Origin of the sequence: Streptomyces sp. NPDC050433 (assembly GCF_044458565.1) — a bacterium.
GTDB lineage: Bacteria > Actinomycetota > Actinomycetes > Streptomycetales > Streptomycetaceae > Streptomyces.
On sequence record NZ_JBITIB010000003.1, the window covers coordinates 113,989 to 171,180 of the forward strand.

At 70.3% G+C, this 57,192-nt stretch carries 49 protein-coding genes and 2 pseudogenes (2 of these 51 cut by a window edge); 24 read left to right on the top strand and 27 right to left on the bottom strand.

Features of this window, described 5'->3' with window-relative positions; genetic code table 11:
• Both ACIBLA_RS05390 and ACIBLA_RS05395 read right to left on the bottom strand, forming a co-directional pair.
• Positions 1 to 1,454, bottom strand: partial view of a nucleoside hydrolase-like domain-containing protein gene (locus ACIBLA_RS05390; RefSeq protein WP_399197819.1) — the 5' portion only. It extends 94 nt beyond the left edge of the window; only the first 1,454 of its 1,548 coding nucleotides appear in the window; the start codon lies at positions 1,452 to 1,454; the stop codon falls past the left edge of the window.
• Between the two features lie 112 nt (positions 1,455 to 1,566).
• The gene (locus tag ACIBLA_RS05395) at positions 1,567 to 2,391 is read right to left on the bottom strand and encodes a glycoside hydrolase family 3 N-terminal domain-containing protein (RefSeq protein ID WP_399197821.1); all 825 of its coding nucleotides are present in this window, start codon (positions 2,389 to 2,391) and stop codon (positions 1,567 to 1,569) included.
• Between ACIBLA_RS05395 and ACIBLA_RS05400 the strand changes: the two genes are divergently transcribed.
• From ACIBLA_RS05400 to ACIBLA_RS05410, 3 genes are all read left to right on the top strand, one after another.
• Entirely contained in the window at positions 2,357 to 2,683 is a 327-nt protein-coding gene (locus ACIBLA_RS05400) for a hypothetical protein (RefSeq protein WP_399197951.1), read from the top strand. The two genes, ACIBLA_RS05395 and ACIBLA_RS05400, sit on opposite strands and share 35 nt — an antisense overlap.
• Positions 2,684 to 3,043: 360 nt before the next feature.
• On the top strand, positions 3,044 to 4,501 hold the full coding sequence (locus tag ACIBLA_RS05405; RefSeq protein WP_399197822.1) for an MFS transporter: 1,458 nt from the start codon (positions 3,044 to 3,046) through the stop codon (positions 4,499 to 4,501).
• A gap of 331 nt (positions 4,502 to 4,832) precedes the next feature.
• On the top strand, positions 4,833 to 5,894 hold the full coding sequence (locus tag ACIBLA_RS05410; protein WP_399197823.1) for a LacI family DNA-binding transcriptional regulator: 1,062 nt from the start codon (positions 4,833 to 4,835) through the stop codon (positions 5,892 to 5,894).
• Positions 5,895 to 5,963: 69 nt separating this feature from the next.
• Here ACIBLA_RS05410 and ACIBLA_RS05415 read toward each other — a convergent pair whose 3' ends face one another.
• Positions 5,964 to 6,587, bottom strand: a complete 624-nt coding sequence (locus tag ACIBLA_RS05415) for a TetR/AcrR family transcriptional regulator (RefSeq protein WP_399197824.1) — start codon at positions 6,585 to 6,587, stop codon at positions 5,964 to 5,966.
• A 209-nt stretch (positions 6,588 to 6,796) separates the two neighbouring features.
• Between ACIBLA_RS05415 and ACIBLA_RS05420 the strand changes: the two genes are divergently transcribed.
• The 7 genes and pseudogenes from ACIBLA_RS05420 (at position 6,797) to ACIBLA_RS05450 (ending at position 19,226) form a co-directional block, all read left to right on the top strand.
• Positions 6,797 to 8,209 (top strand): MFS transporter, encoded by a 1,413-nt coding sequence (locus ACIBLA_RS05420; protein ID WP_399197825.1) that lies wholly within the window; start codon positions 6,797 to 6,799, stop codon positions 8,207 to 8,209.
• Between the two features lie 56 nt (positions 8,210 to 8,265).
• Complete coding sequence (locus ACIBLA_RS05425) at positions 8,266 to 10,509, top strand: glycoside hydrolase family 3 C-terminal domain-containing protein (RefSeq protein WP_399197826.1); 2,244 nt, start codon at positions 8,266 to 8,268, stop codon at positions 10,507 to 10,509.
• A 168-nt stretch (positions 10,510 to 10,677) separates the two neighbouring features.
• A complete protein-coding gene (locus tag ACIBLA_RS05430; protein ID WP_399197827.1) occupies positions 10,678 to 13,164 on the top strand; it encodes a family 78 glycoside hydrolase catalytic domain in 2,487 nt (828 codons plus the stop codon).
• Between the two features lie 80 nt (positions 13,165 to 13,244).
• Positions 13,245 to 15,680, top strand: coding sequence for a glycoside hydrolase family 2 TIM barrel-domain containing protein (locus ACIBLA_RS05435; RefSeq protein ID WP_399197828.1), 2,436 nt, complete (start codon positions 13,245 to 13,247; stop codon positions 15,678 to 15,680).
• Between the two features lie 20 nt (positions 15,681 to 15,700).
• Complete coding sequence (locus ACIBLA_RS05440; protein ID WP_399197829.1) at positions 15,701 to 18,790, top strand: glycoside hydrolase family 2 TIM barrel-domain containing protein; 3,090 nt, start codon at positions 15,701 to 15,703, stop codon at positions 18,788 to 18,790.
• Positions 18,791 to 18,985: pseudogene (locus ACIBLA_RS05445) on the top strand (thioredoxin-disulfide reductase); the annotation flags it as partial.
• The gene (locus ACIBLA_RS05450) at positions 18,975 to 19,226 is read left to right on the top strand and encodes a DUF488 family protein (RefSeq protein ID WP_399197830.1); all 252 of its coding nucleotides are present in this window, start codon (positions 18,975 to 18,977) and stop codon (positions 19,224 to 19,226) included. The pseudogene ACIBLA_RS05445 and the gene ACIBLA_RS05450, both read left to right, overlap by 11 nt.
• A 39-nt stretch (positions 19,227 to 19,265) precedes the next feature.
• Here the strand turns inward: ACIBLA_RS05450 and ACIBLA_RS05455 are convergent, their stop codons facing one another.
• Complete coding sequence (locus ACIBLA_RS05455) at positions 19,266 to 19,919, bottom strand: recombinase family protein (protein ID WP_399197831.1); 654 nt, start codon at positions 19,917 to 19,919, stop codon at positions 19,266 to 19,268.
• A 916-nt stretch (positions 19,920 to 20,835) separates the two neighbouring features.
• Between ACIBLA_RS05455 and ACIBLA_RS05460 the strand changes: the two are divergent.
• Positions 20,836 to 21,048: pseudogene (locus tag ACIBLA_RS05460) on the top strand (DUF488 domain-containing protein); the annotation flags it as partial.
• 514 nt (positions 21,049 to 21,562) lie between these two features.
• Here ACIBLA_RS05460 and ACIBLA_RS05465 read toward each other — a convergent pair.
• The gene (locus ACIBLA_RS05465) at positions 21,563 to 22,528 is read right to left on the bottom strand and encodes a pirin family protein (RefSeq protein WP_399197832.1); all 966 of its coding nucleotides are present in this window, start codon (positions 22,526 to 22,528) and stop codon (positions 21,563 to 21,565) included.
• A gap of 145 nt (positions 22,529 to 22,673) precedes the next feature.
• Between ACIBLA_RS05465 and ACIBLA_RS05470 the strand changes: the two genes are divergently transcribed.
• Entirely contained in the window at positions 22,674 to 23,021 is a 348-nt protein-coding gene (locus ACIBLA_RS05470) for a tetratricopeptide repeat protein (protein ID WP_363242992.1), read from the top strand.
• A 47-nt stretch (positions 23,022 to 23,068) separates the two neighbouring features.
• Here ACIBLA_RS05470 and ligD read toward each other — a convergent pair whose 3' ends face one another.
• The 8 genes from ligD to ACIBLA_RS05510 form a co-directional block, all read right to left on the bottom strand.
• Entirely contained in the window at positions 23,069 to 23,956 is an 888-nt protein-coding gene (gene ligD / locus ACIBLA_RS05475) for a non-homologous end-joining DNA ligase (protein ID WP_363243033.1), read from the bottom strand.
• A gap of 111 nt (positions 23,957 to 24,067) precedes the next feature.
• On the bottom strand, positions 24,068 to 24,442 hold the full coding sequence (locus tag ACIBLA_RS05480; protein ID WP_363242993.1) for a WhiB family transcriptional regulator: 375 nt from the start codon (positions 24,440 to 24,442) through the stop codon (positions 24,068 to 24,070).
• On the bottom strand, positions 24,443 to 24,625 hold the full coding sequence (locus ACIBLA_RS05485; RefSeq protein ID WP_363242994.1) for a hypothetical protein: 183 nt from the start codon (positions 24,623 to 24,625) through the stop codon (positions 24,443 to 24,445).
• A 144-nt stretch (positions 24,626 to 24,769) separates the two neighbouring features.
• A complete protein-coding gene (locus ACIBLA_RS05490; protein WP_363242995.1) occupies positions 24,770 to 25,267 on the bottom strand; it encodes an ATP-binding protein in 498 nt (165 codons plus the stop codon).
• Positions 25,268 to 25,400: 133 nt separating this feature from the next.
• Complete coding sequence (locus ACIBLA_RS05495; RefSeq protein ID WP_399197834.1) at positions 25,401 to 25,784, bottom strand: VOC family protein; 384 nt, start codon at positions 25,782 to 25,784, stop codon at positions 25,401 to 25,403.
• A 66-nt stretch (positions 25,785 to 25,850) separates the two neighbouring features.
• The gene (locus ACIBLA_RS05500) at positions 25,851 to 26,243 is read right to left on the bottom strand and encodes a hypothetical protein (protein WP_399197835.1); all 393 of its coding nucleotides are present in this window, start codon (positions 26,241 to 26,243) and stop codon (positions 25,851 to 25,853) included.
• Positions 26,244 to 26,281: 38 nt separating this feature from the next.
• Complete coding sequence (locus ACIBLA_RS05505) at positions 26,282 to 26,494, bottom strand: hypothetical protein (protein ID WP_399197836.1); 213 nt, start codon at positions 26,492 to 26,494, stop codon at positions 26,282 to 26,284.
• A 101-nt stretch (positions 26,495 to 26,595) separates the two neighbouring features.
• The gene (locus ACIBLA_RS05510; RefSeq protein ID WP_363242999.1) at positions 26,596 to 27,387 is read right to left on the bottom strand and encodes a VOC family protein; all 792 of its coding nucleotides are present in this window, start codon (positions 27,385 to 27,387) and stop codon (positions 26,596 to 26,598) included.
• Positions 27,388 to 27,639: 252 nt separating this feature from the next.
• Here ACIBLA_RS05510 and ACIBLA_RS05515 point away from each other — a divergent pair, with 252 nt between their 5' ends.
• The 3 genes from ACIBLA_RS05515 (at position 27,640) to ACIBLA_RS05525 (ending at position 34,615) form a co-directional block, all read left to right on the top strand.
• Positions 27,640 to 28,731, top strand: a complete 1,092-nt coding sequence (locus ACIBLA_RS05515; protein WP_363243001.1) for a magnesium and cobalt transport protein CorA — start codon at positions 27,640 to 27,642, stop codon at positions 28,729 to 28,731.
• Between the two features lie 126 nt (positions 28,732 to 28,857).
• Positions 28,858 to 31,128 (top strand): ATP-binding cassette domain-containing protein, encoded by a 2,271-nt coding sequence (locus ACIBLA_RS05520; protein ID WP_399197837.1) that lies wholly within the window; start codon positions 28,858 to 28,860, stop codon positions 31,126 to 31,128.
• A 100-nt stretch (positions 31,129 to 31,228) separates the two neighbouring features.
• Positions 31,229 to 34,615, top strand: a complete 3,387-nt coding sequence (locus tag ACIBLA_RS05525; RefSeq protein ID WP_399197838.1) for a hypothetical protein — start codon at positions 31,229 to 31,231, stop codon at positions 34,613 to 34,615.
• A 390-nt stretch (positions 34,616 to 35,005) separates the two neighbouring features.
• Here the strand turns inward: ACIBLA_RS05525 and ACIBLA_RS05530 are convergent, their stop codons facing one another.
• The 4 genes from ACIBLA_RS05530 to ACIBLA_RS05545 form a co-directional block, all read right to left on the bottom strand.
• Entirely contained in the window at positions 35,006 to 35,419 is a 414-nt protein-coding gene (locus ACIBLA_RS05530; protein WP_363243006.1) for a hypothetical protein, read from the bottom strand.
• Positions 35,416 to 37,269, bottom strand: a complete 1,854-nt coding sequence (locus ACIBLA_RS05535; RefSeq protein ID WP_399197839.1) for a trypsin-like peptidase domain-containing protein — start codon at positions 37,267 to 37,269, stop codon at positions 35,416 to 35,418. Before ACIBLA_RS05535 ends, ACIBLA_RS05530 begins: the two co-directional genes overlap by 4 nt.
• Positions 37,270 to 37,288: 19 nt before the next feature.
• Positions 37,289 to 37,570 (bottom strand): type I-E CRISPR-associated protein Cas6/Cse3/CasE, encoded by a 282-nt coding sequence (locus ACIBLA_RS05540; RefSeq protein ID WP_363243008.1) that lies wholly within the window; start codon positions 37,568 to 37,570, stop codon positions 37,289 to 37,291.
• Between the two features lie 362 nt (positions 37,571 to 37,932).
• Positions 37,933 to 39,363 carry a dihydrolipoyl dehydrogenase family protein gene (locus ACIBLA_RS05545; protein WP_399197840.1) on the bottom strand — a complete coding sequence of 477 codons (1,431 nt, stop codon included), beginning with the start codon at positions 39,361 to 39,363 and terminating at the stop codon, positions 37,933 to 37,935.
• A gap of 130 nt (positions 39,364 to 39,493) precedes the next feature.
• Here ACIBLA_RS05545 and trxA point away from each other — a divergent pair, with 130 nt between their 5' ends.
• Positions 39,494 to 39,895, top strand: coding sequence for a thioredoxin (trxA, locus tag ACIBLA_RS05550; RefSeq protein ID WP_363243010.1), 402 nt, complete (start codon positions 39,494 to 39,496; stop codon positions 39,893 to 39,895).
• Between the two features lie 58 nt (positions 39,896 to 39,953).
• Here the strand turns inward: trxA and ACIBLA_RS05555 are convergent, their stop codons facing one another.
• From ACIBLA_RS05555 to ACIBLA_RS05565, 3 genes are all read right to left on the bottom strand, one after another.
• Positions 39,954 to 41,144, bottom strand: a complete 1,191-nt coding sequence (locus tag ACIBLA_RS05555; RefSeq protein WP_399197942.1) for a thiolase family protein — start codon at positions 41,142 to 41,144, stop codon at positions 39,954 to 39,956.
• Between the two features lie 87 nt (positions 41,145 to 41,231).
• Entirely contained in the window at positions 41,232 to 41,549 is a 318-nt protein-coding gene (locus ACIBLA_RS05560; protein ID WP_363243011.1) for a hypothetical protein, read from the bottom strand.
• A 69-nt stretch (positions 41,550 to 41,618) separates the two neighbouring features.
• The gene (locus ACIBLA_RS05565) at positions 41,619 to 42,671 is read right to left on the bottom strand and encodes a LacI family DNA-binding transcriptional regulator (protein WP_399197841.1); all 1,053 of its coding nucleotides are present in this window, start codon (positions 42,669 to 42,671) and stop codon (positions 41,619 to 41,621) included.
• Positions 42,672 to 42,804: 133 nt separating this feature from the next.
• On the opposite strand from ACIBLA_RS05565, the gene ACIBLA_RS05570 reads away from it, so the two are divergent.
• Positions 42,805 to 43,512 carry an alpha/beta fold hydrolase gene (locus ACIBLA_RS05570; protein ID WP_399197842.1) on the top strand — a complete coding sequence of 236 codons (708 nt, stop codon included), beginning with the start codon at positions 42,805 to 42,807 and terminating at the stop codon, positions 43,510 to 43,512.
• A 70-nt stretch (positions 43,513 to 43,582) separates the two neighbouring features.
• A complete protein-coding gene (locus ACIBLA_RS05575; RefSeq protein ID WP_399197843.1) occupies positions 43,583 to 44,056 on the top strand; it encodes a type II toxin-antitoxin system PemK/MazF family toxin in 474 nt (157 codons plus the stop codon).
• Here ACIBLA_RS05575 and ACIBLA_RS05580 read toward each other — a convergent pair.
• On the bottom strand, positions 44,041 to 44,943 hold the full coding sequence (locus ACIBLA_RS05580) for a TIGR02452 family protein (RefSeq protein ID WP_399197844.1): 903 nt from the start codon (positions 44,941 to 44,943) through the stop codon (positions 44,041 to 44,043). The genes ACIBLA_RS05575 and ACIBLA_RS05580 overlap by 16 nt on opposite strands.
• A 163-nt stretch (positions 44,944 to 45,106) precedes the next feature.
• Here ACIBLA_RS05580 and egtA point away from each other — a divergent pair, with 163 nt between their 5' ends.
• Genes egtA through egtD form a run of 4 tightly spaced genes read left to right on the top strand, consistent with a single transcriptional unit; the run spans position 45,107 to position 49,483 of the window.
• Positions 45,107 to 46,381, top strand: a complete 1,275-nt coding sequence (gene egtA / locus ACIBLA_RS05585; protein ID WP_399197845.1) for an ergothioneine biosynthesis glutamate--cysteine ligase EgtA — start codon at positions 45,107 to 45,109, stop codon at positions 46,379 to 46,381.
• Positions 46,378 to 47,769 carry an ergothioneine biosynthesis protein EgtB gene (gene egtB / locus ACIBLA_RS05590; RefSeq protein ID WP_363243017.1) on the top strand — a complete coding sequence of 464 codons (1,392 nt, stop codon included), beginning with the start codon at positions 46,378 to 46,380 and terminating at the stop codon, positions 47,767 to 47,769. Before egtA ends, egtB begins: the two co-directional genes overlap by 4 nt.
• Entirely contained in the window at positions 47,769 to 48,524 is a 756-nt protein-coding gene (gene egtC, locus ACIBLA_RS05595) for an ergothioneine biosynthesis protein EgtC (protein ID WP_363243018.1), read from the top strand. The genes egtB and egtC overlap by 1 nt, the downstream gene beginning before the upstream one ends.
• The gene (gene egtD, locus ACIBLA_RS05600; RefSeq protein ID WP_399197846.1) at positions 48,521 to 49,483 is read left to right on the top strand and encodes an L-histidine N(alpha)-methyltransferase; all 963 of its coding nucleotides are present in this window, start codon (positions 48,521 to 48,523) and stop codon (positions 49,481 to 49,483) included. Before egtC ends, egtD begins: the two co-directional genes overlap by 4 nt.
• On the opposite strand, the gene ACIBLA_RS05605 is transcribed toward egtD, so the two are convergent.
• The 3 genes from ACIBLA_RS05605 to ACIBLA_RS05615 all read right to left on the bottom strand — a co-directional run bounded on the left by ACIBLA_RS05605 (position 49,378) and on the right by ACIBLA_RS05615 (position 52,699).
• A complete protein-coding gene (locus ACIBLA_RS05605) occupies positions 49,378 to 50,337 on the bottom strand; it encodes a lysophospholipid acyltransferase family protein (protein WP_399197847.1) in 960 nt (319 codons plus the stop codon). The two genes, egtD and ACIBLA_RS05605, sit on opposite strands and share 106 nt — an antisense overlap.
• Entirely contained in the window at positions 50,334 to 51,164 is an 831-nt protein-coding gene (locus ACIBLA_RS05610) for a GNAT family N-acetyltransferase (RefSeq protein ID WP_399197848.1), read from the bottom strand. The genes ACIBLA_RS05605 and ACIBLA_RS05610 overlap by 4 nt, the downstream gene beginning before the upstream one ends.
• Before the next feature lie 293 nt (positions 51,165 to 51,457).
• A complete protein-coding gene (locus ACIBLA_RS05615) occupies positions 51,458 to 52,699 on the bottom strand; it encodes an extracellular solute-binding protein (protein WP_363243022.1) in 1,242 nt (413 codons plus the stop codon).
• A 193-nt stretch (positions 52,700 to 52,892) separates the two neighbouring features.
• Here ACIBLA_RS05615 and ACIBLA_RS05620 point away from each other — a divergent pair, with 193 nt between their 5' ends.
• Positions 52,893 to 53,117, top strand: a complete 225-nt coding sequence (locus tag ACIBLA_RS05620) for a dodecin (protein WP_363243023.1) — start codon at positions 52,893 to 52,895, stop codon at positions 53,115 to 53,117.
• Between the two features lie 55 nt (positions 53,118 to 53,172).
• Here ACIBLA_RS05620 and ACIBLA_RS05625 read toward each other — a convergent pair whose 3' ends face one another.
• Positions 53,173 to 53,661 carry a hypothetical protein gene (locus ACIBLA_RS05625; protein ID WP_399197849.1) on the bottom strand — a complete coding sequence of 163 codons (489 nt, stop codon included), beginning with the start codon at positions 53,659 to 53,661 and terminating at the stop codon, positions 53,173 to 53,175.
• Between the two features lie 58 nt (positions 53,662 to 53,719).
• Between ACIBLA_RS05625 and ACIBLA_RS05630 the strand changes: the two genes are divergently transcribed.
• Positions 53,720 to 54,763 (top strand): LLM class flavin-dependent oxidoreductase, encoded by a 1,044-nt coding sequence (locus tag ACIBLA_RS05630; RefSeq protein ID WP_399197850.1) that lies wholly within the window; start codon positions 53,720 to 53,722, stop codon positions 54,761 to 54,763.
• Between the two features lie 66 nt (positions 54,764 to 54,829).
• Here ACIBLA_RS05630 and ACIBLA_RS05635 read toward each other — a convergent pair whose 3' ends face one another.
• Positions 54,830 to 55,576 (bottom strand): succinate dehydrogenase/fumarate reductase iron-sulfur subunit, encoded by a 747-nt coding sequence (locus tag ACIBLA_RS05635; RefSeq protein ID WP_363243026.1) that lies wholly within the window; start codon positions 55,574 to 55,576, stop codon positions 54,830 to 54,832.
• On the bottom strand, positions 55,573 to 57,192 hold the 3' portion of the coding sequence (locus ACIBLA_RS05640; RefSeq protein WP_399197851.1) for a fumarate reductase/succinate dehydrogenase flavoprotein subunit. Its footprint extends 345 nt past the window's final position; 1,620 of the gene's 1,965 nt are visible here — the last part of the coding sequence; its start codon lies off the right edge, out of view — the gene reads right to left on this strand; it ends in the stop codon at positions 55,573 to 55,575. The genes ACIBLA_RS05635 and ACIBLA_RS05640 overlap by 4 nt, the downstream gene beginning before the upstream one ends.

The following is a 57,192-nucleotide window of genomic DNA, read 5'->3' on the forward strand; positions in this document are numbered from 1 at the left end:
TCGTTGCACGCCTCGAGGATGAGGTGGAGGGTCTGCCCCGGTGCCGCCTCGCCGGGGATGCGCGCCGTCACCACCGGTGTGTCGGCATCCGTGAGTTCGACCTGCCCAGGGAAGGTGCCCGCCTCGCGGTAGTGCCACCACCGGCAGGACACCGTGCCGCCGTCCGGGTCGGTGACGGTCGCCGTCAGCACCAATGACTGGCCGGGTACCGCCCCGAGGTCCACGCCCGGTGCGACGGTCACGGTCGGGTGGTGACGCGCCTGCTCGAAGGCGGGGGTGACGCTCCAGCGCAGGCGCCCGGCGAAGTCGCGCTGGGCGTCCGCGAACCACCGGGTCACCCCGTACTCGTACACCTCGCTCTCGGTATCGAGGGGGTGGTCCTGCGCGCCCTTGACGCTCCACTCGTCCGGCCCGTCGGCGGTGGGGACGGCGCGGCCTCCCCATCCGCCGTAGCTGGGATGTTCGTGCCCCCGCAGCCCGTTGGCGAACAGATTCAGCATGTTCGTGGTGTCGCCCTCGGAGATCCACTCGCCGGGCGCCTGCACATCCGTCCACACGTTGAACCCCATCGCGCGCAGTTCGTCGGCCGAGTATCCGCTCAGGTGGAAGAAGTCCATGATGTCGCCGTCCACCATGCGCCGGCCGTCGCCCCACGTCCGGTAGAGGCGTCCCAGCGGGCCGATGGACGTCACGTGCTCGCGCATCCACTCCGCCCGCAGCATTTGCGCGTACTCCGGCAGCGCGAGCCGGCGCGCGAAGTAGCCCCAGGCCCAAGTGGCCACATCGACGACCCGGATGTCCGGCCAGTGCGAACGGATGTAGTCGTCGTACGTGGCGTCCTGCGAGTCGAACTTCGTGATGACGGCCTTCTCGGACACCTCCGCACGCACCCTCTCCCGGTGCGGTGTGCCTCGGTAGCGCTCCTCGATCGACAGGAGGGCGCGGGCGATGGTGCTCGTTCCCGCCCAGACCTGGAGGTGGACCGGGCCCGTCCGGTCGTCCAGCAGGGTCTCCTCGATCAGGCGGGAGCCGGGGGACTCCTCGGAGATGTCTCCCTCGAAGGAGACGTTGCCTTCTCGCACCACCGCGCGGAGGTCTTCCGGCGCTGGATAGCGCGGGTCGTGGACGACGAGATTGCGGTGCACCTGGGCGTAGGCGTCGAGGACGTCGTCGATGAAGCGCTCCCCCTTCGCCCATCGCCACGAGGACTGCGGCCGGTCGTACTCGCGGTCCGGCAGGAAGAACTCCGTTCCCTCGCCGTCGCCCTTCCAGTGGTAGCGACTGCTGGCGTAGATGAGTCCCTCGATGGCGAGTTCGTTGCTGTACAGCACAAGGCGGATCATCGAGTTGAGGTCGTCGAGCTCCGGATCCGTGGTGATGATCGTGCGCGGGCGGGGCGGTGTCGCGACCGGGCGTGCGGCCGGCTGGCCGTCGGGCCCGGTCGTGTTCACCATCGAGCGCTCCTTCGAACCCTGGTTACTTCTCTCACCGGATACTTCCTTTGCTTCGATACCCGAAGGTGTGGACGGCGGGGGCGGGCCCTCGTACGGGCAGGGGTGCTGGCCCTCAGCGCGCGACCGTGCGGACCAGGTAGGTCACGTTCTCGCGGAGCAGTTCGATCGGCAGCCGTCCCGACGCGACGGCCTCGACGATCGGGCGCGTGTGGGTGTCGTCCTGCCCGCCCGGCGTGATCCACGTGTTGCCGCCGAGCACCATGTCGACCACGTCGCAGGTGTCGTACGTGCTCCAGTCGGTTATGACCGCGCCGTCGAAGCCGAGCTCCTCGCGGAGGAATCCCTGGATGAGCTCCGGATCCGCCGCGGTGGGAACACCGTTGACGGCGTTGTAGGCCGTCATGACGGTCTTGGCCGGGTGGGTGCGCAGCGCGATCTCGAAGGCTCTCAAGTAGAGCTCGCGCAGGGCCCGCTCCGAAACGAGCGACTGGTTGCGTTTGCGCGCCGACTCCGCGTTGTTGGCGACGATGTGCTTGTAGCAGGCCCCGACACCGGTCGACGGGAGACATACGAGAGGCCGCGCGCCGCACGACGACCGGCTCGTCGAGTGTGAAGCGCCCTGCCTCCGCCGTGTCCGCACTGGACCGCCCGACGCGCACGACGTATGCGCCGGCACGGCGACATGGGCCGCGCTTCGCTCGTCCCAGCTCACGAGGGCGTCCGGGACGATGGTGAACATGAGTTCCTGTGTGTCGCCCGGGGCCAGCATTCGCGTCTTGGCGAAATCCGCGAGTTCGAGCGAGGGTTGCTCGATCACGCCGTCGGGCTTCGAGACGTATATCTGTACGACTTCGCGTCCGGCGACCGCGCCGGGTTCCTCCGAACTCCACCGGCCGCAGGACGTGGTCGAAGAGCTCGCCGTCGACCGCGACGACACCCGCCACCAAAGGGTCCATGGTTTTGGAGAAGGGGAGGGCCAGGGTGCCGCCGAACTCCCGGTCGAGCATGAAGAGGCTTCCCTCGGTGTCGTCGACGTCGACCTCCAGCATCGAGTCGTACGGCAGGAGAGCGGGCGGGTCCTCAGGGCCTCGAGGGATTGCCGACAGAGGGTCCATCAGGCGCAGGTGTCCTTCCACGTGGCCGGCGCGGAGCTGATCGGGCTCGGATCGCCGAGCTTCTTGGCGCGGACGGCCCGGTCGTTCGGGAACTCGGTGTCTCCGGCGCTCTAAGCAGTACCTACTCAAACTTTCGCGCGCAAGTACTTGCGCGCGAAAGTTGCTCTGCGTACCGTTCCCGCCAGTTGCAGGCGGAAGCCGCCCGCAAGAGCGGCGCAACCCGGCGTCCCTTGCACTGGCACCACGGCAGTCAACGAGCCGCGCAACCCGAACGCTCGCCGGAGCACACCCCCACGTGTGCGGGCGTCCCGCGCTCACGCGCATCACTTCTCGCCACTCGAAGCCCTCTGCCCTGCGGCGAATCAACACGCGCGGCACACCGGCCGCGTCGGCCGCTTCGACCTCCCTTCGCCGCGCAGGGGAGGAGACCGACGCCTTGCCGGACCTCACCCCTTGCACCGGGAGGACTCCCGCATGACCACGACTGCCAAAGCCCTGGAGAAGGACCGGACGACCTTCGGGCCCCGCCTGGTCATCCTGGTATTCGCACTGCTGTGGCCGGCCCAGCTGATGACAATGATCGGCCTGCTGTCCGGCAACGCCCAGGCGCAGATCGCCGTCCATTTCCACACGACGCAAATCGCCTGGTTCACCCTCGTCACCACTCTGGTCGCGAACGTCTGCACACCGTTCGTCATCAAGCTCGCCGACATATACGGCAAGCGGCGCATCATGATCGTCATCACCACGGCTGGCATGATCGGCGACCTGATCGCGGCGGTGGCCCCCAGCTACGGCCTCCTGTTGCTGGGCCGCGGCTTGGCGGGCCTCTATGGGCCGATCAGCGTGCTGATCTACGCGCTCGCCCGGGATCTCTTCCCGCCCCGCCTCGTCGGCGTCATCAGCGGCGTCATCGGCGGAGGCTTCAGCCTGGTCGCCGTCGGCGGCCCGTTCCTCTCGGGCTGGCTTCTGGACGACTACGGATTCCGCGGTGCGCTCTGGTTCCTCGTGTTCGCCACCGCCCTGAGCCTGGTCCTGCTGCTCTTCTTCGTGCCGGAGAGCCCAGTCCGCGGCGAGCGCACGCGCATGGACTGGGCCGGCGGATTCCTCCTGGGCGGTGGCATGGCCGCTCTGGTCTACGGGATCGGCAAGGGCGCCGCGTGGGGCTGGGCCAGCGGGAAGACGATCGGGTTCCTGGCGGGGAGCGTCGTCGCCCTCGTTCTGTTCGTGGTCGTCGAGAGGATCGTGCCGCATCCGATGTTCGACCTTCGCATGCTGAGCAGGCGGAAGGTCTGGACGGCGCTCCTGGCCGCATCGATCCTCTCCGCCTCCATCTTCTCGGCCGGAGTGGTCTCCCAACTGCTCGCGCTCTACCCGAAGATCCCCAATGTGTCGGCCGGTCTGGGTTTCTCGGCGACCAAGGTGGCGGTCATCGGAGTTCCCTCCAGCATCTTGATCCTGATCTCCGCGGTCGCCGCCGGAGCGCTCGCCCGGCGGGTCGACGTCCGGTGGCTTGTGGTCACGGCAGGGGTGTGCGGCTGCGGGGGGCTGGTGCTCATGTCGCAGTTCCATCACACCGTCACGCAGATCATCCTCACCGGCATACCGTTCGCCATCGGCATGGGCTTCACGGCCGCCCTTGCGCCCATCCTGATCATCGGGGCGGTGTCGCAGAAGGAGCACGCCCTCGCCAACGGCATGCAGGGCATGGTCCAGGGAGTCATCTCCGCGGTGGTCGCCCAGCTCGTGTTCGTCCTGATGGCCCAGAGTGGTTCCGTGGTGCAGGGGACGCAGTTCTACAACGACCAGAGCTACACCCGCGGGTTCCTGCTGCCGGTGGCCTTCGTCGTGGTGGGTATCGTCGTCGCACTGCTGATACCTCGTCCCACCAAACTCGATGAGGTCGAGGCCGGCGCCGCTGCGGTGGTCTGACAGCGTTCGTCTTCTGCGGGGCGCCGCCTCGCGCAAAGCGGGCCGACACGAGCGCCCTGCAGCTCACCGCTCCTGCACTGCCTGCCGGCTATGCAGCGCGGCAGCAGACTGTGTGCTCCGGGTCCGTGAGGCCCTGAGGGATTCGGGAGCCCATGGTGTTCGGCCGACCGCCCAGGTCCTGTCCTGGCACGGCCATCCGCCGCGTTGCCGCATCGACCGAGTAGACCCACTACGAGGCCGATCCGGCGCCTTGCGGCTGACCGCACCAGGACGCCTCGCTACCGGGCAAACCTTGGCTGACGCGGCACTAAGATGGCCTCACACCCGGAACTTGCGCGCACAAGTCGCACGCACCTCCGACCCGACGATGGGAGCCGATGTGACCGGCGGCAGGCCGACGCGGCGCGTGACGGCGGCGGACGTCGCAGAGGCACTGGGAGTCTCCCGAGCCACGGTGGGGTACGTACTGAACAACACACCGGGGCAGACGATCTCCGCGCAGACCAAGAAGCGGGTCCTGGCCGAGGCCGAGCGCCAGGGGTATCGGCCGCACCGAGCAGCGCAGACACTCGCCCGCGGCCGGACCATGGTCATTCTGCTGGTGCTGCCGGATTGGCCCGTCGGCCCGGTTGTCCTGCGCAACCTGGACAGGTCGGGCCAGGCACTCGATGCCGCCGGATACTCCCTGGTCACCTACGTCCGGCACGACGGCAGCCGGGCCCGACCGCTGTGGGAATCGCTGATTCCCGACGCGGTCGTGAGCTGGACGCCACTCACCCCCGAGGAACGGGCCTCCATGCGAGCCGCAGGCATCACCAGAATCCTGCCCGGCCACGAGAAAGAACGCGCCGCCCTTGACTCGCCGTCAGCCACCGCCGGAGCCCGCCTGCAAGTTGAGTACCTGCACGCCCTGGGGCACACGAGACTTGCCTTCGCCATGCCCACGGATCCCCGCCTCGCCCCCCTGAGTATGGGGCGCGCCGCGGCGGCGGGCCAAGCAGCCAAGAAGTTGGGCCTCGAGCTCGTGGACACCAAAGCTGTCGACTGCCGAAGCGGCAGTGCCGTAGGAGCCGTCAAGGACTGGCGCCGGGCCGGCGTCACCGGCGTCGTCGCCTTTCACGACGAGATCGCCGTCACGATCGCGGCAGCCGCCCAGCGGTCCGGCCTGTCCGTACCCGGCGACCTCTCGGTGATCGGCCATGACGACAACCCGGTTACGGAGATGGTCCATCCCACGCTGTCCAGCGTCCAGATCGACATCGTGGGCCTCAGCCGCTACTTCTCCGAACTGGGCAGGTGTCTGGCCGAGGACCGTCCCCTCCCAGAGATGATGCCGGACATCCATCACACGGTCGTGGCGCGGGAATCGACTGCTCCCCTGGGCAGGGGATGACAGCCTGCACGGGGCTCAAGGCGGCGGGCCGGGACCCTCAAGCGGTCTGAGACGGGGGAAATCGGTCCTCTACGCGCCGCTCGTGGACAGGCCAGGCACGAAGGACTCCAGGAACCGACGAAGGATGACCGCGCTGTCGACCGCATAGCGGTCGTAGACCCACTGCAGCTGAAGGCCGTCGCTCAGCGCGACGAACGCCGCGCCCAGTTCCTCGTCACTCAGCGGGGACTCCAGCTCGCCCGCGCGCCGCAGCGCGGCGAAGGACATCGTCGCGAACCGCCGGACGAGTTCGTACCGGTGCCGGTAGTGCTCGTGCGCCGGATGTTCGGTGGCTGCCGCTTCGGCGGAGAGGATGCTGTGCAGTTCCACGACGCCGGGCTCCCGGCTGTCGGAGGCCACGACATCCAGCATCCCGAGCAGGGCGTCAAGTCCCGGTGCCGACGGGATCCGCCGGGTGTTCGCCTCTTCGCGTTGCTCCAGGACGGCTGCGAGCAGATCGGACCTGCTCGCGAAGTGGTGGACGAGACCGCGCTCACTGATACCGGCGCGCTCGGCGATCTCCTTCATCGTGGTCGCTCGGTATCCCGAACCCGCGAAGACCACTGTGGCGGCGTCGAGGATGCGCTGCCGGACACGTGCTGTCTTGGCGTACGGGCCTCGGACCCGAGGTGAAGCGGCAGAAGTCGTCGTCATCTTTCTCCTCCTCGTCGGTGGCCTAGATGAAACTACCATTGCGGCGCGATTTTCAGGCTGTTACGGTTCGGCGAAAATCGCGTTGCAGCGGCATTTTGGGTGCGGCGGTCGAGGAGGATCGGATGGCACACAGCGACTCTGAGGAACGATCACACTCCCACGTCGTCCCGGAGGATGGGCAGCGGGGGGAAGCCGCCGCAGTGACCAGCATGACGGTGACCACCGCCGAACCCACCACGCCGGGGATGTCCCTCCAGTACCTGCGCGGGCGCCCATGGCGTACCTACGCGCTCCTGTACGCTCTGGCGCTCGCCGCCCTCTCCGCCGTGTGGAGCGGCGTCTCCGGGATCGTCCTTCCCAACCACATCCAGGACCTCGCGTTCCACGCATGGTTCACGGGCGGCGACGCCCACGTCGATCTGCAGCAGTTGAACGACCTCAAGACGGCGATCGAAAAGGGAAGCGTCTCCGCGACTCCGGAACAAACGCGCCTGCTCCGCCTCCTGAGTCAGTTCGATGCCACCCGTACCACTGCCGCGGGCGTCATCAACGCCGTCGCGGTCATCTTCGTCGCGTTCGCGCAGCCAATCGCCGGGGTGCTCTCCGACCGCACACGCTCGCGGTTCGGACGGCGGGCCCCGTGGATCTTCTTCGGGGCGGTCACCGGAGCCGTGACCATGGCTCTCGTGCCGCTTGCGCCCAACCTGGCCGTCCTCGGTCTCCTCTGGGTCGCCGTGTCGGTGTTCTTCAACGTCGCCCAGGCGCCGCTCAACACCACAGTCGCCGACCGCATACCGGAGGAGCTGCGAGGGAGAGCGTCCTCGGCCGGCGGGATGGGCAACTTCCTCGGCGGTCTGGCCGGCGCGGTCGGCGCGGCCGCCTTGTACTCGACCTTGGGGTTCGCGGTCTACCCGGTGTTCGCGGCGGTGACCGTCGCCTTCCTCGTCATGTTCGTGATGATCTTGCGTGACCGCTCGTCCCTGGACCTCTCCGTCCCGCGGCGCGACGCGCGCAAGACCGTCGCCGGCTTCCTCGTGCCGCTGCGGAACCGCGACTTCCGATGGGTGTGGACTGCCCGGGTCCTGCTGATGTTCGGCTACACCGTGTCCTCCGCGCTGAACTTCTTCATGTTGCAGAGCTACGTCCAGCCGGCACTGAGCCAGTCCCAGGCCACGACCCTCACACCGATGCTGGCGATGGCGGGCCTCCCCGGGACACTCGTCGCGATCGCTCTCGCCGGGCGGCTGTCCGACAGGATCGGCCGACGCAAGCCCTTCGTCGTGGTCGCGTCGGTCCTGATGGCGGCCTCGATGCTCGCCCCTCTGGTGTCCCCGACTCTGCCGGCGCTGTTCGTGCAGACGATCCTCACGGGATTCGCCTTCGGTATCTACCTTCCTGTCGACCAGGCCCTCTTCGTCGAGGTACTGCCGGATCCCGAGAACGCGGCGGGCCGGGACCTCGGCGTCGCGGCGCTGGCGACGAACGTGGGCCAGGCCCTCGGCCCCGTCCTCGCGGGCCAAGTCGTCGCCCTGAGCGGCTCCTACCGACTGGTCTGGCCCGTGGCCTGCGCCCTCGTGGGGATCGCGGCCCTCGCGATCCTCCCGGTGAAGGGCGCCCGGTAGGCGCGGCCGCCTCTTCACACCACACGCCTGACACACCTGATCAAGGAGACATTGAAGTGGCTATACAGGAGACCACAGAGGTCGACGGCTTGAGCGTTCCGGAGCAGGTCTCCCTCACCACCGGCGCCGGCTTCTGGCAGACGGTCGAGGCCGGAGACATACCGTCGATCACGATGGCCGACGGTCCGCACGGCTTGCGCAAGCAGACTGCGGCCACCGACAACCTCGGTATCTCCAAGAGCGAGCCGGCCACGTGCTTTCCGCCTGCCGTCGGACTCGGACAGACCTGGGACCACAGCCTTGCCCAACGGGTCGGCGCCGCTCTGGCGGAGGAGGCACAGGCGGCCGATGTCTCCCTGGTCCTCGGCCCCGGCATCAACATCAAGCGTGATCCGCGCTGCGGCCGGAACTTCGAGTACTTCTCCGAGGACCCCCTCCTGAGCGGTGCCATGGGATCGGCCTGGGTACAGGGGCTTCAGAGCCGAGGTGTCGGCGCCTCCCTCAAGCACTTCGCGCTGAACAACCAGGAACACGACCGGATGCGAATCAGCTCGGACGTGGACGACCGGACCATGCGCGAGATCTACCTGCGCGCCTTTGAGCAGGTCGTCCGGGATGCACAGCCGTGGACGGTCATGTGCTCCTACAACCGCGTCAACGGTGTTCATGCGGCACAGAACCACTGGTTGCTGACCGAGGTGCTGCGAGACGAATGGGGCTTCGAAGGCGCCGTCGTCAGTGACTGGGGTGCCGTCGTCGACAAGGTGGCCTCGATCGCCGCCGGACTCGACCTCCAGATGCCAGGACCCGACCGGGACGCCGACGCCGCCGTCACCGCGGCGGTAGAGCGCTCTGAACTCGACGCTGCCGCGCTCGCCCGAACGGCCACACGCATCACCGAACTGGCGCGACGCGCGGCCCAGGCCAAGCGTGCCGGTGTGCGCGTCAACTTCAATGCTCACCACAGCCTGGCCCGAGAGGCGGCGGCGGCCGCTGTCGTGCTGCTTAAGAACGAGCGCGCGCTGCTCCCGCTGCGGCCCACCGGAGCCATCGCCGTCATCGGCGAGTTCGCCACAGAGCCCCGTTACCAGGCCGGCGGCAGCTCGCACGTCAACCCGACGCGGGTCGATGTCGCACTCGACGAGATCCGGGCGCAGGCGCCGCGGGCTCAGATCACCTTCTCGGCGGGCTTCAGCACGCGCGCCGGTGACGCCGAGGCGCTGCGTGCCGAAGCGGTCCGCCACGCACGCGACGCCGATACCGCGGTGGTCTTCCTCGGCCTGAGTGCCGCGCAGGAGTCGGAGGGGTTCGACCGCGACCACATCGACCTGCCGGCCGATCAGCTCGAACTGCTGCGCGCCGTACTCGAGGTTCAGCCGGACACCGTCGTCGTCCTGTCACACGGCGGTGTCGTCCGGCTGTCGAACGGTGTCGTGTCGGCTCCTGCTGTCCTTGACGGTGCGCTGCTCGGGCAGGCCGGCGGCGGAGCGATCGCCGACGTGCTCTTCGGCCACGTCAACCCCTCCGGGCGGCTCACGGAGTCCGTGCCCGAGCGGATCGAGGACGTCCCGGCATGGCTGTCCTTCCCGGGCGAACGAGGCAGCGTCCGCTACGCCGAGGGCCTTCATGTCGGATACCGGTGGTACGACGCCCGCGACATGTCCGTGACCTTCCCCTTCGGGCACGGCCTGAGCTACACGACGTTCGACTACTCCGATCTGGCCGTGGCGGCTGACGACGAAGGCATCACCGTGACGGTCACCGTCACGAACTCGGGCGGCCGGGCCGGGCGCGAAGTGGTGCAGATCTACACGGCACTGCCCGAATCGGAGATCACGCGAGCGGTCAGGGAGCTCAAGGGCTTCACGGCGGTGCACCTCGCAGCAGGTGAGCGCCGCACCGTGGAGATCCGTATAGCGCGGCGGGAGATCGCAACCTGGGACACCCGCGTCGACGCCTGGAGTGTCGAGGGCGGAACGTACGACGTGCACGTCGGCGCATCCAGCCGCGACATCCGCCTGAGCGCGTCGGTCAAGGTCGACGGCGACGACGTCTTCGTGCCGCTGACACTCGAGAGCTCCTTCGCCGAGGTCGCCGCGCACCCGATGGCCGGGCCTGCCATCGAAGCGAAGCTCAAGGAGGCGGGGCTCGGTGACACCAGCTCGGGCAGTGACGAACTGGGCATGGACGTCGCCAAGATGGCCGCGTCGATCCCTCTCGGGCGCTACCTCGGCCAGGGCACGACGGGCATGACCCGCGAGTTCATCGAGGCGGTCCTCGCCAAGGCGAACCGCGGCTGACGCGAGCCGGTGCGGAGCGGCATCCGCGGGTGCCGCTCCGCCGACCGCCCCTTGATCACACGGACCTGCAGCACGCTGGCGCCCGTTGCGGACTCGCACCTCAATCGCGGTGAACCGCGGGCGCCCGCGCGAGCACCACCTCCCCGTTTCATCGAAAGGAACCACCTCGTGGCCTCCCCCTGGCACGCCTCGTTCATCAGCGCCGACGGCGCTTCCCACGCCGGAGATCCCGCACGCTACTTCCGCCGCGAGTTCACGACCCGGCCCGGTCTCGTCCGCGCCACACTCGTCGTCAGCGGGCTCGGCATCGTTGTGCCGTACGTCAACGGGGAACAGGTCGGTGACGAGGTGCTGGCCCCGGGCTGGACGTCCTACCGGCACCGGATCGGGGCACGAGCGCACGACGTCACGGCATCGCTGACGGCCGGCGCGAACGCTGTCGGAGCGATCGTGGGCGAGGGCTGGGCCGTCGGCCGCGTCGGCTGGGAGGGGAAGCGACACCACTGGGCCGACCGCCCCGCACTGTTCCTGGAACTCAAGCTCGAGTACGAGGACGGGGCCGAGTTCATCGTCTCCGACGCGCAGTTCCGGGTCGGCGAAGGAGCGGTGCGGTCGAACGGGATCTACGACGGCGAGGAGTTCGACGCGCGGCGGCTGCCGGCCGGCTGGAGCCTGGCCGGATTCGACGACGCGCAGTGGCCGGCCGCACAGCCCTTCGACTGGCCCACCGACGTGGTCGAGGTGGACGCTGCTCCTCCCATCCGGCGGATCGAGGAGATCGCGCCAGTGCGGATCCGTACCACCGCGCCGGGACGGGCCATCGTCGACTTCGGGCAGAATCTGGCCGGCTGGGTGCGCCTGACGGTGTCCGGGGAAGCCGGACGAACCATCACCCTGAGATTCGCCGAACTGCTCACCCTGGACGGTGAACTGGAGACGGACACGAACCGCTCGGCGGCGGCGACGGACCGGTACACGCTGCGGAGTGAGTCCGAGGAGACATGGGAGCCCGCCTTCACCTTCCACGGATTCCAGTACGTCGAGATCGACGGCTGGCCGGGGGACGTCACCGCGGACGCCCTGCGCGCGATCGTCGTGCACAGCGACATGCGCCGGACCGGCTGGTTCGAAGCCTCGGATCCCCTCGTCTCGCGCCTGCACGACAACGCCGTCTGGTCGATGCGCAGCAACTTCGTGGGGGTCCCCACCGACTGCCCGCAGCGCGACGAACGGCTCGGCTGGACCGGCGACATCAACGTCTTCGGCCCAACCGCAGGGCTGCTCCACGACGTACGCGCCGTGCTGGGCTCCTGGCTGAAGGATGTGGCAGCCGAACAGAAAGCCAAGGGTTACGTGCCCTGGGTGGTGCCCGACATTCTGTCGACGCCGTCGTCGCCCACCGCGATCTGGAGCGACGTCGCGGTCAGCCTGCCGTGGACCCTGTACCAGGAGTACGGCGATCTCGAGATCCTCCGCCAGAGCTACGACTCGATGGCGGCCTTCGTTCGCCAGGTCGAAGGACAGCTCGACGAGACCGGCCTGTGGAGCAGCGGATTCCAGTTCGGTGACTGGCTCGACCCGGACGCCCCCTACGACGACCCCGCGGGCGGCAGGACCGACCGCCACCTGGTGGCGTCCGCCTACCTGTGCCGCATCACTCGTGAACTCGCCGACAGCGCGACCCTCCTCGGCCACGACGCCGACGCCGCACACTTCGACACCCTCGCGCACCGCACACGGGAGGCGTTCCGTCGCGAATACGTCTCGGAGTCCGGCCGCGTGATGAACGAGTCGGCGACCGCGTACGCCCTGGCGATCTGCTTCGGAATCCTCGACGAGAGCCAGCGCGCCAAGGCCGGTGACCGTCTCGCCGACCTCGTGGCGAAGGCAGGTTTCCGCATCGCCACCGGCTTCGCGGGCACCCCCTACGTCACCGAAGCGCTGAGCAGTACGGGCCACCTGGAGGAGGCATACCTCCTGCTGATGCAGAAGCAGTCCCCGTCGTTCCTGTACCCGGTCACGATGGGCGCGACGACGACCTGGGAGCGCTGGGACTCGCTGCTGCCCGACGGCACTCTGAAGGGCAGAGGCATGACCTCGCTCAACCACTACGCCCTCGGAGCCGTCGTGGAGTGGCTGTACAGCACGGTCGGCGGCATCGGGCGGATCGAACCGGGCTATCGCAGCGTGCTGATCCACCCTCGGCCCGGCGGCGGCCTCACCTCCGCGCGCGCCGCACACGACACCGTTCAGGGCCGCATCGAGGTGGCCTGGCGCGTCGAGGGCGAGACCGTCTCCCTCGACATCACCGTGCCGGACGGAGTCGACGCGGAGGTGATCCTGCCCCTCCATCCGGACGGCCACCGGGAGAAGGTCACGGCAGGAGAGCACACCTGGACCTATGTGGTGGAAGGGCTCGGCCGGCGCGCCGCCCACACATTGGACACCCCGATCGGCGCTCTCGCCGAGGACCGCACGCTCTGGTACGCGGTCGCAGCCGTCCTGGAGAAGAACTTCCCCGGAATGTCCCTCGACCCTTCGCCGCCGGAGGCGTCGTCGATGTCACTGGCCACGCTGTTGGGGTACATCCCGACCGTCCCGGAGGGTGTCGAGGAGGAACTCCGTTCCGCTCTCGCGGCACCGCCCGTTCACTGACCGAGCCACCCCCGTTTCCCACCACCATCACGTACGGCCCGGAGTCAGGTCGTCCATGACGTTTACAAGCAAGGAGCGTAATGAGGAGAACGCCGTTCAACACGGGCTGGCAGGTTCGCGAGAAGGTGAACCCCTTCGACGAGGCCGCCGGTCAGGGCGCTGTCTATGAAGACGTCGTGCTGCCCCACGACGCGCTCATCGGTCGCCCCAGGAATCTCGAAGGCCGCGCGGCGAACGCCTACTTCCCCAGCGTGACGCTGCAGTACCTGAAGACCTTCACGCCGCCGGCGGAGACCGAGAGCCAGCGGATCCAGATCGAGTTCGAGGGCGTCTACCGCGACGCGATGGTCTACGTGAACGGCGCCTTCGCCGGGCAACGACCGTCGGGCTACGCCGCGTTCACCATCGACCTGACGCCCTTTCTGCTGCCCGGAGCGCAGAACGAGATCCTCGTCGAGGCCCGCGCTCACGAGGACTCCCGCTGGTACACGGGAGCGGGGATCTACCGCGACGTCTGGCTCCTTCAGGGCGGTGTCGTCCATGTTCCCGTCCACGGACTCGGGGTGACCACGTCCGACGTCGAGCCCGGGATGGCCGTCGTGGAGGTGGCCGTCGCACTCGAGACCTCCTCGCCGCGGCTGCTCACAGCCCACATCGACGTCGAGGTCACCGCCCCTGACGGCGGCATCGTCGCCACCGGTACCGTCCCCGTGACCGCGGTGCCCGGAGAGCGAGCAGTCTCGCGCCAGCGCCTGTACGTGAGCGACCCAATTCTCTGGAGCGCCCAGACTCCGCATCTCTATCGCGCGACCGCCCGGATCCGCCTCGCCGAAGGGGTCGTCGACGAGGTCTCCGACCGATTCGGGATCCGCACCCTCCAGCTGGACCCCGTACACGGACTGCGCGTCAACGGCGAGACCATGAAGCTGCGTGGCACCTGCCTGCACCACGACAACGGCATCCTTGGTGCCGCGACGTTCGCGGCGGCGGAGGAGCGGCGCGTCCGCCGCCTCAAGGAGGCGGGCTTCAACGCGATCCGTTCGGCCCACAACCCGATCAGCAGGGCGATGCTCGATGCCTGCGACCGCATCGGGATGTACGTGATGGACGAAGCCTTCGACATGTGGACATCGACCAAGTCGGGCTTCGACTACGCCCTGGCGTTCCCCGAATGGTGGCGTGCCGACATCCAGGCGATGGTCGTCAAGGACCGCAACCACCCCAGCGTCATCATGTACGCCATCGGCAACGAGATCCCGGAGACCGGCTCGCCGGCGGGTGGAGTGACCGGCCGCCGTCTCGCCGAAGAGATCAGGCGCCTGGACCCCACCCGGTACATCACCAACGGCGTCAACGGCATGCTCGCCGTAATGGAGGACCTCAAGCGGCTGTCCGCCGAGCACGGGATTGGCGGGGCCATGGAAGCCATCGGCATCAACACGATGATGGCGAGCTCCGGCGACTACTTCAACATGATCGGCTCCTCCGACCTGGTGACCGAGAAGACCGCCGAGAGCTTCGGGCTGCTCGACGTCGCAGGCATGAACTACCTGGACAGCCGCTACGAGAGAGACGCCTTGCTCTTCCCGAACCGGCTCATCGTCGGTACCGAGACCTTCCCGTCGGCCATCGACCGGAACTGGGCCCTGGTGCAAAGCCTCGACCACGTCCTGGGCGACTTCACCTGGACGGGCTGGGACTACCTCGGCGAGGTCGGCATCGGGCGTTCGGTCCCAGCCGAAGAGGGCAAGCCCGCTCCGGACCTCGCGGCCCCGTACCCGTGGATCGCGGCATGGTGCGGGGACATCGACCTCGTCGGACACCGCCGGCCCGTCTCCTACTACCGGGAGATCGTCTTCGGACTGCGGGCCGAGCCGTACGTCGCGGTCGTGCGGCCGGGCGTGGACTCGTCCGGCCCGTTCACCAGCGCCTGGGCATGGAGCGACAGTGTCACGAGTTGGACGTGGCCTGTCGACGAGGGCAGCGAGTTGACGGTCGAGGTCTACAGCGACGCTCCCGAAGTAGAGCTCGTGCTCAACGGCAGAAGCGTCGGGCGGGCGCCGACGGGCCCGGAGCACCGTTTCCGATGCGCTTTCAGAGTTCCGTACGAGCCCGGCGAACTCGTCGCGATCGCCCACCGCGACGGCGCCGCGGCCGAGCGCCGGGCTGTGCGCACCGCGGCGGGCCCCGTCACCGTGCGAGCGGTCACGGACCGGGAGCGGTTGTCGGCAGACGGCTCGGAGCTCGCCTTCGTCGAGATCGAACTCGTCGACGAGGACGGGACCTTGTTCACCGCATCAGACAGGAAGGTGACGGTCGACGTGTCCGGTCCGGGCACCCTCCAGGCGCTCGGCACGGCCAACCCGGCAACCATCGAGCCGTACAACTCGACGCAGGTGACCACCTTCGACGGACGCGCCCTCGCCGTCGTCCGGGCGGCCGGGCCCGGAGACATCCGAGTGCGCGTCGAAGCCACCGGATGCACCCCGACCGACCTCACCGTGAGCACCGAGTGAACCGCGACACAACCGCCAACATGACCACAGCGCACTTCACCTCACTTCCGCACGACGATTCCGGATTCCACTCGGTGTGCCGGCTGCCGATGCACTCCCTGCAGCGTCCCACCACCGTCCCGCTGGATGGGGATTGGGACTTCTCGCTGGTCCGCGACGGCGAGGACACCGGTGCAGTTTCCTGGAAGAAGGCACCAGTCCCGGGGCTGTGGACCATGCACGAGCCGGACGACCCACCGCACTATCTCAACGTGACCATGCCGTTCGACGATGTACCGCCGAACGTTCCACCTGGCAACGCCGTCGGGGTGTACCGACGCGAGTTCGAGGTGCCCAGCACGCGTGACCGTCTGATCCTGCACGTCGGTGCGGCCGAGGGTGTCCTGCGGGTCTACATCAACGACGTCCTGGTCGGCACGAGCTCCGACTCGCATCTCGCCGCGGAATTCGACATCACAGATGCCGTCCGCCGTGGCACGAACACCGTCACTCTGGCCCTCACCAAATGGTCGGCGCTGTCATACATCGAGGACCAGGACCAATGGTGGCAGTGGGGGATCACCCGGTCCGTCCACCTGTACCAGCGACCAGCCATCAGCGTCGCCGACATTTCCGCAGTCGCCGATTTCGACCCCACCACCCAGCGCGGGAGCCTGACCCTTGAGGTGTCGACACAAGGACTCGATCACGAGGCCCACGTGGAACACACAGTACGGGTACAGATCCTCGGGCGGACCCTGACGCTCCCCGTGGCACCACGCCTTCCCGACCCGTCCGGTGCAACCGCGGCACTCGGCCGCAGCACGCGCCCGGAACCGCTGATCCCCCCGGACACGATGGATCTGTTCAGCGAGATCGCCGCCGACGCTCCCATGCCACCCGAGGCGCAGCCGACCGCGGACGCCCTCCGGCAGACCTACCTCTCCGGACAGAAGGCCCTGCCGGGAACCGTCGGCCTCTCGCTCCCGGACCTCGAAGTATCACCGTGGTCCGCGGAGGAGCCGCACCTGGAAGCGGTAGAAGTCGAGCTCCTGGCTCCCAACGGAACGGTCGTGGACCGCACGGCACTTCGCGTCGGATTCCGCCGCGTCGTCATCGAAGGACGCGACCTCCTGGTCAACGGCCGGCGCATCCTGATCCAGGGTGTGAACCGTCACGACGTCCATCCGCGCACCGGGCGAGTCCTCACTCGCGCCGACATGCTCGCGGAACTCTCCCAACTCAAGCGCTTCAACTTCAACGCCATCCGTACCTCTCACTACCCGAACGATCCCCATCTCCTCGACCTGTGCGACGAGCTCGGCTTCTACGTGGTCGACGAAGCCAACATCGAGGCGCACGCGTTCATGGACACGGTCAGCGGGGACCCGCGTTACCTGCCCGCGTTCCTGGAACGCGTCTCCCGCATGGTCATCCGCGACCGCAATCACCCATCGGTCCTGATGTGGTCACTCGGCAACGAAACAGGCTACGGCGCCAACCACGATGCGGCCGCCGCCTGGATCCGCCGGTTCGACCCCACCCGGCCCCTGCACTACGAGGGCGCGATCAGCCACGACTGGCACGGTGGCCATGCCGCCACCGACATTGTCTGCCCGATGTATCCGTCGTTCCGCAGTCTGGAGGCGTACTCGGCCGACCCGCGTGCGGACCGGCCGCTGATCCTGTGCGAGTACGCGTACTCGCAAGGGAATGGAACGGGCGGGCTCGCACACTACTGGGAGCTGTTCGAGACGCTGCCCGGCCTGCAGGGCGGGTACATCTGGGAGTACTTCGACCACGCACTCGACCCCGACGGCGACGGCCGCTATCGCTCGGGCGCAGATTTCGGCGACAGGCCCAACGACGGGGACTTGATGCTCAACGGCATCGCCTTCGCGGACGGTACGCCGAAGCCGGCCATGTACGAGGCGCGCGCGCTCTTCAGTCCCGTCCGCATTCTGTCCACACCACAGGAGGCGCTCGACGGGACTCTCCGTCTCCGCAATCGGCAGACGTTCGCGGATCTGTCCGCGTACACGATGTCCCTGCACGTGGACACTCGCACGGACAGCGAGGCATCCGCCCCGGTCGTGCTCGACCTGCCTGCCTGCACGGAAGCAATCATCGACCTGCCCGATCCCGTCCGCGCTTCGCTCGCGACGGATGGCGCTCTCGGCGTGACCCTCACGGTCGCGACGAAACGTCAGACTGCCTGGGCGGCGGCCGGCACTGTCGTGGCGGAGCAGCAACTCGCGTTGCCGGTGCGCTCGACTCCCATGCCCTCGGGCGCGCGGGACGCGCCCGAGATCGACGAGAACGGCGACATCCGACACCCATTGCTGCGGCGCGCACCACGACTCTCCTTGTGGCGCCCGCTTACGGACAACGACAAGTCCGCCCCCTTGGACCAGCGGTTCGTGCGCTCGGGCTTCTTCAGGCTCACTCCTGAGTCGGTGTCGGTGAAGGACTCAGGTCTCCACACGGTCATCACGACCCACTATCGAGCGGCGTTCGGCGACTCCGTCACTCACCGACGCACAGTGAAGGCCGTCAACGGCGGCGATTACGTCTTCGACGAGAGCGTGGAGCTACCGGACGGCACGACTGACGGACTGCGCATCGGCGTCGAGTTCGAGCTTGTCGACGGTTTCGACCAGGCAGAGTGGGTCGGCCTCGGCCCTTGGGAGAACTACCCGGACCGGCGCGTCTGCGCCCGCAGCGGTTCGTGGCAGAGCCCGATCGACGACCTCGCTGTGAGATACATGCCCCCACAGGAGAACGGAGGACGCGGCGACGTGACGAAACTCCAACTCAGCGGGCCCGCAGGCGTAGTGTCGACCGCCCATGCGGTGCCGCTGCAGATGAATGTCGGACGGTACACGACCGAGCAGCTCGAAACGGCGCCGCACTGGTGGGACCTGCCGAGCAGCGCCGCAACCATCGTGCACCTGGACATCGCCCATCGCGGCGTCGGCACCGGCGGCCTGGGACCCGACACCCGCTTGCCCTTCCGCCTCAGCGGCAGTTCCTACAGCTGGACCTGGCGTTTGGTGCTTCAGGAGAGATCAAGTCCTCGGGCCGGCCAGACCGCACCACCGCTCCACGCCGCTGCTGCGAAGCGTGCTTAAGACAACATGCGGGCGCAGGCCGATAAGTTCGGTGCCGAGATGATCGACGACGATGTCGTCGAGGTCGACCTGACCGTCGTCGTCAACGCGGTCACTGGCAGCGCGGGCACAGTGCCCCGGGCGAAGACGGTGATCATCGGGACCTGTTCCGGCTACTGCAGGCTCGGCCTTCACCGTTGGCGCAGTGGCCGAGGTACTCGGGGTCTCGCTCGACGAACTGTTCCGGCAGGCACAGGGGCCAGAGGCCGGTCTGTGGTCCGCCGGTTACGAGGGGCGGGACATCGATTCGTTCGTCACCTCCCTGCTGGAAGCCCAGATCAGCATGGTCGCCGACGTCCGCCTGACCCCCATCAGCCGCAAGCCCGGCTTCAGCAAGACCCGGCTCGGACACGCCCTTGATGAGGCCGGCATCGCCTACACCCAGGGGTCCCAGTAGTTCTCGCCGAGAAAACAACGCTAAGGACTGAGCCCCAGGTCAGGCTGTGGGCTCCAGAGTGGCTGTGACTGTCTGTTCGTCGTGTTCGCGCAGCATGCGCATGACGGTAGCCGGGGCTGGGTGCTGGCCGCGCTTCTTGCCGGTGCGGATGACGAGGCGGGAGGCGATCTCGCGCAGGGACAGGTGTTCCTGGTCGCGCAGTCGGAGGGCGGTGGCGAGCATGTCGTCGTCGGAGACCTTGACGCCACCGATGGCCTTGCCGTTCTTGCGGGCGGTCTCCTGTCCTTCGAGGGTCTTGTCGCGGATGTAGTCGCGTTCGGACTCAGCCATGGCGGCGAAGAAGGCGAACAGGGCGGCCCCGTGGCCGGACGGGTCGTGCTTCCCGGCGAGGGGGCCGGTGAGGAACTCCAGCTCGATTTCCGCGTCCCGCAGTTCCTCGGCGACCTTCAGCAGTTCCAGGGCGCCGCGGCCCAGGCGCTTCATCTCGTGCACCACGAGGGTGACCTTCGCTCCCAGGGAGCGGTACTCGCGGGCCGCCGCAAGGGCCGCCTTCATTTCGGGGCGCTCGCGGACCCGGGTGCTGATCTGTTCCTGGAACAGCCGGTGTACGCCGGAGGCTTCGAGGGCGTCGACCTGGGACTGGATTTCCTGCGTCCGGGTCGAGATGCGGGCGTACGCGAGCCGGACTTCCATCGGGACGGTCGGCGCCGCGAGTTTCTGGACCGGCAGGGCCGTCCAGACGGAGCCCGGATGGCGTACGGCGGGGGTGGCGACGTGCAGTTCGGAGCGGAGTGCGGGGACGAGCTGGAAGCGGGCGGTGTGGTACTTGAGTGCGACCTTGCCGGAGGTGGTGCGGCAGGGCGAGCCCGCCCGGGGCCTGGCAGGTGGACATCGGGCAGACGTGCGACTCGACGAGCCGGTACGGGTCGGTGATCACGCCGGGATCGTTTCAGGAATACGTTTCACTGGCCAAGAGGAAGGAAACGACCGGTGAAACAAATCGACCTGCGGCGATGCCGTCGGCGCCCGGTGTTGAAACGGGGACCACCTATGAAACACCGACCGCGCAGACTGGCACGGCCGGTCACCCGGATGAGACTTGGTGAATGCGGCCAGGCCCCCGTCCACCGGCGCCCGGTCTCCGGACTGCCCCCCCGGCGGAACTTGCCGAGGAACGCCTGATCGGCCGAGGTGAGCGTGAAGTAGCGGATCAGCTCGTCCTTGCCGATCGCAGGGAAGGACCGTAAGCCCTCCAGTTCCTCATCCGAGAACACCCGCGTGGCCATCGGCCCCTCCCGCCCCATTCGATCAGCACAGTCGGGCACCACCGATACCCGGCCGGGAGCTGCGGGCAGACGAAAACCCCCGAACTGGCGTCGCCAGGGCGGGGCCTGCTCTAGTCTCCCGCGCTCGTGACGCGAGCTGGTCCCTCATCGCACAGGTTCACCATGGTCGGGTCGGCCTGATCTGGCTTCGAGCTCCGCACCGCACCGAGCACCGCGGCCGGCAACTTCTCCGGCTACTCCGCGGACTCGAATCAGGCCAGATCAGGAGCCGCTGTACGGCATAGCGCTGTTTTTTCGGCGAGAACTACTGGGACCCCACCCACCTGCGAGCCCTCGGGAACCCGAAGGACAACCGGGCCCCATTCTGGGATGGGCGCATCAGCGGGGGCCGAGCCCGATTCCGCAGCCTGCTGCGCTCCGACGCAGTCAGGGCTGAACTCGACGTACTCGCGGAACACACAGGCCAGGCCCGAGTCGCGGTGCTGTGCTTCGAGAAGGACGAAGAGCGCTGCCACCGCCACGTCGTCCTGGAGACCCTGCGCAAGCGCACGTCACTCCCCGTCAGCCACTCGACGAAACCCCAGGTCAGCTGCCCTTTTCGCCAGGCTCAAGGATCGCAACGCACTCGACATGATGGGTCATCGGAAACAGGTAAAAATTCCGTTCGAGCACCGCCGACTCGGCAGGAAATACCGAAGCCATTCACGATTCGCTTCCCGCGTGCGGTTTGGGCGGCACATCTTCCCCGGTGTCTGACTAAGCAGGCCGCCGGCACGGCTGTCAACGCGAACTCGTCCAGCATCGCGCCAACGACCGTACGGCACCCAGCCTGATCATCATCTCGATGACAGAACCTGATTACTCGTCAGTAAGGTCAGCAAAGGGTCAGCAAGTGTTTGATTAGACCTGGTCACAGGTGCCAACACCTGCGACCGCCGCCCACTCCGAGGGAGCACCCACCAGCAGGCACAGTTGAGCCCCCTCGCCAGCCCGGTGAGGGGGCTCAGCGAAGGCCACGCGGCGGGCCGTCGCAGGATCAATCAGGCCAGGTCAGCGCACCCGGCCGCGTGGTTTCAGGGCCACCGGCGGGAGTTCGGGAGCAGGCAGTCGGGCGCCGTCGTAGCCCGTTACCTCGCCGAAGCGGGGGCCCTCCATCCAGTCCTTGCGGGCCGACTCGATTTCCTCGTGGGAGCGGCCGATGAAGTTCCACCACATCACGATCTCCTCCTCGAACGGCTCACCGCCCAGCAGCATCAGGCCCGCCGCGGAGTCTGTGCGGAGCGGGAGTTCCGTGCGGCCGCAGCCAAGGTAGAGCATCGAGCCTGCCGGGACCGGTACGCCGTCGACGCTCGCCTCGCCCGACATCGCCAGCACCGCGTACTCGAAGTCCGGGTCGAGGGGCAGTCGCGCGTCGGTGCCCGCGGTGAGGGCCAGGTCGGCGCCGACGAGGGGGGTGTACGTCGTGCCCGGTGAGGTGGCGCCGTCCAGGGTGCCCAGGATGACGGTGGCCGTCAGGCCGGGGCTGGTGACCGCGGGGAGGTCCGCGTGGTGCTGGAAGTGCGGGTCCACGGCGCGGTGGGCGTCCGGGAGCGCGACCCACAACTGGGCGCCGTGCAGCAGCCGGGCGTGGGAGCGGGGGCTCTCCTCGGAGTGGCTGATCGCGCGGCCCGAGGTCATGAGGCCCAGCTCTCGGGGGCGTACGGTCTGGAGGCTGCCCAGGCTGTCGCGGTGCAGCACCTCGCCGTCGTGGAGCCAGCTGACCGTCTGCAGGCCCATGTGCGGGTGGGGCGGCACCTGCATGCCGGGCTCGTCGGCGATGTCGTCGGGGCCGTAGTGATCGACGAAGGCCCACGCGCCGACCATGCGGCGCCCGAGGTTGGGCAGCAGCCGGCGCACCTGTGTGGACTCGCCGAGCTTGACGTGACGGGGGCTGAGGAGTTCACGCACCGGCTCGGCGACGACGAAGCCACGGCCGCCGCAGACGGAGAGCGTCGCCTGGCGATCAAGATTGCTCATGGCGCCCAACCTAATCCCGTCCGGTGCCCCTGGGCAGCATCCTCGCGATAACGGTCGGGGCAGTAGTGGAATGTTCAACGACCTTCCTGTGTTGTGGGCTCGTGTAAGCAGTCACCGGACATCGCCGGGAACCAGAGGAGGGCAAGTGATCAGCGCCTACTACGACTTCGGAACGGCCGCCGAGCGCTGGGCGCGTGCCCAGCAGTTCTTCGACGCCCAGGAGTACGTCACGGCCGCCGGCATCCTCGAAGGGCTCGTGGCCGAGGTCCCGGAGCAGGTCGCGCCGCGGCTGCTGCTCGCCCGTGCCTACTACCACTCCGCCCGTCTGCGGAAGGCCGAGACGGAACTGCTCGCCGTACTGGAGCGTGACCCCGTCGAGCAGTACGCGCGCCTCATGCTGGGCCGCACGCTGGAGCGGCAGGGGCGGGCCGAGGACGCGGGGCCGCACCTGCGGATGGCCGCCGCGCTGGCGGGCGAGTTCCCCGCCCCCTGAGCAGCACCGCCCAAGACGCCGCCGTTCATGACGCCGCGCGGGCGCCCTTACGACAGGGCGCCCAGCCGGCGCCGTGCCGGACCCAGCGACCTGCCCCTGGCCGGAACGTCGGACCAGGGGCGGGTGCGTGCCTGCTCCAGCACGTCTCCGACCGTCCAGCGCCGCGCCGTGACCGCCGGATCCTTCACCTGGTCCCAGCTGATCGGCGTGGCGACCGGAGCGACCGGGGCGCCTTCCCGCGCGCGTACGGAGAAGGGGGCGACGGCCGTCTGCGCGTACGCGTTGCGCTGCACGTCCAGGTAGAGCCGGCCGCCGCGGGCGTCCCTGCGCTGCTCCGTGGTGAGCCCGTCCGGGTCACGCGCCGCCAGCACACGCGCCACGTCCATGGCGAAGCCCCGTACCTCGTCGAACGCCGTACGTCCGTCCAGCCGGACGGTCACATGCAGCCCCTTGGAACCGGTCGTCATCGGCATGGCCGGCAGGCCCAGTTCGTCGAGGAGTTCGCGCAGCAGCAGCGCGGCGGCGCGTACAGGCTCGAAGTCGTCCTCCGCCGGGTCGAGGTCGAACACCAGCCGGTCCGGGAAGTCCGGGCGCTCCACCCGTGACAGCCAGCGGTGCAAGGTGATGCTCGCCTGGCCGGCGAGGAACACGAGCGTCGCGGTGTCGTCGCCTACGGGGTGGGTGACGGTGCCGCCCTTCTTCGCCATCTCGGCCCGCCGTGCCCAGTCGGGGTAGTTCCCCGGAATGTTCTTCTGCATGAAGCGGGGACCGCCGACGCCGTCCGGGTGCCGCTCCAACATCAGTGGTCTGCCTCTGAGTTCGGGCAGCATGTAGCGGGCGACGGACCGGTAGTGCTCGACAAGGTCCGCCTTCGTGAGGGCGGTGCCGGAGGCTGGGGCGGGGGCCGGGAAGAGGACCTTGTCCGGCCGGTGGATCCGTACGGTCCGGTTTCCCGCCCGTACGCTCCCCTCCTCAGGCGCGCCGGAGTATCCGCCGGTTCTGCCGTGTCCGTCGTGCCCGCTCACCCCGCTCGCCCCTCCTCCGCGCTAGTGGGTACGGGGACGGCGCGTCCCGCCCGACCCCGACCCCGACCCCGGCCCCGACGCCTGCCTGGCGCGCTGCGCGGGCACCTTGCGCCGGCCGTTGCGGCGCAGCCGACGCCGCTCCGCCTCGTCCGTACCGCCCCAAACTCCGGACGTAAGGCCGGTGTTGAGCGCCCATTCGAGGCATCGGCTCTCCACCGGGCAGCCGTGGCACACCTCCTTGGCGCGCTTCACCTGCTCGGCGGCGGGATCGGCATCCCCCACCGGAAAGAACAGTTCGGGGTCGGCGTCCGCGCAGGCCGCGTCCCGCAGCCATTCCCACGCGTCGGCGCCTGTCCGATCCGTCTGTGTCTGATCGATGTGCGGCCGCGCAGTCATTCAGTCCTCTCCCCGCACCACATTCCACTCCTGATCCAGCGCTTCCTGATGTTCCGCGCCGCCGTCTCTCGCCTCGTGTTCGCGCGTCGTCACGCGGGCCGGCAGACACGTGCGCAACCGCCCCTCGCGCTCGGCCGATCGGCCGCGAGCGCCTACCGGGCCCTGGCCCTGGTCGGTTTCCATCTCTGACTCCTTGTCTCCGCGTCACGGGGGCACGGGCCGTCACCGGAGCGCGTACCCGTCGTCCACCCACCGAAAAGCGCGTGCGCGAACAGGCCGGTGTCACCGCTCCGGGTCCGGCCCGCCACGACTACGTGCTGAACGCCGTCAGGCCGAGACCAGGGACGGCACGAACGCCGGCACCAGGCTCAGGGCCGGAACAGGCTCCTTCGCCGCGGCGTCGGTCCCGCCCACCGGGACGACGGGCAGCCGCAGAACGTTCTGCGGCGCCTCCACGCTCCTGGTGAACCAGACGACCTTGCCCTCCTCCGTGCCACACGTGCCCCAGCTGTCGCTGAGTGAGGCGAGACGGGCGAGTCCGCCGCCACCGGCCGACGACAGTCGGGGCAGCTCGGGACCGTTGTCGGAGACGGCGGCCGTGAGATACCGGCCGGTCCAGCGGAGTTCGACCATGCACTTGTTGTCCTCACCGACATGGCGGTGGACGTTGGTCAGCAGTTCGCCGATGCCCGAGCAGACCGGGTCGACATGCGGGTCGAGATTCCAGTGTCGAAGGTGCGCGGCGACGATGCGCCGAATCTGCGATACGCGCTCCGGAGAGGCGTGCAATTCCACCTCGTAGTAACGGCCGAGTGGAATCGTCATGGTCGAGGCTCCTCACACAGAGGCTCACGTGCTTCACCCCGTTGCTGCAACGACCCCCGAATACGAAGCGTGAGCAATTGCCACTTCTGGGTCACTAAAAAATAGTGACCCGCCAGAGCCGAATGCGCAACTTCTACGGCCGGTCAGCGGCCCGGCAGAGACAGAAGGGATGACCGGCCGGATCCGCGTACACCCGGAAGCCACGTTTACCTCCCTGGTCGTCGAGATCGAGCGCCGTGGCGCCGAGCGCGAGGACTTTCTCCTGCGCGGCCTCCATGTCGGTCACGTCGAAATCGAGGTGCGCCTGCTGCGAGTTCGCGTCTGCGCGCGGCCAGTCCGGGGCACGGTGGCCGGGGGCCAGCTGGAAAGCGATCCTGGTGCCGCCGGGCTCACGCAGCTCCCACCACTCCTCGCTGTCGCGGCTGATCCCGCCGCCGAGCACCCCCTGGTAGAACTCGGCGAGAGCTGCTGGATCCGGACAGTCCAAAGCCACCAGAGTGAAGGTCACGCTCGTCATTTCCCGGCCTCCCGATTCCCGGCTCACGACATCGTATTTACCCTCCGGCACGGCCTCCAGGGGCCCTCAGGGACGACGCGTGTCCAGCCGGAACTGGACCTCCTGTTCCTGGTCGCCCGCGGCCGTACCCAACACCTGTACGGCGAATGCCCCGGTGAGCCCTTCCTGCAACCTGGCGACCGCCCAGTAGCCGCCCTGGACGTCCGCGGTCACCGGCTCGGTCAGCCGGGTCGGGCCGGCCTTCTCCCGTACCTCCGACACGTCGAAGGTCGAGCTCCACACCGTCGGGCGGGCGCCCGCCACTTCCCGCGGTCGGTCGTCGGGCGCTCGGTCGGAGGCGAAGACCGTGCGAAGCGCGCCGAACACGGCGTGCGCGTCCTCCGGCCGGCAGCCGCTGAGTTCCACCGTCACTTCTGTGTCGGCGCCGTGTGCCGCCGTGGGCTTCCGGATGCTTTTCACCGTGGGTTCCTCCGCTCGGGACATGAGCGCCGGGCCGGTCAGCCCGACGGCTCGTCGGGGACGGGCTGCTCCGGGTGCACCCCGCCCGTGTCGGGGGCGGGGTCGGGTTCGGGGTCGGGGTCGTCGGACGTGCCCAGCCCCTCGATGTCCACGTCGAGCGGATCATCTCCGGGGCGGGCGTTCTGGTCGGGCAGATCCCGGGGGACGGCCGAGCCGTTGCCCTCGGGGTCGTCCGGATGTCGCTGGTTCACGTGGTGATTCCCTTCGTCGCCGTACCTCGACGTATCTCGACGTACCTCGCCGGGCACGTGCCCGGCCCGTGCCCGCCGCACGCCCGATCACGCACCGCCGATCAGCGGACCGTCAGGGTGAACAACCCGCCGTCGGGGTCCCGCAGCGTGACGTGCTCGCTGCCCCCGTACCCGCTCCCCTCCGCCACGACCACGACGCCGCCCAGCTCCTCGGCGGCGTCGGCAGCGGTTCTGACGGCCTTCACGTCGTCCACCGGGAACGACACGTGCCAGCTTGGGCGCAGATGCGGGTCCATCGCCGCCTCGATACCGCCACTGCTTATTCGCGCGACGACGGGCCCGGAACCGTGTCCCGTACGGAGCACGACATGGTCCTTCTCGTAGCTGACGTCGATGCTGCCGGACCCGTCGTCGGCCCAGTCGAGCACCTCGCCGTAGAAGATCGCCGAGGCGATGGCGTCGTAGGTGCGCAGTTCCAGCTGGAAGGGCGGTACGCCGAGCCCGACCGTGGCGTCGGGCAGCGGCTCGCCCTCCCAGAAGCCGAAGACGGCGCCGTCCCGGTCGGCGGCGAGCGCGGCCCGCCCCATCTCGAAGGCGAGCGGGCCCACGGCCACCGTGGCGCTGCGCTCCCTGATGCGGGACGCTGTGGCGTCCACGTCGCCCACCACGAAGTACGGCGTCCAGGCCACGGCCACCTGAAGGGTGGGGGCCAGGGCGCCGATGCTCGCGACCGGTACGCCGTCGCTCTCGGCCACGACGAACTGGTCGCCGGGCCTGGCCGGGCGGAAGGTCCAGCCGAGCACGGCACCGTAGAAGTCCTGTGTGCCGGCGAGGTCGCGGGCCAGCAGGCTCGCCCAGCACGGCGCCCCGAACACAGGATGCCTCGGTGCCATGGCCGCTCGCCTCACTCCGGTCGTGCCGATGGATGCCCCCGCGCGCTCGCCTCCGCTCCCCTCCGCTCCCTGACGACTGTGCCAGCAGAGCCCGCGCCCCGCATGTCGCCCGTAGGTGGCCCGTAGGTGGCCGGATGCCGCTGGACGGCGCCGGATGCCGCCCCGTGTCAAACGCTCGGCGATCACGGCCTGACGCCGCGCGGGTGGTGGCAGACTGGCCGCCGATCCCTCGAACGGAGCAGTTTCGTGCCCATGATCCGTCGCCTCCGCCGAGCTGTGCGGCGCGTCTACCGCAGCACTGTCGACCTCAGCCATCCGGCCCGGTCGCCGCTCGGCAGCGCCGTGGTGAACTGTGTGATCTACGAGGACGGCATACGGCAGCCGGGCGACTGCCCGGCCGACGAAGCCGTACGACGGGTCCGCAAGTCCGGCAGGGGCTTCGTCTGGATCGGTCTGCACGAGCCCGGCGAAGCCGAGTTCAAGGGGCTCGCCGAGTTGTTCGGGCTCCATCCGCTGGCCGTCGAGGACGCTGTGCACGCGCATCAGCGGCCGAAGGTGGAGCAGTACGACGGGGCGCTGTTCGCGGTCTTCAAGACCTGCCGCTATGTCGAGCACGAGGCGCTGACCGCCACCAGCGAGGTGGTGGACACGGGCGAGCTGATGGTCTTCACCGGGGCCGACTTCGTGATCACCATCAGGCACGGCAGGCACGGTTCGCTCGGGCCCCTCAGGGAACGGCTGGAGGCCGCGCCCGAGCGGCTGGCGATGGGGACGTCGTCCGTGCTGCACGCGATCGCGGACCAGGTGGTCGAAGACGCTCTCGTCGTCGCCGACGCCGTCCAGGATGACATCGACCATGTCGAGACGGCCGTGTTCAACGAATCGGCGGGCCGCGCGGGCCGGGGCGACGCCGGGCGCATCTACCAGCTCAAACGGGAGCTGCTGGAGCTGAAGCGGGCCGTGGCGCCGCTGCACCGGCCGCTGGACATGCTGGCCAACCGGACGTTGCCGGGTGTCACTCCCGGCGTACGGCCGTACTTCCGTGACGTCGCCGATCATCTGGCCCGGCTCACCGAACAGATCGCCGGCTTCGACAATCTGCTGGACTCAATCCTCCAGGCGCATCTCGCGCAGGTGACCGTCGCGCAGAACGAGGACATGCGCAGGATCACCGCGTGGGCCGCGATCATCGCCGTGCCGACCATGGTCTGCGGGATCTACGGGATGAACTTCGAGCACATGCCGGGTCTGGGGTGGACGTACGGCTATCCGGCCGTCGTCGCTCTCATGGCCGCGGCGTGCTACGTCCTCCACCGGAGCTTCCGACGCAACGGCTGGCTGTAGCGCCGGGTCCGGCTCCAGGGCACAGAACACCGCCGGGGAAGTCCACGGGTTGTTTCGAAAATATGTGCGATCGCCTCTGAGTACGGTGTACGCTAGCCGTTCGCCGAGCAGCCCGAGGAGCAGTCCGTGAACATCCCAGCCGCCGACAGTCACAACGTGATCAAGGTCCGCGGGGCCCGCGAGAACAACCTGAGGGAGGTCTCGCTCGACATCCCCAAGCGCCGGCTCACGGTCTTCACCGGTGTCTCGGGATCCGGCAAGTCCTCGCTCGTCTTCGGCACCATCGCCGCCGAGTCGCAGCGCCTGATCAACGAGACGTACACGGCGTTCATCCAGTCGTTCATGCCGAGCATGGGCCGGCCCGACGTGGACTCGCTGCACAATCTGAGCGCCGCGATAGTCGTCGACCAGGAGCGGATGGGCGCCAACTCCCGTTCCACGGTGGGCACGGCGACCGACGCGTACACCATGCTGCGGATCATCTTCAGCCGGCTCGGCACCCCGCACATCGGCACGTCGACCGCCTTCAGCTTCAACGCCGCCGAAGGCATGTGCGCCGAGTGCGAAGGGATCGGTCAGGTGTCGAAGATCGACATCGACCAGCTCGTGAACCGCGAACTCTCCCTGAACGAGGGCGCGATCACCGTCCCCGGCTTCCAGGTGGACGCCTGGTACTGGCAGATCATGGTCGCCTCCGGCTTCTACGACCCGGACAAGAAGCTCAAGGACTTCACCCCCGAGGAGTGGGAGGTCTTCCTCCACAAGAGCGCGACGAAAGTCAAGGTCGGCTCCGGCAACATGACGTACGAAGGGCTCATCACCAAGGTCAACCGCACGGTTCTGGTCAAGGACCGGGAGTCGATGCAGTCCCACGTCAGGGCGTTCGTGGACCGTGCCGTGGTCTTCGCCGAGTGCCCGGCCTGCGGCGGCAGCCGGCTGAGCGCCGCCGCGCTGTCCTCGAAGGTGGCCGGGGTGAACATCGCCGAGTGTTCGGCGATGCAGATCAGCGATCTGGCCGAGTACGTACGGAAGTTGGACGATCCGGCCGTGGCGCCGCTGCTCGGCAATCTGCGGGACCTGCTGGAGTCGCTGGTCGAGATCGGGCTCGGCTATCTGAGCCTGGACCGCGTCTCGTCCTCGCTGTCCGGCGGTGAGGCGCAGCGCGTGAAGATGGTGCGCCATCTCGGCTCCAGCCTCACGGACGCCACCTACATCTTCGACGAGCCCACCATCGGGCTGCACCCGCACGACATCCGCCGGATGAACGATCTGCTGCTACGGCTGCGGGACAAGGGCAACACCGTGCTGGTCGTCGAGCACAAGCCCGAGGTCATCGCGATCGCCGACCATGTGGTGGACCTGGGCCCCGGCGCAGGTACGGCGGGCGGGCGGATCTGCTACACCGGCGACGTGCCGGGGCTGCGCGCCTCGGACACGCTGACCGGGCGGCACCTCGAACACCGGGCGCGGCTGCGGGAGTCGGTGCGCGAACCGAGCGGCCGGCTGTCCATCGAGGGCGCCACGCTGCACAATCTGAAGAGTGTGAGCGTCGGCATCCCGACCGGTGTGCTGAGCGTGATCACGGGGGTCGCGGGGTCGGGCAAGTCCTCGCTGATCCACGGCTATCTCTCCAACCGGGAGGGTGTGGTGGTCGCCGACCAGTCGCCGATCCGGGGTTCGCGGCGGAGCAACCCGGCGACGTACACAGGGCTGTTGAGCCCGATCCGTACCGCGTTCGCGAAGGCCAACGGCGTCAAGGCGGCGCTGTTCAGCGCGAATTCGGAGGGCGCCTGCTCCAACTGCAACGGTCTCGGGCTCGTCTACACCGACCTCGCGATGATGGCGGGCGTCGCCTCGGTGTGCGAGGAGTGCGAGGGCAAGCGGTTCACGCCCGAGGTGCTCACCTACCGGCTGAACGGCAAGAACATCAGCGAGGTGCTGTCCATGTCGGTCGCGGAGGCGAACGAGTACTTCACCTCGGGGCAGGCGCACGCGATCCTCGGCCGGCTCAACGACGTGGGGCTGAGCTATCTGCGGCTCGGCCAGCCGCTGAACACCCTGTCGGGCGGTGAGCGGCAGCGGCTGAAGCTGGCGATCCAGATGGCCGAGAAGTCCTCGGTCTACATCCTGGACGAGCCGACGACCGGGCTGCACATGGCGGACGTGGACAAGCTGCTGGCGCTGCTCGACCGGCTGGTGGACGCGGGCAACACGGTGATCGTCATCGAGCACCACCAGGCGGTGATGGCCCACGCGGACTGGCTGATCGACCTGGGGCCGGGGGGCGGGCACGACGGCGGGCAGGTCGTCTTCACGGGGACGCCGGCCGATCTGGTGGCGCACGCGGACACGCTCACGGCGCGGCATCTGCGGGAGTACGTCGGTACGGGGGCCTGAGGCGAGGAGCCTGACGGGAAGGAGCCTGAGGCGAGGGGCCCGACGGGGAGAGCCCGATATCCGTTGGGCTCACCGCACCCCTCCCGGCACAATCACGGTCATGTCACTCACCGTCGACCGTCTGCTCGCCGCGCTCGAACCGCTGTCGTACCCGGAACGTCTCAAGCACCTTGCCCACAGCGTCCGTTCGGAACCCATAGCCGCCGAACTGCCCGCCGTGCTGGCCGAGTTGGCGGGCCGCGGCACCTACGAGCGACGGCTGGCGGCGTTCGCCGCGCTCGTCGGGCGGCAGACGGACCATCTGGCCGGGCTGCTGACGGACCGGGACCCGGTGGTGCGGGCGTACGCGCTGCGGGCCGCCCGCAAGCTCCCGCTCCCGGACGCGGCGATCGAGGCGGCGTACGAGGACGCCCCGGCCGACGCGCGGCGGCGGCTGGGCGAGGTCGTGCTCGCGAGCGGGCGTACGGCGCTGGCGGAGCGCCTGGTCCCGAGGCTGCGCGAGCAGTGGGGTGACTCCCCGGCGGCCACGTTGCTGCCCGTCTGCTCGGCGGAGTTCGTGGCGGCGGCGCTGCCCGAACTCTCCTACGCCGTCGAGTCGTGGACCAAGCTCGGCCTCCGCTTTCCCGACCAGGTCCTCGACCACCTGGAACGGGAACTAACGGTCCGCCCGCGCTCCGAGCGCGACACGTCCTGGCACCGCTACGCGGAAGGCGTCACCGCCGCCGTTTCCACCCGCGCCGAGCGGGTGCTGTCGCTGCTGGAGCGGTACGGGCCCGACGCGTTTCCGGCGGCGCTGGCCGGGCGGCTCAACGAGCTGGTGGCCGTCGACGCAGAGCGCACCGTACGGCTGTTGATCGCGCCGGAGCGGAGCGGGCGGTCGTACCCGCCGTTTCCTTCGGCCTCCGTCCTGCGGCGGATCGTCCAGGCCGACCCGCCCTCGCTGCCCGCGCTGGGCCGCCACTGGGCCGGCCGGCCGCACTTCGCCGCGCTGCTCAAGGCGCTGCCGCCGCACCGCCGGAGCGGCTTCTTCGACTCGGCGACGGCCGGCGTCGAGATCAAGGACGCCGACCAGTTGCTTCCGGTGCTCGCCCTGCTGCCGCGCGAGCGCCGCTGGGCGGAGGCCCGCCGGTGGGCGGCCCGGCGCCGCGAGAGCGGCGGCTCCTGGTACGAGGTCCTGGAGCTGGTCGCGTACGGCCCGGTCGCCGAGGCACGGCCCGAACTGCTCGCCGGTACGCGTCGTCCGGACGCGGGCGACCGCGCCCGCGCCTGGCCGCTGCTGATCGCCAACGCCGCGCACTCCCGTGACCGGGCGGCCGTGCACGAGGTACTGACCGACATGCTGCGGCTGCGCAACGAGCAGGACCCGGTGCGCTACGCCGCCCTCGACGCACTCGCCGATGTGCGCCCCGACCTGTTCACGGCCGAGGACACGCCGTCCCTGGACCGTGTCCTGCGGGACGCGCTGGAGGCGCGGGACATCTCGTACGGCACCAGGGAGGCCCTGCGGTCGCTGGCGGTCGACCTGCTGCGCGAGAACGCGGCAGGCGGTGAACAGGCCCTGGTGGCCTGGTCGTTGGGGGCGCTGGAACAGATCGCCGGCCATGTCGGCGTGGGCCACCTCGGCCCGCTCGACCGGACACTGCGGCGCGGCCAGGAACACCTGGTGCTCGACGCGCTGCGCCCGTGGCTGGACGCGGCGACGGAGAAGGCCGACTACCGGCTGTTGCTCACGCTGACGTACTCGCTCGGCAGGCGGGCCCATCGGATGCCCGTGCTTCAGGGACTGCTCGAAGAGGCCCTGAAACACGGCGACGACAGCGCGTTCACGTCCGCGGCGAGGTGCTGGCTCCAGCCGCCGTCCACCCGTGACGAGCGGGTCGCCAGGATTCTGGAGCTTGAGCCGTCGGCCGCTGTACTCGCCCCCGTCGCACGGGTTCTGACGGCGCGTCGGACCGATCTGCTGGACGTGCTGCTCGGCGGGCCGCCGCCGTACGGCCGCTTCCTCAAGCGCGGCAGCCGCCGGCCGCTGCCCGAACTCCGGTACGCCGAGCGCTGGTTGCCGCGCCAGCAGGCGGCGGCGGGCGCCATGGCCGCCGCGGTGGCCGGTGACGGGTCGCAGCCGGTCCACCACCGCGCCGCCGCGATACGGGCCGCCGCGACGGTCCCGGAGCACGGGCGCGCGCTCGCCCTGCGCTACGCCGACTCCCCGGACGTGGTGCTGGCCGAGGCCTCGCTGGCCGCCCTGGCGTGGGCGGAGCAGCCGCAGGACGCGCTGCCCGTGCTGTTCGCCCATGTCGGCGACGACCGCGCGCGGGTCGCCGTGTACGCCGCGACCCGCGCCGCGCGCTTCGCCGCGCCGTCCGAACTCGCCGAGCGGCTGCGCGCGGTGCTGACGGCGGAGGAGGGCGTGAAGGTGACGAGCCGCAAGGAGGCGGTACGGCTGGCGGCCACGCTCCTGCCGCTCCCCGAGGCCGCCGCGCTGCTCTCGACGGCCTTCGACGCGCCGGACCAGCACGCCGACGTACAGGCGGCCGTCGTGGCCTTCGCGACGGAACTCCTCTCCGAGGAGCGGACGTGGTCGGTGCTCACGGCTGCCACGCTGGGGGCACCACAGGTGCTTCAGGCGGTCGTACGGACCGCGGCCTGGTCCTTGCCGGAGATCCACCGGCCCAGGTACGCCCGTCTGGTGGGCGAGGTGTGCCGGTCGGCGGACCCGGAGGCGGCGACGGCCGGGCTGCGCGTGCTGCCCCAGTGGGCGCGGTACGCCCCGGAGGCGGTGGCGGGCCTGTCGGAGCGGGTCACCGACCTCGGCGAGGGGGCCGGGACACGCGACGTCTGGCGGCAGGCCGTGACGGCGATCGGCCGGTTGGCCGTCTCCGGCCTGCCGCATCCGGTCGGCGGGGCAGAGCCGGGAAGCGTGCTGGACGACACGCTGGCGGCGCTGCTCCCGGCGATAGCGGCCGGCGAGCCCGACGCGCCGTCGGACCGGGACCTGCCGTCCCGCCAGCGGGCGCTCGCGCTGCTGGCCACGCTGCCGGACCGGCCGGCGCGCGAGATCCGCCCGGTGCCGGCGGCCGTGGCCGCGCGGCTCGCCGACGAGCCGTCACTGGCCGGGGCACGCGCGGGCCTGCTCCTGGGCCTCGTGGACCTGGACGACGACCTGCCCGAACTCACCGCGCGGCTGCGGGACTTGGCGACCAACGCGGACGGCCGCCCCGCCCTGGCGTCGGCGACGGCGGACCGCCTGCGCAGCCGCCTCGGCTACGGCCGCCCGCCGTCCAACCCGGCGACGCTCCTGACGGCCGCCACCCACCTGACCACCACCGCCGACCCGGCCACCGGCCTCCTGGCGGTCGCCGTGGTGTCCGGCACGGGGGGCCACATCGGCTGGCCCGACGAGTGGCGCACGGCCCTGCGCGCCCTGCGCCACCACCCGTCGGCGGACGTACGGGACGCGGCGCTGGGGGTGATCATCCGGGCGGAGTGAACGGGGGCGTCGCCCCTGTCCGGTACGACACGGAAGCGTGCTGCGGGGCTCGGCGGGAGCAAGCTGTGTCCCGTCCGCGAACGACACCTGGCACGCACGCTTTCGCTCGTACCTTTCGGGCACGGGAGGTGCCTCCCGCATTGTGGGAGTCGCCCAAGTACGGCCGGGCCAACCACAACGCCGACACGCCCCAGGAGTGAGCGCAGTCATCGCGGCCCCGCCATCTGCGGGCCCCCGGACGAGTCCCCGGGCAGGTCGGGGAGCACTTCGCGACGGGGATTGCTCCGGAGGCCGGAGGCGGGTCACTGCAGAGGCAGGAATCCCTTCCCTGCCTCGTGGTTGAAGACGATCCGGACGGCTCCATCCCCGCGGGCGCGGATCGGGGCGCCGTCACACCCCTGAGGGCCTGCCCGTCTCCGGTGCCGTACCCGCGTCCGGCACCGGCTGCAGAGCAGTGGTCAGTGCCGCAGCCAGAGCGGCTACCTGTTCCGGTGTGGTGGCTCCGCTGACGGTGACTGAGATGTCCCCTCCCCTCACGCAGACTGCCGTGTCCTCACCGCCTGTCGAGACGCACCAGCGGCGGATGGTGTCAATGGCGGAGGGAAGTGCGAGGACGCCGGTGATCGCGAGGGTCAGGATGTCGAGGCCGGTGTCGAGCTGCCCGGGGTCGGGCGGGCCCGCGGGCTGCCAGGTGGCGCGGCCGACGCGTTGGAGGGTGGGGTCGCGGGTGAGGAAGCGGCGCAGCGCGTCAGGGACGGGGGCGCCGTCGGCGGTGGTGAGGGTGAGGGCCGTGCGGTCGGTCACCGTGACTCCTGGGGGTGGTGGGCCCTATTGGGCATGAGGGGGATGCGGGCTCCGTCGTGGCGGATCTGTCGGGAGGGGTGTGGCAGGTTCCGGCTCTCGCAGTACGTACGGATGGATTCGTACACGGTCTCGGTGTCCAGGACCGGGCCAGCGGCGGGGACACCGTCGCGCAGGGCGGCGAGGAGGCCTGCGGTGAAGGCGGTGTTCCGGCCGGCGGTCACGGCCGACGGCTCCGTGGGGCCGGAGGAGGTCATCACATAGGTGCCACCAATGGCGACGGAGGAGTCGGTGAGTCCGGAGAGCATGTCGAGGGCGGAGCCGCTGTAACAGCTGTCGAGCAGGACCAGACGGACTGGCAGTCCGCACTCGGAGATGTGGTCGCGGATCTTGTCGAACGCCCAGTAGGAGTGGGCCCTGTGCTGGCGGGAGCCGGCCAGAGAAAGCAGCAGCCTGCCGTGCTCGGGGTGGCTTCGGCCATGACCGGCGTAGTAGAGGAGGAAGGCGCCGTGGGACGGGTCGGCCTGTTCGACGAGGTCGTCGATGACGTCGTGTATGTCCTTGTCGTTGACGGGGTCGGCGATCACCTTCACCCGTTCCTCGGGGATGCCGAATTCGGGGGCGGTGAGCAGGGCGGAGAGATCGTCGAGGTTGTTGCGGATGGAGGGGACGTCGGGGAGGTGAGTGTACGAGGAGACGCCGACGAGCAACGCAGCGCCGGAGGTCCAGCACGGTTGGGGGGCAGGAGCGCCGCCTGCTGGACGTGCGGGACGGGGCCGGGCGGTGCGGCCCTGGAGTCGGCGGAGGAGTCCGAGGTCGTCGAGGGACTGGGCACGCTGGTCGACCCAGTCAAGGAGGGCTTCGGCGCCGCCGAGGGTTCTCAGGTGCTGGGCGACGAGCCAGAGGTAACGCAGGTGCAGTGCGGCAGGGCGCGGCACAGTGCGCTCGCCGAGCAATCCGTGGCCGTCGCGCCAGGCTTGCAGCTCAGGATAGATGCCGATGGGGCCGGGGAAGACCGGTTGGCCGTCCATTGCTTTCCGGACAAGTTCGACGACGGTGGCGGGGGTGTCGGGGTGGGGAAATGAGGCCAACAGGTGGAACGCGGTGCGCCGGTCTTGCGGGGTCCACCCATCGGCGCGGAACCGGCCGTCCGAGTCGGGGAACATGAGCTGCTGTTCACGGGTCCAGGTGGTGGTGCGGACCTCCAGCGGGCGGGTGCCGTGCCAGCGATCGTGCTCGGTGATCATGCGCTGGTACTCGGGGCCGAAGCCGCGCAGGGCCGATAGGAGAACTCCGAGCCCTCCGCCACCTTGGCGGCGGGCTTTGAGCATGCCGACGACGTCCCCCCTGGAATCGACCAGGGGCCCGCCACTGCTGCCCTGCGGGATCTCGACGGCAGGGGCGAGGTGCAGGCCGTACGGGCCGGTACGGGCATTCACGTCCAGCGCCGCGCTCCACATGACGGGCTGCCGGGTGCCGGGTTCGTGCATATGGGCGTATGCGGTCAGACGGCCGCCGTGCCAGGCAGCCAGATCGGTCAGCCAGACGCATTCGTGGTCGCCGGGATCGTCGACGAGTTCGAGCAGAGCCAGGTCCTGCTCCACGGGAATCATTCCGCCCGGCTGTTCCTCGGTGTGGAGCACGCTGCGCACGCGGGCCTTGCAGGGCTCGGTCTCCCCGCGCGTCGCGGAGTGGACAGTCAGGCCGCCCACCTGTCCACGCACCACATGAGCGGCCGTCAGCACCGTACGCGGAGCCACGTAGAAGCCCGTTCCCAGGAATCCGCGATCCGGGCCCGTCACCACGACGGTCGCCATCTCGGCGAGTGCGCTCAGCGCGCGCCATTCCAGCATCCCTGCTGTCCCTTCTCTCCTATCGCGTCAGCAGCAGCCCGCAGCTGTACGCACGCGCTTGCCCCAGTCCCTGGGTCAGAACCTGGGCCGGCGCTGGCGGGTAGGTGACCGTCAGACTGCCACGGATCTCCGCCCGCACCACGCGAAGTCCCTTGCGGGCGGAGGCGCTTGTCACGGTGCGGTGCATCTCGTGGGCGTCGACGAGGGACTTGGCGACGTAGGGGTGGGCCGCGTTCAGCGTGAGAACGCTGTGGGTGGCGACGAAACGGGCGCTGGTCACGGCGGAGGACGCGGAGTTCACGGAAGGATTCCCTCCCATCCGGAGCAGGAACGTAACACGGTATGGGGGCGGTTCAGGGGGGAGCATTCGATGACTCCGTCGCGTTGCAACTCGTCACCGCGACCGGGGGCGCTCGGACCACGGCGCGTGGCAAGACCTCGTCGTCGGCTCGCGCGGGTTCCGCGGTGCCGAAGACGGTCCAGCAGTAACTCGGTTATTGAAAGGGGCTGTTGCTCCACGGCGATGGTGGAGCAACAGCCCTTTTGTGCTTCGCCCTTGCGGCTCTGCTCTCGCTCTCACCCCTCGGGCCCGGCCAGCCCGAAGTCGTCCTGAGTGAGCGCGCCACGCAGCCGCTGCTCAGCGATGACCTCCGCCGTTTGTACTTAACGGCGGTACGTCTCCAGCAGGCGCAGCCATACCTCACTGATCGTCGGGTAGGACGGCACCGCGTGCCACAGGCGGTCGATCGGGACCTCCCCGGCGACCGCCACCGTGGCCGAGTGGAGCAGTTCGCCGACCCCCGGGCCCACGAACGTCACGCCCCGCAGGGTCTCGGTGTCCAGGTCCACGATCATGCGGGCGTGGCCCCGGTAGCCGTCCGCGTACAGGCCCGCGCCCGCGACGTTGCCGATCTCGTAGTCGACCGCGCGGACCCGGTGGCCCGCCTGTTCGGCCTCCTGGAGGGTGAGGCCGACCGAGGCGGCCTCCGGGTCGGTGAAGACGACCTGGGGGACCGCGGCGTGGTCGGCCGTCGTCGCGTGGGCGCCCCACCGGTCGGTCTCCAGCACGGGGACCTGCCGGGCCCTGGCACCGATCGCGGCGCCCGCGATCCGGGCCTGGTACTTGCCCTGGTGGGTGAGGAGCGCGCGGTGGTTGACGTCGCCGACGGCGTAGAGCCAGTCGCTGCCGGCCACCTGGCAGCTGTCGTCGACCGTCAGCCAGGAGCCCGGCTTCAGCCCGACGGTGTCCAGGCCGATGTCCCCGGTGCGTGGTGCCCGGCCGGTCGCGAAGAGGATTTCGTCCGCCTCGATCCGCTCGCCGTCGTCGAGGACCACCGTGACCGGTCCGCTGCCGCCGTCGCGCTCGACGGCGGTGACGGAGACTCCCGTCCGTACGGAGGCGCCCGCCTCCGTAAGCGACTTCATGACCATTTCGCCCACGAAGGGCTCCATACGCGGCAGCAGTCCGTCGCCCCGTACGAGCATCGTGACGTCCGAGCCGAACCCCCGGTAGGCCGTGGCCATCTCGACGCCGACCACTCCCCCGCCCACCACCACGAGCCGGTCCGGCACGCTCGGGGAACTGGTCGCGTCGCGGCTCGTCCAGGGCTTGGCGCCCGCCAGGCCCGGCAGGTCGGGTACGACGGCGCTGGAGCCGGTGCAGACGGCGACCGCGTGGCGGGCGGTGAGGACCTGCTCGCCGCCGTCGGGGCCGGTGACGATCACCCGCTTCTTGCCGTCGAGGCGGCCGTGACCGCGGTGGAGTACGGCGCCGATCGTGTCGAGCCAGGCGACCTGGCCGTCGTCGTTCCAGTGCGAGGTGAACGTGTCACGGTGCGCGAGGACGGCCGGTACGTCGAGCGGACCCTGTACCGACGGGCTCAGCCCCGGCACACGGCGTGCCTCCGCACGGGCGATCACCGGCCGCAGCAGGGCCTTGCTCGGCATGCACGCCCAGTACGAGCACTCGCCTCCGACCAGTTCACTCTCGACGATCGCCGTGCTCAGCCCGGCGGCCCTGACACGGTCGGCGACGTTCTCCCCGACCGGTCCGGCACCCAGCACCACTACGTCGTACTCAATCGCTTCCGTCATGGGGACAGTCTGGTGCGGTGCCCGCCGCATGGCCACACGATCTTCGGGAATGGGCGAGGAATACGGCGGTGGTACGCACCGTTGTGCCAGGCGGCTCCCATCCGGAGAGAACAGGAAGAGGTATCAGGCCATGGCCACTGTGGAACTCACCAAGGAGAACTTCGACCGGACGGTGTCGGAGAACGACTTCATCCTGATCGACTTCTGGGCTTCATGGTGCGGTCCGTGCCGTCAGTTCGCCCCGGTGTACGAGAAGGCGTCCGAGCGCCACGACGACCTGGTCTTCGCCAAGGTCGACACGGAGGCGCAGCAGGAGCTGGCGGCGGCGTTCGAGATCCGCTCCATCCCGACGCTGATGATCGTCAGGGACAACGTCGCGGTCTTCGCCCAGCCCGGTGCGCTGCCCGAGACGGCCCTGGAGGACGTGATCGGGCAGGCACGTGCGCTCGATATGGACGAGGTCCGCAAGTCGGTCGCCGAGGCGGAGGCCGCCGCGAAGGCGCAGGGCAACGGCACCGCCGAAGGAGCGTAAGTCGGGCGGGGCGGGTAAGGCGCCTGACGCGGCGCCCGGTGTCGGTGCGCCGGCGCCGTCAGCGTTCCAGTACGAGGGCGAGGCCCTGGCCCACGCCGATGCACAGCGCGGCGAGACCGGTTCCCGAGCCGGCCGCCGCCAGCTGGTGCGCGACGGACCCGGCGAGGCGCGCGCCGGAGGCACCCAGTGGGTGACCGATGGCGATCGCGCCGCCGCGCGGGTTCACCAGGGCCGGGTCCAGCTCCGGCCATTCGGCGAGGCAGCCCAACGACTGGGCGGCAAAAGCCTCGTTGAGTTCGAACGTGGTGAGGTCGGCGAAGTCCCGGCCCGCCTTGGCCAGCGCCCGGCGCACCGCCTCGACCGGGCCGAGGCCGAAGAGCTGCGGCTCGATGCCGGTGACGGCGGAGGTCCTGATCCGGGCGAGGGGTTCGCGGCCCGTCGCCCGCAGGCCCGTCTCGTCGACGAGGAGCAGTGCGGCGGCGCCGTCGTTGAGCGGTGAGGCGTTGCCCGCCGTGACCGTACCCTCGCCCTCCTTACGGAAGCTGGGCCGGAGCCTGCCGAGCGCTTCGAGGGACGTGTTGTCGCGGACGCACTCGTCGCGTGCGAGTTCCACTCCCCCGTACGGCACGACCTCCGCGTCGTACAGCCCCTCGCTCCACGCCCGTGCCGCCTTGCGGTGGCTCTCCAGCGCGAACGCGTCCTGCGCCTCGCGTGTGATCGCGTGCTTGTCGGCGATCAGCTCGGCGCCCTCGCCGAGCGGGACCGTCCAGTCGGCGGGCATCGCGGGGTTGGTCATGCGCCAGCCGAGCGTGGTGGAGTGCAGCTGCTGGTGCCCGGCGGGAAAGGCGCGCTCGGGCTTCTGGAGCACCCACGGCGCGCGGGACATGGACTCGACGCCGCCCGCCACGACGATCGAGGCGTCGCCGAGCGCGACGGCGCGCGCCGCCTGGATGACCGCTTCGAGCCCCGAACCGCAGAGCCGGTTGACGGTGACGCCGGGCACGGAGACGGGCAGCCCGGCGAGCAGCGCCGCCATGCGCGCGACGTCGCGGTTGTCCTCGCCGGCACCGTTCGCCGCGCCGAGCACCACGTCGTCGATCCTGGCCGGGTCGAGTTCCGGCGTACGGTCCACGAGCGCCCGTACGACATGGGCGGCGAGGTCGTCCGGCCGTACGGAGGAGAGCGCGCCGCCGAACTTTCCGATCGGCGTGCGGACGGCGTCGACGACGTAGACGTCGCGGATGGTCATCGGATCGCTCGTCGGATCGCTCATGGGCCCTCTCCCCTTCGGTCTGCTGTTCGCTCGCGCACTCTTTCATGGGAGGCGCGCGCGGAGTCAGCGGGTCCAGGGCTCCCCGACGTCGGGGGTGTCCGAGGTGTCGGGGGCGTCGCGGACTCGTACCGAGAGGCCGTAGTCCACCTCGTAACCGTCGATCAGCAGGCCTTCGACGGTGCGGGTCTCCGGGTCGATGTCCGCGACCATGCCGCCGCCCTCGTAGCGCGGGTATCCGGACTCACCGGTCTCTCCGGTCACCTCCACCACGGCTGAGCGCAGGGCGGTCGACGCGTCCGGCGGACCGGTGTGGCCGGTGGTGTGCTCCGGTACCAGCAGGATCTCGAAGCGCCGCGGATAGGGATGCCAGTGAGTGCTCATGCTGGCGACGCTAGACAACGGCCCGGGGGCCCGCATGTCGTCCGCGCGGGTCGTCCGACGCCGGCGGCGTCAGGTCGAATCGCGTCGTACGGCCCGCGCCCCCATCAGGTCGTGCCGCTCCGGTTCCCCGCCGGGGTCGCGCACGACCCGGTCGACCAGGGCGGCCAGCCGCTGCCCGGTGACGAGGTCGATCCGCACGGTGGAGAGCCGGGGCCGCAGCAGCCGCCCGAGCAGCAGGTCGTCGGCGCCGAGCACCGCCGTGCCGCCGGGGATGTCGACACCCGCGTCCTGGAGCGCCCGCATCAGGAGCATCGCGTACTCGTCGTTGTAGGCGTAGACGGCGTCCAGGCCGAGGCCGCCCCAGCGGGCGGCGAGAGCGGCGGCCGACTCCTCCGTGTAGGCCAGCGACAGCGGTTCGACGCGCGCGCCCGTGGAGGCCCCCGCGGCGGCGGCCCGCGCGCCGGCGAGACGGGGCTCGGAGAACAGCTCCAGGCCCGGCTCCTCGGGCATCACGACGCCGATCCGGCGGCGTCCGCGCTTCAGCAGATGGTCCACGGCGCGGCTGCCGATCTCGCTCTGGTCCATCACGAGGGCGTGCGCGCCCTCGATGCGCTGCGGGCCGAGCGTGATGACGGCCTTCGCGCCGGAGCGCTTGAGTATCTGGACCCCCTGCGGGGTGAGGGCGATCTCGCCGAGGGAGACGACGGCCACCGGGCGCAGTTCGGCCCAGGCGCGCGCCGCCTCGTCGCCGTCGAGGCCGAGGCTGCCGTACTGGACGACGGTGTAGTCCAACCGCCGCAGCGCCCACTGGAGTTCGTTGAGGAAGCCGCTGTAGAGGGGGCCGACGGGGACGTGCGCGGTGGGGAGCAGGACAATCCTGGTGTGCCCCGCGCGCAGGCTGCGCGCTGCGGCGTGGGGGACGTACGCCAGCTCCTCGGCGGCCTCGCGGACCTTGCGGCGGGTGGGTTCGCTGATCCGTACGGCGGAGGTGTTGTTGAGTACGTACGAGACGGTGGCCCGCGAGACTCCGGCGAGGCGGGCGACGTCGGCGCTGGTGGGGACGGGACGTTCGGTCGGGCGTCCGGGACGGGGCAGGGAGGGTGGTTCAGGTAACTGGCTCATCGCCCCCCGCATCTTTCCAGACGGGTCGTCGGCGGATTCCGGGGCCTGTCGTGCGGTCCGGTCACCGCGTCACCTCGTTACGGCGCACCGCGGCACCGCACGGGAAACTCACCTTCGTACGAAAGGGATTGTCTTGCGACTGCACACCCACACCTGGGGCGAGGGCGACCGCGTCGCGCTCCTGATCCACGGCATCATGGCCGACCACCGGACCTGGCGGCGGGTGGGGCCCGAACTGGCCGCGCGCGGACTGCGCGTGATCGCCGTCGATCTGCGCGGTCACGGTTCCAGCGGCCAAGGGCCTTACGCACCGGGGGACTTCGCCGACGACCTCGTGGAAACGCTGCCCGCCGGGGCGGAGGTGGCGATCGGTCACTCGCTGGGCGGGATGGCGCTCGCGCTCGCGGTGGAGCGGCTGGCGCCGCGCCGCGCGGTCTACTGCGATCCGGCGTGGCATCTGCCGGGCCCGGAGAAGGGGGCCATCGAGAGCACGGGGCCCGCGCTGCTCGCGGCGGCCAAGTCCCTTTCGCGCGAGGAGATACGCGCGCTCAATCCCCGCTGGGAGGACGAGGACGTGGAGATCGAACTGGCGACCCTCGCCAGGTGGGACGAGGGGACGGCGTACGGCATCGCGCCGGCCTTCGGCGCGGATCTGCGGCCTGCCCGGCCGGTGGTGCCGTCGCTGGTGACGACCGCCGATCCGAGCCCCATGGTGTCGTCCGCCGACGCGGCGGAGCTGCGGTCACGTGGTTTCGAGGTCCGTGCGGTCGCGGGCGCCGGGCATACGGCGCACCGCGACGACTTCGGCGCGTTCATGGCCGCGCTGGAGGGGTGGGTCTGATCGGGGAATGAGCGGGGGCTGAGCGGACCCGGTCGGCGGCCGGGGGTGACGAGGCCCTACCTTCGGTCGGATGAAGCCCTTCACCGAACCCGGCGCCCCCGACCGCTCCCCCGAGCCCGAACTCCCCGGCAGGAGTGGCCCTTCGGCCACCACCGAGGCCGAACCTCGTGACGTGGGGCCCGTACGCACCTCGTACGCACCCGACAGGGACGGTGACCCGGATCCCGGTGAGATCGTCTGGACCTGGGTGCCGTACGAGGAGAACGACGGGCGCGGCAAGGACCGGCCGGTGCTCGTGGTGGCCCGTGAGCCGGCCGGGACCCTGCTCGCCGTGCAACTCTCCAGCAAGCGGCACGACCGTGACCACGAGTGGGTGCCGATCGGGGTCGGGCCGTGGGACCGGCAGGGCCGTGAGTCGTGGGTGGATCTGGACCGGGTGCTGCGGATCCACGACGCGGGCATGCGGCGCGAGGCGTGCGCGCTCGACCGGGGGCGGTTCGACCGGGTCGTACGGCGGCTGCGGGAGCGTTACGGCTGGCGCTGAGCCGGCAGCACGCCGCGGGAGTTGTCCGCGGGGCCATCCGCGAGGTCGTCGGCGAGACCGTCCGCCAGGTCGTCCGCGAACGTGCGGCGGAAAGCGGCCAGCGTGGCCGAATCGGCCGTGCGGTCGAGCACCGCGAAGACGACCTGGTCGAAGTGGCCCGCGAACCGGCCTCGGACCAGCAGCGCCCGGAACGCGCCGGCCACGCCCGCCGGGTCGTTGCGGAAGACCCCGCAGCCCCAGGCCCCGAGCACCAGGCGCCGGTAGCCGCCCGCCACCGCGACCTCAAGCACCCGTTCGGCGCGGGCGGCGAGTATGGCCGGAATTCGAGGGGTCTCCTCGGGCCGGTCGCGCGCGACGATCCCGGCGTTCGGTGCGGGCGAGGTGAGGAAGCCGACGGTGAACGGGGCGTCGAGCAGCCGCCCCCGGTCGTCGCGGAAGACCGGCACGCCGGGCGAGTGGATCACGCGGTCGCTGTAGAACGGGCTGCGGTCGGCGCGGTGGTACGCGTAGTAGTCGGGCGCGCGCAGCAGGGTGATGTAGAGGGCGGAGGCCCGGCACAGCGCCTCTTCCTGGGCCTGTGCGCCGTTCAGGTAGCCGCCGCCCGGGTTACGCGCCGAGGCGAAGTTCAGGACCGCCACGGAGCCGGGTGAGGCCGCTGTCATCCGCCGGGCGGCCTGGAGGCTGCTCTCGCCGGTGACCTCGAAGGATGTCGTACGGGAGGTGTCCGGCGTGACCGGGACGGGCTCCGGGCCGTACAGCCGGGTCCCCTCGGTGGCGGCGGCCAGCAGCGCGGCCAGCGGCACCTGGCGGCCGTCCGCCGCGCGGTATCCGCCCGCCTCGACGATCTCTTCGGTGTGTTTCGCGATCCCCCGCAGCCGTGCGCTCATGGCATGCATCGTGGGTGGGAAAACACGCTCGGGGCAACCAAGTTTCCCGTCCGGGAGGGCACTCTTGTGCGAAGCGGCCGGAGTGGCCTTAGGTTGGACAAAGCGCCCCGCCCCGAGCTCCGGGACGGGGTCCGGTCACGGTCTTCGACAGGAGGATCCGGCCATGCCGTCGGACGAATTCGCAGTGGAGGGTCCGCCCCTCCGCGAGGACGACGCCGAGGCGCTGGTGCGCGGCATATGTTTCAAGACAGGGCCGCCCCGCGTCGTCGGTGTTGAACTCGAATGGCTCGTGCACGATCTGTACGACCCCGAACTGCCTGTTCGGACCGAGCGTCTCGACAAGGCCTTCGGCGGCCTTCGGGACCTGCCCCTTCGATCGGCGCTGACGTTCGAACCGGGTGGTCAGCTGGAACTCAGCTCGGCGCCCGCCGCCTCTCTGATGGAGTGCGTCGACTCCACGGCGGCCGACCTCACCGCCGTACGCCACGAACTGCGTACGGCCGGTCTCACACTCACCGGCCTCGGACAGGATCCGTGGCACTCACCCGGCAGGCTCCTGAAGGAGCCGCGGTACGACGCGATGGAGACCTACCTCGACCGGATCGGCCCCTCGGGCCGCGCCATGATGCGTTCGTCCGCCTCCATCCAGGTGTGCCTCGACGCGGGTCACGAGGAGCCCGGCCCGCTCGGGTACGGCCGGCGCTGGCAGCTCGCCCATCTGCTGGGCGCGGTGCTGGTGGCCGCGTTCGCCAACTCGCCGGTCCAGGCGCGCCGTACCACCGGCTGGCGGTCCACCAGGCAGGCGCTGTGGACGGACCTCGATCCGGCGCGCACCAAGTCGCCCGACATGCGGCGGGAGCCGCGTGCCGCGTGGGCGGCGTACGCGCTGGACGCGCCGGTGATGTGCGTCCGGACGGCGGACGGCCCCTGGGAGGTGCCCGAGGGGCTGACCTTCCGTGAGTGGATCCGTCGTGGTCTGCCTCGCCCCCCGGTGCGCGCCGATCTCGACTACCACATCAGCACCCTGTTCCCGCCGGTGCGCCCGCGCGGCCATCTGGAGCTGCGGATGATCGACGCCCAGCCGGGGGACGACGGCTGGATGGTGCCGCTGGCCGTGACCACCGCGCTGTTCGACGACCCCGAGGCCGCCGAGACGGTGTACCGGACCGTCAAGACGCTCGCCGAGACGGCGGGCGCCCGGCCCGCGCCGGGCAATCCCCTCTGGATCACGGCGGCCCGCGACGGGCTCACCGACCCCGAGCTGCACGCCGCGGCGGTGCGGTGCTTCGCCGTCGCGCAGGAGGCGCTGCCCCGTATGGGCACCAGCGAGGCAGTGCGGGAGGCCGTCGCGGCCTTCAACGAGCGGTACGTCGTGCCGGGGCGCTGCCCCGCCGACGACATGGACGTCCCCGCGACCGGGAAGGAGCTGCGCACATGAGCGAGAACGCCGGGACACCGGCCGAGCCGGCGGAGGGCACCGCCGAAGCGGCGGCGGAAGGGGCGGCGGAAGGGATATCCGTCGAGGCGCTGCGGCGCCGGGCAGTCGACGCGCTGACCACCGCGCGCGAACGCACCGCCCTCCTTACCTCCTGCGTGGACGAGCCCGAACTGACCGCGCAGCACTCGCCGTTGATGTCACCGCTGGTCTGGGACCTGGCACACATCGGCAATCAGGAGGAGCAGTGGCTGCTCCGGACGGTCGGCGGCCGGGAGGCCGTCCGGCCGGAGATCGACTCCGTGTACGACGCCTTCGAGCATCCCCGGGCGCTGCGTCCCACGCTCCCGCTGCTCGCGCCCACCGAGGCGCGCGCGTACGCCTCCGACATCCGGGGGCGGGTGCTGGACATCCTCGACAGCAGTCCGCTGCGGGGCGGCCCGCTGCTGGACGCGGGATTCGCCTTCGGGATGATCGCGCAGCACGAACAGCAGCACGACGAGACGATGCTGATCACCCATCAGCTGCGGCGCGGTCCCGCCGTGCTGACCGCGCCCGAGCCGCCGGGTCCCGATGCCGTGAAGCGTGCGGACCTGCCGGATGAAGTCCTCGTCCCGGCCGGGCAGTTCACCATGGGCACCTCGGCCGAGCCGTGGGCGCTGGACAACGAACGGCCCGCGCACCACCGGCTCGTTCCCGCGTTCCACCTGGACACGGTGCCGGTGACCAACGGCGACTATCTGCGCTTCATCGAGGACGGCGGGTACACCGACGACCGCTGGTGGGACCCGGCGGGCTGGGACCAGATCCGTGAACACGGCATCGCCGCACCGCTGTTCTGGCGGCGGGAGGCCGGCCAGTGGATGCGCCGCCGCTTCGGGGCGGTCGAGCCCGTGCCGGCCGACGAGCCGGTGCTGCACGTCAGCTGGTACGAGGCGGACGCGTACGCCCGCTGGGCCGGGCGAAGGCTGCCGACCGAGGAGGAGTGGGAGAAAGCCGCCCGGCACGACCCGGCCACCGGCCGCTCACGGCGCTACCCGTGGGGCGACGAGGACCCGACCCCCGAGCACGCCAACCTCGGCCAGCGCCATCTGCGGCCGGCGCCCGCGGGCAGCTATCCGCGGGGCGCTTCGCCGCTGGGCGTACGGCAGTTGATCGGGGACGTGTGGGAGTGGACGTCGAGCGACTTCCTGCCCTATCCCGGCTTTGCCGCCTTTCCCTACCGGGAGTACTCCGAGGTGTTCTTCGGCGGGGCGCACAAGGTGCTGCGCGGCGGCTCGTTCGCGGTGGACCGGGTGGCGTGCCGCGGCACGTTCCGCAACTGGGACCTGCCGGTGCGCCGGCAGATCTTCGCCGGGTTCCGTACCGCCCGCTCGGCGGGTGATGTCTGATGTGCCGTCATATCGCTTATGTGGGGCCGCCGGTGGCGCTGCGCGAGGTGCTGATCAGCCCCGAGTACGGGCTGTACCGGCAGTCCTGGGAGCCGCGCAGGCAGCGGCACGGGACGGTCAACGCCGATGGTTTCGGGGTCGGTTGGTACGCGGACGGCGACCCGGTTCCCGCGCGCTACCGGCGCCCGGGGCCGATCTGGGGTGACCAGAGCGTCGTCGACCTGGCCAGGGTGGTCCGCAGCGGTGCGGTGCTCGCGGCCGTGCGCGACGCCACCGAGTCGGGCGCGGACGGTGAGGCGGCGGCGGCGCCGTTCGCCTCCGGGCCCTGGCTGTTCAGCCACAACGGCGCCGTACGCGGCTGGCCGGCGAGCCTGGCGCCACTGGCCGCCTCACTGTCCTCCGCCGAACTGCTCGCGCTGGACGCCCGGACCGACTCGGCGTTCGTGTGGGCGCTGGTGCTGCACCGGCTGCGGGACGGCGACGGCATGGGCCAGGCCCTGGCCGACACGGTCCTGGAGGTGGCGGAGGCGGCGCCGGACTCCCGGCTGAATCTGCTGCTCACGGACGGTGAGACGGTCACGGCGACCGCCTGGGGCGACACGCTCTGGTATCTCGCCGAGCCCGGCCGGAGCGCCGTCGTCGCCGCGGAGCCGTACGACGACGATCCGCGCTGGTGCGAGGTCCCCGACCACACCCTGCTGGCGGCGACCCGCGCCGATGTCCTGCTCACTCCCCTCAAGGAGCCCCCCGCGTGAGCCCGTACCTGCTGACCCGCACCCTGCCCGAGGACACCACCGACGCCGCGCTGCGCGCCGATGTGCTGCACGGGCTGACCCGAAACCCCAAGTCCCTGCCGCCCAAGTGGTTCTACGACGCCAGGGGCAGTGAACTGTTCGAGGAGATCACCGCGCTGGAGGAGTACTACCCGACGCGCGCCGAGCGGGAGATCCTGCTCGCCCGCGCGTCCGGGATCGCGGCGGCGACGGGGGCCCGCACGCTGGTCGAGCTGGGCTCGGGGTCCTCGGAGAAGACCCGGCATCTGCTCGACGCGCTGCCGCTGCTGGACAGTTATGTGCCGGTCGACGTGAGCGAGAGCGCGCTCACCGGCGCCGCCGACGCGATCCTCGCCGAGCGCCCGGACCTCCATGTGCACGCGCTCATCGCCGACTTCACCAAGGAGCTGGTGCTGCCGGAGACGCCAGGACCGCGGCTGGTCGCGTTCCTCGGCGGCACGATCGGCAATCTGCTCCCCGACGAGCGCGCCGACTTCCTCGCGTCGGTACGCGCGCTGCTCGTGCCCGGCGACGCGCTGCTCCTGGGGACGGACCTGGTGAAGGACGAGGCCGTACTGGTCAGGGCCTATGACGACGCGTCAGGTGTGACGGCCGCCTTCAACAAGAACGTGCTGGCAGTCGTCGACCGGGAGCTGGGCGCCGACTTCGACCCGGCGGACTTCGACCATGTGGCGTACTGGGACAGCGAACAGCGGTGGATCGAGATGCGGCTCAGGGCGCGCCGGGCGCTCGCCGTGAAGATCCCCGAGCTGGATCTGGTGGTCACGTTCGAGGCGGGTGAGGAGATGCGTACGGAAGTGTCCGCGAAGTTCACTCAGGACGGTGTCCGCTCCGAACTGGCGGGGGCGGGAATGGAGTTGGCGCGCTGGTGGACGGACGAGGCCGGACGGTTCGCGCTGTCGCTGGCAACGGTGGTGTGAGCGGGCGCGGTCCGGGCGAGATCCGGGTGAGTGACGGCGCTCTGGGCCGCGCGGGCCAGTGAGCGGCGGTCCGGGTGGCGACCGGCGGGGATCAGGGGCAGGACCTCGATCTCCGCCGTGAGCCCTCGGGCCACCACGATCCGCCACAGGGAGGCGGCGAGCGGGTCGTCCCCGACGAAGGCGGCGGGACCCAGCGGGCGGTAGCCGATCCGTACGGGACGGACGGCCGCCCCCGCGTCCAGCGCGGCCTGGAACATGGCGGCGGTGAACCGCCCCTGGTCCCGGCCGCACCAGGTGCTGCCCTCAGGGAAGACGATCACGCGGGATCCGGCGCGCAGGGCGTCCCGGACGTCTCGAACGGTGTCCGGCAGCGCGCGGAGCCGGTCGCGGTCCACGAAGAGTGTGCCGCCGAGTTCCGCGACCAGGCCGAGGACGGGCCAGCGGCGGATGTCGCTCTTGGCCAGGACCCGGCCGGGGAACAGGGTCGCGATGAGCGGGATGTCCAGCCAGGAGATGTGGTTGGCGACGACGAGCACTCCGCTGCCCGGTGCGTCGGGCGACGCGGTGAGCGGTGCGTCGAGCGGCACGGTGAACGGCGCCGCCAGTGGTGCGCCCTCGACCTGGATGCGCAGTCCGAAGATCCGGATCACGGTACGCGTCCAGCCGCTGGTCAGCCGGTCGCGTCGGCCGGCGCTGAACAGGGCGACCACCGGGACGAGCAGGATCCCGGCGACGACGGCGCCGAGACCCGCCAGCAGCCGCGCGGACGCGGCGACGGTGCCCCGGCGCGTGGCGCCGGAGCGGGGGGCGCAGAGCTGCGGGGTGCAGGGCGCCGTGGGCAGCCAGGCGCTCATCGCGCCGGGGCGAGCGAGAGGAAGTGCCGCAGGTAGCGCGGGTTGGTGCGGCGCAGCGACAGCAGGACGTACAGATCGGCGACACCGAACTCCGGGTCGTGCGCGGGCGCGCCGCAGACCCACGCGCCGAGCCGCAGGTAGCCGCGGAGCAGCGCGGGGAGTTCGGCGCGCGCGGCGGGCTCGGTGGCGTTGTCCGGGGTCCAGAGGCGGTGCGGGGTGACCCAGTACTCCTCGGGCGCGAGGTTCCGGTCCTTGACGGTGTTCCAGGTCGCGGAGGCGAGCGCGCCGCCGTCACTCAGCGTGAGGGAGCAGCAGCCCGCCATCCAGTTGTGCCCGGTGCGGGTCATGTAGCGGGCGAGCCCGGCCCAGATCAGGGCGATGACGGCGCCGTTGCGGTGCAGGGGGTGGACACAGGAGCGGCCGACCTCGACGAGGTCGTCGCGTATGTGGTCGAGCCGCTGGAGGTCGAACTCGCTCTCGGAGTAGAGCCGTCCGGCGGCACGGGCACGGTCCGGCGGCAGCAGCCGGTACGTCCCCACGACCTCACCGGTCTCGGCCTCGCGTACCAGCAGGTGGTCGCAGTAGGCGTCGAAGGCATCACTGTCGAGGCCGGGTTCGGGCCCTTCGATCAGGGCGCCCATCTCGCCGGCGAAGACCATGTAGCGCAGGCGCTGGGCGGCGCGTACGTCGTCCTGGTCGCGGGCGAGGGAGACGACATAGCGCTGGTCGAGGTCGGGGACGGGGGCAGCGGCGGGGAGGGGCAGCTGCGCGGGGGCGGGGAGAGGGGCCGGGAGCTGCGCGGGGATCACGGCGGGTGAGGCGGACATAGCGGTCTCCTGTGCCGGACGAAGGTACGAGCGGTCATGGGACGCCGCAGACGCGGCGACCCGGCACCTTGTTTCTTCCGTGACCGGCTGGATTCGACATGACAGCCCGGCGGAGCGGGGATGTGAGACGGCTGAATGGCCGGGACCAACGGGTAACGCGTTGGCAAAGTGCCCGGCCGCAAGCGGGAGGCCGGGCGGTGTCCGGAGAGAAGCTGTCCTCGTCTGCCCTTGCGGCCCGAAGGGCGGGAAAGCGTCCGGCGGGGGCGGCCCACGCCCCGCGCCCCCGCCCCCACCTACCGCAGCGCCGCCGAGATCTTCGTGTCGGCCACCTCGGCCGCCGACTTCGGGTCCTCGCCCTGGAGCACCGCCGTCATGTACGGCTTGATCGGGTTGTCCAGTTCCACGTTGGCCCACTTCGGCGAGTTCGGCGTCGCCCGGCCCTGCGCGGCGCCCGCCGCCATCGCGGCCGTGGATTCCTGGCCCTCGATCACGCCCGCGAGCGTCGTCTTGTTCGGCACGTAGCTCATGGTCTTGGCCAGCTCGGTCTGCCATTTCTCGCCGGCCAGCGCCTTCACCACCTCGACCGCCGCCGAACGGTGCGAGGAGTTCTTGGGGACGATGAGGTCGGAGCCGCCGGTGAAGACGGCGCCGGGTGCGCCAGCGGTCTTGCCGGGGACCGGGAAGAAGCCGAGCTTGCCCTTGAGTCCGGGGTTCTTCTCCTCGATCTGGACCGCCGAGTTGGGGGTGTCGATGATCTGCGCGATGTCGCCCCTGGCGAACTCGGCCTCCTGCTCCGGCTTGACCTCGTCGGAGCCCTTGGGGCCGTCGCCGAGCGCCTGCAACTGCTTGTAGAACTTCATGCCCCTGATCGCCTCGGGCGTGCCCAGCCGGCCCTCCCACTCACCGCCCGCCTCGACGGCCAGCTCGCCGCCCTCGTCCCAGATGAAGCCGGAGAGGGTGTACCAGTCCTGGCCGGCCAGATAGATGCCCTGCTGGGATCCCTCGTCGAGTTGGGCGGTGATGTCCAGCCACTCGGCGCGGGTCTTGGGCGGCTCGTCGATCCCGGCCTGCGCGAAGAGGTCCTTGTTGTAGATGACGACGCGGTTGGCGGCGTACCAAGGGATGCCGAACTGCGAGCCGTTGATGCTGCCGGGCTCCGCGAGACCGGGCAGCCAGTCCTCGCTTCCCAGGTCCCGTACGGACTCCAGGGTGAGGTCGCGCAGGCCGTCGCTCTCCGCGTACTGCGCGACCTGGGTGTTGCCGACCTCGATGACGTCCGGCGAGTCGTCGGCCTCCAGCGCGGCCATCACCTTCTTGCCTATCCCGGTCCACTCCTGGATCTCGACCTCCAGCCGGACCGAGGGGTTCTCCTCCTCGTACGCCGCGGTGAACCGCTCCAGATACGCGGAGGAGACGCTGTCCTTCATGAGCCAGATGGTGATGACCTTGTCGTCCCCGCCTGGGAGCATCCCGCATCCCACCAGTGCGACGGAGGACGCGAACACGGCGGAGCCGGCAAGGAAGCGCTTTTTCACGTAGGTCACCTTCTGGCGTGCGGCACGAACGAGTGAGACCCGACATGGGGGGAGCAAGCGGTGCTCGCACGGGCATTGGCGCGATTTTGGTATGGACCAGGTGGCCGGTCAAGCCCCTCGCCCCCGCGCGCGGGGGCGCGGGGTGGGGCACGGTGGAGTGACACCGCGATCGCCGAAGAGGAGAGCGACTCCCATGAGCAACCACACCTACCGGGTCACCGAGATCTACGGCACCTCAGAGGCGGGCGTCGACGAGGCCGTCCGGAACGGAATCGACCGGGCGTCCAAGACCCTGCGCGGGCTGGACTGGTTCGAGGTGACGCAGGTCCGCGGCCATATCGAAGACGGCCGGATCCAGCACTACCAGGTCGGGCTCAAGGTCGGCTTCCGCCTGGAGGACGGCGAGAGCGCCGGCTGACCCCGGTGCGCCGACCCCGAGTACCCCGGGGACTCCGGCGGCGCCAAGGCCGCTCTCAGGTGCGTCCCTCGCGCTCCTGCCCGTCCTTCAGCGCCTGGGACGTGCTCGCCCAGCGGGCGCGTACGACCCGGAATCCGGCACGCTCCACCGCGTCGCACACCAGCTCGTCGTCGTCCACGAGCATGCGGATCTCCCGGCCGGCGGCCAGCTTGCCCAGCCGCTCCACCTTCGTCGTGCGGGCGGGCCGCCGGTCGTCGTTGCGGCGCATGAACACCCGGCCGTCGGGGAGGCCGTTCGCCCGCAGCCACGCCAGTGTGTCCTTGCGGCAGCGCTCGGGGCGGCCGGTCAGATAGACGACCTCGCACTCGTCGGCGCTTTTGAGCACCAGTGCCACCCCCTCGGCCAGCGGTGTGTCGTCGCCCGCCGCGTCGAAGAAGCCGTTCCAGTCCTTCGGGATGCGCACCAGGAAGTGCTGGCGGTGCGCGGTCTCGGCGAGCGTCCCGTCCAGGTCGAACACGGCCAGTGGTCTGTTGTTGTCCGTCACACGCCCAGCCTAGAGAAGGGCCGGGGAATCCTGGTGGCCCGTCGCTGTTGAACTGAACGTGACGTCAGTGATCGCGAACACCCGCTTCTCCGTACTCGACCGCTCCCGCACCCGCGAGGGCCAGGACGCTCCCGAGGCGCTGCGCGAAACGGTGCGCCTCGCGGGGCGGCTGGAGGCGCTCGGCTATCACCGCTTCTGGGTGTCCGAGCACCACAGCGTGCCCGGTGTCGCGGGCTCGGCGCCCACGGTCCTGGCGGCGGCCGTCGCCGCCGCGACGTCCACGATCCGCGTCGGTACGGGCGGGGTGATGCTGCCCAACCACCGGCCGCTCGTCGTGGCCGAGCAGTTCGGGGTGCTGGAGTCGCTGTTCCCCGGCCGGATCGACATGGGCATCGGCCGCTCCGTGGGCTTCACGGACGGGATACGCCGGGCGCTGGGGGCGGACAAGCGGGACATCCAGAACGTCGCGGACTTCGCCGGGCGCGTCGGGGAACTGCTGGGCTGGTTCACCGGCGACCAGGGCCGTTACCCCCAGGTCCACGCCCTGCCCGCCGAGGGCCTGCGGCCGGAACCGTTCGTCCTGGCCATGGGCGAGGGCGCGGACATCGCCGCGGCGGCCGGTCTGCCCATGGTCGTCGGCGACCTGCGCGGCCAGGACCGCATGCTGCGGGCCGTGGAGCGCTACCGCGCCGGCTTCCGCCCGTCCGCCTGGTCTGACCGCCCGCGGGTGATCGTCGCGGGGACGGTCGCGGTCGCCGCGAGCGAGGAGGAGGCGCGCCGGCTGCTGATGTCCGAGGCCTGGTCGATGGCCCACTCCCGTACCCATGGCGTCTTCCCGCCACTCGCGCCCGCCCAGCGGATCGAGTCGCTGACGATGACCGCGAAGGAGCGGGAGTTCTACGAGTCGGGGCTGCGCGGCCATGTCCAGGGCACCGAGGAGCAGGTCGCCGACGCCCTGGAGTCGGTGATCAAGGAGAGCGGCGCCGACGAGGTGCTGGTGACGACCAGCACGTACGACCGCGACGCGCTCCTGGACTCCTTCACCCGGCCGGCAAGGGTCGCGGGGCTGGGCCGGGTCCCTGTTCCCCATCTCGCCGGATGATTCCGCGCGTTGAGGAGTGGCGCGACACCGCTGATCCGCGCCGCAGCCCGTCCTAATGCGCCCGTCCTACCGCGCCACCTTGCGCGTCGCCCGCAGCCACTCCTTGTTCATCGCCGTGATCGACGGCAGCGGGATGCCCTTCGGGCAGGCCGTCGCGCACTCGCCGGTCAGGGTGCAGCCGCCGAAGCCCTCTTCGTCCATGGTCGCGACCATGTCCAGGACCCGGGTCTCGCGCTCCGGTGCGCCCTGTGGCAGCACGTTGAGGTGGTTGACCTTGGCCGAGGTGAAGAGCATCGCCGAGCCGTTGGGACACGCGGCCACGCACGCGCCGCAGCCGATGCACTCCGCGTGCTCGAACGCGAACTCGGCGTCCGCCTTGGGCACGGGCGTCGCGTGCGCCTCGGGCGCGGAGCCGGTGGGGGCGCTGATGTAGCCGCCGGAGCCGATGATGCGGTCGAAGGCCGACCGGTCCACGACCAGATCCTTGACCACGGGGAACGCGCCGGCCCGCCACGGCTCGACGTCGATCGTGTCGCCGTCGGCGAAGTGCCGCATGTGGAGCTGGCAGGTGGTGGTGCGTTCGGGGCCGTGGGCGTCGCCGTTGATGACGACGCCGCAGGCGCCGCAGATGCCTTCACGGCAGTCGTGGTCGAAGGCGACCGGGTCGTCACCGGTGAGGATCAGCTGCTCGTTGAGCGAGTCGAGCATCTCCAGGAACGACATGTCCTCGGAGATGCCGTCGATGTCGTACGTGACCATGGCGCCGGTGGCGTCGGCAGCGCTCTGCCGCCAGACGCGCAGGGTGAGCCTCATGCGTAGCTCCGCTGGGTGGGGTGGACGTACTCGAAGACGAGGTCTTCCTTGTGCAGGACGGGCGCGGTGCCGGTGGCCGTGAACTCCCAGGCCGCCGCGTACGAGAAGGCGTCGTCGTGCCGTTCGGCCTCGCCGCCGTCGGTCTGGGACTCCTCGCGGAAGTGGCCGCCGCAGGACTCGGCGCGGTGCAGTGCGTCGAGGCACATCAGCTCGGCGAGTTCCAGGTAGTCGACGATGCGGTTGGCCTTCTCCAGCGACTGGTTCAGCTCTTCGCCGGTGCCGGGCACCTTGATGCGGCGCCAGAACTCCTCGCGGATCTCCGGGATCCGACTCAGTGCCTTGCGCAGCCCGACCTCGCTGCGGGCCATGCCGCAGTGCTCCCAGAGCAGTTCGCCGATCTCGCGGTGGAAGGAGTCGGGGGTGCGGTCGCCGTCGACGGCGAGCAGCAGCCGCAGCCGGTCCTCGGTCTCGGCGACGGCCTCGGCGACCTCCGGGTGGCTGTTGTCGACCGTGTCCTGGTGCGGGTTGCGCGCGAGGTAGTCGTTGATGGTGGACGGCAGGACGAAGTAGCCGTCGGCGAGGCCCTGCATCAGGGCGGACGCGCCGAGCCGGTTGGCGCCGTGGTCGGAGAAGTTGGCCTCGCCGATCGCGAACAGCCCCGGCACGGTGGTCTGGAGGTCGTAGTCGACCCAGAGTCCGCCCATCGTGTAGTGGATCGCCGGGTAGATGCGCATCGGCACCTGGTACGGGTCCTCGGCGGTGATGCGCTCGTACATCTCGAAGAGGTTGCCGTACTTCTCCTCGACCGCCCCCCGGCCGAGTCGGCGGATCGCGTCGGCGAAGTCGAGATAGACGCCCTGGCCGCCGGGGCCGACGCCGCGGCCCTCGTCGCAGACGTTCTTCGCGGCGCGCGAGGCGATGTCGCGCGGGACGAGGTTGCCGAAGGAGGGGTAGATCCGCTCCAGGTAGTAGTCGCGCTCGTCCTCGGGGATCTCGGCGGGCGGGCGGGTGTCGCCGTGCGCCTTCGGCACCCAGATACGGCCGTCGTTGCGCAGCGACTCGCTCATCAGGGTGAGCTTGGACTGGTGGTCGCCGGAGCGCGGGATGCAGGTGGGGTGGATCTGGGTGAAGCAGGGGTTGGCGAAGTGCGCGCCGCGCCGGTGGGCGCGCCAGACGGCGGTGGCATTGCTGTTCTTGGCGTTGGTGGACAGGTAGAAGACGTTGCCGTAGCCGCCCGACGCGAGGACGACGGCGTCGGCGAAGTACGTGGACACCTTGCCGGAGATCAGGTCGCGGGCGACGATGCCGCGGGCCCGGCCGTCGACGACGATCAGGTCGAGCATCTCGGTGCGCGGGTGCATCTCGACGGTGCCGGCCGCGATCTGCCGGGACAGCGCCTGGTAGGCGCCGAGCAGCAGTTGCTGGCCGGTCTGGCCGCGGGCGTAGAAGGTGCGGGAGACTTGGACGCCGCCGAAGGAGCGGGTGTCGAGGAGGCCGCCGTACTCGCGGGCGAAGGGCACTCCCTGGGCGACACACTGGTCGATGATCTCGACGGAGATCTGGGCGAGCCGGTGGACGTTGGACTCGCGGGCCCTGAAGTCGCCGCCCTTGACGGT

Bases quoted from the DNA above. Each gene is read 5' to 3' on its own strand.
- ACIBLA_RS05610 (WP_399197848.1), bottom strand. From the start codon at position 51,164: ATGTCCGCCTCACCCGCCGTGATCCCCGCGCAGCTCCCGGCCCCTCTC.
- ACIBLA_RS05405 (WP_399197822.1), top strand. From the start codon at position 3,044: ATGACCACGACTGCCAAAGCCCTGGAGAAGGACCGGACGACCTTCGGG.
- ACIBLA_RS05480 (WP_363242993.1), bottom strand. From the start codon at position 24,442: ATGACTGCGCGGCCGCACATCGATCAGACACAGACGGATCGGACAGGC.
- egtB (WP_363243017.1), top strand. From the start codon at position 46,378: ATGAGCGAGAACGCCGGGACACCGGCCGAGCCGGCGGAGGGCACCGCC.
- ACIBLA_RS05415 (WP_399197824.1), bottom strand. From the start codon at position 6,587: ATGACGACGACTTCTGCCGCTTCACCTCGGGTCCGAGGCCCGTACGCC.
- ACIBLA_RS05465 (WP_399197832.1), bottom strand. From the start codon at position 22,528: ATGAGCAATCTTGATCGCCAGGCGACGCTCTCCGTCTGCGGCGGCCGT.
- ACIBLA_RS05455 (WP_399197831.1), bottom strand. From the start codon at position 19,919: ATGGAAGTCCGGCTCGCGTACGCCCGCATCTCGACCCGGACGCAGGAA.
- ACIBLA_RS05420 (WP_399197825.1), top strand. From the start codon at position 6,797: ATGACGGTGACCACCGCCGAACCCACCACGCCGGGGATGTCCCTCCAG.
- ACIBLA_RS05435 (WP_399197828.1), top strand. From the start codon at position 13,245: ATGAGGAGAACGCCGTTCAACACGGGCTGGCAGGTTCGCGAGAAGGTG.
- ACIBLA_RS05510 (WP_363242999.1), bottom strand. From the start codon at position 27,387: ATGGCACCGAGGCATCCTGTGTTCGGGGCGCCGTGCTGGGCGAGCCTG.
- ACIBLA_RS05560 (WP_363243011.1), bottom strand. From the start codon at position 41,549: ATGAGCACTCACTGGCATCCCTATCCGCGGCGCTTCGAGATCCTGCTG.
- ACIBLA_RS05525 (WP_399197838.1), top strand. From the start codon at position 31,229: ATGTCACTCACCGTCGACCGTCTGCTCGCCGCGCTCGAACCGCTGTCG.
- ACIBLA_RS05535 (WP_399197839.1), bottom strand. From the start codon at position 37,269: ATGCTGGAATGGCGCGCGCTGAGCGCACTCGCCGAGATGGCGACCGTC.
- trxA (WP_363243010.1), top strand. From the start codon at position 39,494: ATGGCCACTGTGGAACTCACCAAGGAGAACTTCGACCGGACGGTGTCG.
- ACIBLA_RS05605 (WP_399197847.1), bottom strand. From the start codon at position 50,337: ATGAGCGCCTGGCTGCCCACGGCGCCCTGCACCCCGCAGCTCTGCGCC.
- ACIBLA_RS05495 (WP_399197834.1), bottom strand. From the start codon at position 25,784: ATGACGAGCGTGACCTTCACTCTGGTGGCTTTGGACTGTCCGGATCCA.
- ACIBLA_RS05580 (WP_399197844.1), bottom strand. From the start codon at position 44,943: ATGAGCGCACGGCTGCGGGGGATCGCGAAACACACCGAAGAGATCGTC.
- ACIBLA_RS05635 (WP_363243026.1), bottom strand. From the start codon at position 55,576: ATGAGGCTCACCCTGCGCGTCTGGCGGCAGAGCGCTGCCGACGCCACC.
- egtC (WP_363243018.1), top strand. From the start codon at position 47,769: ATGTGCCGTCATATCGCTTATGTGGGGCCGCCGGTGGCGCTGCGCGAG.
- ACIBLA_RS05555 (WP_399197942.1), bottom strand. From the start codon at position 41,144: ATGACCATCCGCGACGTCTACGTCGTCGACGCCGTCCGCACGCCGATC.
- ACIBLA_RS05490 (WP_363242995.1), bottom strand. From the start codon at position 25,267: ATGACGATTCCACTCGGCCGTTACTACGAGGTGGAATTGCACGCCTCT.
- ACIBLA_RS05440 (WP_399197829.1), top strand. From the start codon at position 15,701: ATGACCACAGCGCACTTCACCTCACTTCCGCACGACGATTCCGGATTC.
- ACIBLA_RS05515 (WP_363243001.1), top strand. From the start codon at position 27,640: ATGATCCGTCGCCTCCGCCGAGCTGTGCGGCGCGTCTACCGCAGCACT.
- ACIBLA_RS05575 (WP_399197843.1), top strand. From the start codon at position 43,583: ATGAAGCCCTTCACCGAACCCGGCGCCCCCGACCGCTCCCCCGAGCCC.
- ACIBLA_RS05485 (WP_363242994.1), bottom strand. From the start codon at position 24,625: ATGGAAACCGACCAGGGCCAGGGCCCGGTAGGCGCTCGCGGCCGATCG.
- ACIBLA_RS05565 (WP_399197841.1), bottom strand. From the start codon at position 42,671: ATGAGCCAGTTACCTGAACCACCCTCCCTGCCCCGTCCCGGACGCCCG.
- ACIBLA_RS05545 (WP_399197840.1), bottom strand. From the start codon at position 39,363: ATGACGGAAGCGATTGAGTACGACGTAGTGGTGCTGGGTGCCGGACCG.
- ACIBLA_RS05620 (WP_363243023.1), top strand. From the start codon at position 52,893: ATGAGCAACCACACCTACCGGGTCACCGAGATCTACGGCACCTCAGAG.
- egtA (WP_399197845.1), top strand. From the start codon at position 45,107: ATGCCGTCGGACGAATTCGCAGTGGAGGGTCCGCCCCTCCGCGAGGAC.